This window comes from Streptomyces sp. cg36 (genome assembly GCF_041080675.1).
Classification (GTDB): Bacteria; Actinomycetota; Actinomycetes; order Streptomycetales; family Streptomycetaceae; genus Streptomyces.
In genome coordinates this window covers 6,037,037-6,092,883 of the sequence record NZ_CP163520.1, presented here as the reverse complement: position 1 = coordinate 6,092,883, position 55,847 = coordinate 6,037,037, and the positions used below count along the sequence as shown (strand labels likewise).

Sequence of the window (55,847 nt, the reverse complement as noted above, 5' to 3'; positions counted from 1 at the left end):
CGCCTTCGCGGTGCGCTGGGCCGACGAGGAGGCCGCCGTGCGGGCGCGGATCGTGGCGGCGCGCGCGCTGCTGCCGCAGGTGCGGCTCGGGGACGCGGCGCTGCGGCAGATCGCCGCCACCTGCGCCGCGTTCGAGGTGGACGGCATGCGCGCCGACCTGGTGATGGCCCGGACCGCGACCGCGCTGGCGGCGTGGGCGGGGCGTACGGACGTGCTCGCGGAGGACGTGCGGCAGGCAGCGCTGCTGGCGCTGCCGCACCGCCGCCGCCGCAATCCGTTCGACGCGCCGGGCCTGGACGAGGACAAGCTGGACGACACCCTGGAGGAGTTCGGGGACCAGGACGAGGACCCGGATCCGGACCCGGACGGGCCGGGCGGCGGGGGCGGGCAGCCTCCGCGAGACGGCGGTCCGGCGCCCGAGACGGGCGGCGGGGACGCCCCGGCCCGCCCCGAGGAGGGCGAGGGCGGCGAGCCGCAGAGCGCGGGCGGCGCCGAACAGCAGCCCGTCCGCGCCGGTGAGCCGTTCCGTACGAAGATGCTGAGCGTGCCGGGCCTCGGCGAGGGCGCGGCGGGCCGCCGCTCCCGCGCGCGCACGGCACACGGGCGCACGACGGGGGCCAAGCGCCCCCGGGGCACGCTCACCAAGCTGCATCTGGCGGCGACGGTGCGGGCGGCGGCCCCGCACCAGCGGGCGCGCGGCCGGTCGGGGCCGGGGCTGGTGGTGCGCCGGGACGACCTGCGGCAGGCGACCCGGGAGGGCCGCGAGGGCAATCTGGTGCTCTTCGTCGTCGACGCGTCGGGGTCGATGGCTGCCCGGCAGCGGATGGGCGCGGTCAAGGGCGCGGTGCTCTCGCTGCTGCTCGACGCCTACCAGCGGCGCGACAAGGTGGGTCTGATCACCTTCCGGGGCAAGGACGCGGAGGTGGCGCTGCCGCCGACGTCGTCGGTGGACGCGGCGGCGGCCCGGCTGGAGACGCTCCCCACCGGCGGGCGCACCCCGCTGGCGGCGGGGCTGCTGAAGGCCCACGACGTGCTGCGGGTGGAGCGGATGCGCGATCCGTCGCGGCGCCCGCTGCTCGTGGTGGTGACGGACGGGCGGGCGACCGGCGGGGTGGACCCGGTGGCGCTGGCGGGCCGCTCCGCGCGGCTGCTGGCCGCCGAGGGCGTGGCGAGCGTGGTCGTGGACTGCGAGGCGGGCGCCGTCCGCCTCGGCCTCGCGGCCGAGCTGGCGCGGGAGCTGCAGGGACCGGCGGTGACGCTCGACGAGTTGCGGGCGGATTCGATCGCCGGTCTGGTCAAGGACGTGACGGGGACTTCGAGGAGGGCCGCCTGATGCCGCAGGGACAGCCGAGCGTGGTGCCGGAGGACGGGCTGACGACGCGTCAGCGACGCAACCGTCCGCTGGTCATGGTGCACACGGGGATCGGCAAGGGGAAGTCGACGGCCGCGTTCGGGCTCGCGCTGCGGGCCTGGAACCAGGGCTGGCCGATCGGGGTGTTCCAGTTCGTCAAGTCGGCGAAGTGGAAGGTCGGCGAGGAGAACGCGCTGCGCGTGCTGGGCGCCTCCGGCGAGGGCGGCAGCGTCGCCTGGCACAAGATGGGCGAGGGCTGGTCCTGGGTCCAGCGCGACGAGCAGGTCGACAACGAGGAGAAGGCCCGCGAGGGCTGGGAGCAGGTCAAGCGGGACCTGGCCGCCGAGACCTACAAGCTGTACGTGCTGGACGAGTTCGCCTACCCGATGCACTGGGGCTGGGTGGACACCGACGAGGTCGTCTCGGTGCTGCGGGACCGGCCGGGCACCCAGCACGTGGTGATCACGGGGCGCAACGCACCGGAGAAGCTGCTGGAGTTCGCGGACCTGGTGACCGACATGTCGAAGGTCAAGCACCCGATGGACGCCGGTCAGAAGGGGCAGCGGGGCATCGAGTGGTAGCACGTCTCGTCATCGCCGCGCCGTCGTCGGGCAGCGGGAAGACCACGGTCGCGACGGGCCTGATGGCCGCGTTCGCCGCGACCGGGCTCGCGGTGTCCCCGCACAAGGTCGGCCCCGACTACATCGACCCCGGCTACCACGCCCTGGCCACGGGGCGCCCCGGGCGCAACCTCGACGCGTACATGTGCGGCCCGGAGCTGATGGCTCCGCTGCTCGCGCACGGCGCGCGGGGGTGCGACGTCGCGGTGGTCGAGGGGGTCATGGGGCTGTACGACGGCGCCTCGGGCCTCGGGGAGCTCGCCTCCACCGCGCAGGTCTCCAAACTGCTGCGGGCACCGGTGGTGCTGGTGGTGGACGCCTCCTCGCAGTCGCGGTCGGTGGCGGCGCTGGTGCACGGCTTCGCGTCCTGGGACCCGCGGGTGCGGCTCGGCGGGGTGATCCTCAACAAGGTCGGCTCGGACCGGCACGAGGAGCTGCTGCGGGCGGCCCTGGAGGAGTCGGGGGTGGAGGTGCTGGGCGCCCTGCGGCGCGCGGCCCCGCTGTCGACGCCGTCGCGGCACCTGGGCCTGGTGCCGGTGGCCGAGCGGCGCGCCGACGCGGTGGCGGCGGTCGCGGCGATGGCCGAGCAGGTGCGCCAAGGGTGCGATCTGGCCGCGCTGCTGGCGCTGGCCCGCTCGGCACCGGACCTCGCCTGCTCGCCGTGGGACGCGGCGGCGGCGCTGGCCGCCGACCCCGCCGGAGGGCTGCGCCCCGGGGCGCGCGACGGGGCGGAGACGGCCGGTGGCCGAGGCCCCGGGCGGACGGCCGGGGAACCGGCCGAAGGAGGTGCGGCCACGGCGGGCCGGCGGCCCGTGGTGGCCCTCGCGGGGGGACCCGCGTTCACCTTCTCGTACGCCGAGCACGCCGAGCTGCTGACCGCCGCGGGCGCGGACGTCGTCGTCTTCGATCCGCTCCGGGACGAGTCGCTGCCCGAGCGGACCGCCGGTCTGGTCATCGGCGGCGGCTTCCCCGAGGTCTACGCGGCCGAGCTCAGCGCCAACGAGCCGCTGCGCAAGGCGGTCGGCGACCTCGCGCGGTCCGGCGGCTCCGTGGCCGCCGAGTGCGCCGGGCTGCTCTATCTGGCGCGCTCGCTCGACGGGCAGCCGATGTGCGGGGTGCTGGACGCCGATGCCCGGATGTCGCAGCGGCTCACCCTCGGCTACCGCGAGGCGGTCGCGATCGGTGACAACTGCCTGGCCGCCGCCGGGACGCGGCTGCGCGGCCACGAGTTCCACCGGACCGTGCTCGACCCGGGCGCGGGCCCCTCGCCCGCCTGGGGGATGGTCCACCCGGAGCGCCGGGTCGAGGGATTCGTCCAGCAGGGCGTGCACGCCAGCTATCTGCACACGCACTGGGCCGCCCGGCCCGCTGTGGCCCGGCGGTTCGTCGAAGGGTGCGCGCCATGAGCAGGCTGGTCGGCGTGGGCGTGGGCCCCGGGGATCCGGAGCTGGTGACCGTGAAGGGCGTACGGGCCCTGCGGGAGGCCGATGTCGTCGTGGTGCCGGTGCTGGCCGACGCCGACGGACACGACGGGGGCGAGCCCGGCCGCGCCGAGGCGACCGTGCTCCACTACGTGGACCGCTCCAAGGTCGTCCGGGTCGTCTTCGCGCTGAACGAGCGGAGCGACCGGGGCCGGCGCGAGGCGGCGTGGGACGCGGCGGGCGAGGCGGTCGCCGCGCTGCTGCCCGCGCACCCCACGGTGGCGTTCGCGACCCTGGGCGACCCCCATGTGTATTCGACGTTCACCTATCTCGCCCAGACCGTCGCGGAGCTGGTGCCCGGGACCGAGATCGAGACGGTCCCCGGGATCACCGCGATGCAGGACCTGGCGGCCCGCTCGGGCGCGGTGCTCACCGAGGGGACCGAGCCGCTGACGCTGGTCCCGGTGACCGCGGGCACCACCGTGCTCAGGGACGCGCTGGAGGGCCCGGGGACGGTGGTGGCGTACAAGTTCGGGCGCCAGGCGGGCGAGGTCGCGCGGGCGCTGCGGGCGACCGGCCGGATCGAGGACGCGGTGTGGGGTTCGGCGCTCGGGCTCGACGGGGAGTCGATCCGCCCGGCCGCCGAGCTGGACGGCGCCGAGCTGCCGTATCTGTCGACGCTGATCGCGCCCGCGCGGCGCCGGGGCCGCGGCGGCAAGCTGTGAGGCCGCCACCGGCCGGGAGCGGCGCGCCCCGCTCACCCCGCGAGCCCCACCACCAGCCAGATGAAGCCCACCCCGGCGACCGTGAAGAGCAGCGTCGACAGGGCCGGATGGTCGTGGTGGGCCTCCGGCAGGATCTCGGCGGCGGCCAGGTACAGCAGCACTCCGCCGAAGAAGCCGAGATAGCTTCCGAGCAGCTCGGCCGGAAGGGTGAACAGCAGCGTCGAGGCGGCGCCGACCATCGGGGCGAGCGCGTCGGCCACGAGCATGGCGACGGCCTTGCGCTTCTCGTTCCCGTACAGGCTGGTGATCGTGTAGGTGTTGAAGCCGTCGGCGAAGTCATGGGTGATCACGGCGAGTGCCACGGCCGCGCCCATGCCGCCGCCCACCTGGAAGGCGGCGCCGATCGCGATGCCGTCCATCAGGCTGTGGCCGACCATCGCGCCCGCCGCCGTCAGCCCCACCTGCGGCGCCCTCCGGTCGCCCCCGTGCGCCGCCCGGCGCACGGCGAGGAGCCGTTCGACCAGGTGGGCGACGAGGAAGCCGCCGACGAACAGGAGCAGCGCGGCCGGTACGCCGAAGACGTCGTCGCCCGCCGCCTCCAGCGCCTCCGGCAGCAGGTCGAGACCGACCACCCCGAGCATCAGGCCGCCCGCCAGTCCCAGCACCAGATGGCGCCGGTCGGTGACGCGCTGGGCCGTCCAGCCGCCGACCAGGGTCATCAGGAACGCGCCGAGCGCCACGAACACCGCCATGCCCCTTGCTAACCGACCGACCCGCCCGCGCGCATTTCGCTTTACCGACTGTGTGACCTACGAACCGACCGTGTGAGGTACGAGAGGAGCTCCCATGGCCGATGCCCCCACCGGCAGGCTGACCGTCGTCGGCGCCGGACCCGGCGCCGCGGACCTGCTGACGTTCCGTGCCGCGCGGGCGATCGCCGAGGCCGATGTGGTCATCTGGGCGGCGAGCCTGGTGCAGGCCGAGGTCCTGGAGCACGCGCGGGAGGGCGCCGAGATCCTGGACTCGGCGGCGCTGTCCCTGGAAGAGGTCGTCGCGGTGTACGAGCGGGCCGCGCGGGAGGGGCTGCGGGTCGCCAGGATCCACTCGGGCGACCCGGCGCTGTGGGGCGGCACCCAGGAGCAGCTCGACCGGGTCGCGGGGCTCGGCCTGGAGGTGGAGATCGTCCCCGGGGTGTCGTCGTTCTCGGCGGTCGCCGCGCTCGCCCAGCGCGAGCTGACGATCCCCGAGGTCGCCCAGTCGGTGATCCTGACCCGGCTCGGCGGCGGCAAGACGCCGATGCCGCCCGGTGAGGAGGTGCGCGAGTTCGCCCGGCACGGCACCACGATGGCGGTCTTCCTGTCGGCGGCCCGCTCGGGCCAGCTGGTGGCGGAGCTGCTGGAAGGCGGCTATCCGACCTCGACGCCGGTCGTCGTCGCCCACCAGGCGACCTGGCCGGAGGAGTTGGTGCTGCGCTGCACGATCGCGACGCTGGAGGAGACGGTGAAGGAGCACCGGCTCTGGAAGCACACCCTCTTCCTGGTGGGACCGGCCCTGTCCGCCTCGGGCACCCGCTCGCACCTGTACCACCCGGGCCACTTCCACGGCTTCCGCCGGGCCGACCCGCAGGCCCGCCGGGCGCTGCGGGCGGAGCGGGCCGAGCGGGCCGAGCGGGCGGAGCGTTCCCCCTCATGAACGCCGCCGCCGGTACGGGCGGGTGCGCGCGCCCGGCCGCCCCGCGCCCCCTCCCGCCGCCCCGGGGCGACCGCCCGGGGGCTCCGGCCGCAACGGTTCCCGAAGGAGCTGCCCAGTGATCGGACTGATCTCCGCCACGGCGGCGGGCGCCCGCGCCCGTGACCGGCTGGCCGCGGCCTGGCCCGGCCGGGTCCGGGTGTACGAGGGGCCGGTGCGGGAGGCCGTGGCGCGCGCCTTCGCCGAGTGCGACGCCCTGGTGTGCTTCCTCGCCACGGGCGCCACGGTCCGGCTGCTGGCCCCGCTCCTGACGGACAAGGCGTCCGACCCGGGTGTGGTCTGCGTCGACGAGGGCGTCCGGTTCGCGGTGTCGCTGCTCGGCGGCCACGGCGGCGGTGCCAACCGGCTGGCGGCCGAGGCCGCCGAGGTGCTGGGCTGCGCGCCGGTGGTGACCACCGCCGGCGACGCGGTGGGCGCGGCGAGCCTGGACACCCTGGGCCTGCCGGTGGAGGGCGCGGTGGCCGCGGTGGCGCGGGCGGTCCTGGACGGCGAGGCGGTGGAGCTGCGGGCGGACGCGGTGTGGCCGCTGCCCGCGCTGCCCCCGAACGTGCGCCCCGGCGCCCGGGGCCCGGCCGTCCTGCACCTCACCGACCGCGTCCTGCCGCTCGGCCCCGGTGAAGCCGTCCTGCGGCCCAAGTCCCTGGTCGTGGGCGTGGGTTCGGCCAAGGGCGTATCCGTCGACGAGGTGCTCGGGCTGGTCCGGGACGCGCTCGCGGACGCGGGCCTGAGCCCGCTCGCGGTGGCCGCGCTGGCCACCGTGGACGCGAAGGCGCGGGAGCCGGGCATCGTGGCGGCGGCGGCCCGGCTCGGCGTGCCCCTGACCACGTACGGCGCCGCGGAGCTCGCCCGGATCCCCGTCCCGCATCCCTCCGGCGCGCCGCTGGCGGCGGTGGGGACGCCGAGCGTGGCGGAGGCCGCCGCGCTCGCGGGCGGCGGCGAACTGCTGGTGCCGAAGCGGAAGTCGGGCCCCGCGGGGCGGGCCGCGATGGCCACCTGCGCGGTGGCGCGGCGGGCCCCGCGCGGCCGGCTCGCGGTCGTCGGGCTCGGCCCCGGCGCCCGCGACCTGCTCACCCCGCGCGCCCGGGAGGAGCTGCGCCGGGCCTCGGTGCTCGTCGGGCTCGACCAGTACGTGGACCGGATCCGCGATCTGCTGCGGCCCGGCACCACGGTCCTGGAGTCCGGTCTCGGCGCCGAGGAGGAGCGGGCCCGTACCGCGGTCGCCCGGGCCCGCGAGGGGCACGCGGTGGCCCTGATCGGCTCCGGCGACGCCGGGGTGTACGCGATGGCCGCGCCCGCGCTCGCCGAGGCGGCCGGCGACATCGACGTGGTGGGCGTGCCGGGGGTGACGGCCGCGCTGGCCGCCGCCGCCGTCCTGGGGGCGCCGCTGGGCCACGACCACGTCTCGATCAGCCTCTCGGACCTGCACACGCCGTGGGAGGTGATCGAGCGCCGGGTGCGGGCGGCGGCGGAGGCGGACCTGGTGGTGACGTTCTACAACCCGCGCAGCCGGGGCCGCGACTGGCAGCTGCCCGAGGCGCTCCGCATCCTGGCCGGGCACCGCGCCCCGCACACCCCGGTGGGGGTGGTGCGGGCCGCCTCGCACCCCGACGAGCGCAGCCGGGTGACCACGCTCGGCGGACTGGATCCGGCGACGGTGGACATGATGACGGTGGTGACCGTCGGCAGCACGGCCACCCGCGAGATCGCCGGCCGCATGGTCACCCCGCGCGGCTACCGGTGGCAGACCGGACCCGCCGAGGGGGACGCGTGAGCCGCGCCCCCGGGGCGGACGTCGGCCGCCGCCGCACCGCCGCCCCCGTACCCCCCTCCCACCACCGCCCCGGCAAGGAGAATCCGTGACGACTCCCCAGAACCGGCCGGCCCTGCTCGTCGCGGGGCACGGCACCCGGGACGAGGCCGGGGCCGAGGCGTTCCGCGCGTTCGTCGCGGAGCTCGGCCGCCGCGATCCCGGGCTGCCCGTGGCGGGCGGCTTCATCGAGCTGTCGGCGCCGCCGCTGGGCGAGGCCGTGGCCTCACTGGTGGAGCGGGGCGTGCGGCGGTTCGCGGCCGTCCCGCTGATGCTGGTGTCCGCCGGGCACGCCAAGGGCGACATCCCGGCGGCGCTGGCCCGCGAGAAGGAGCGCCACCCCGGCGTCTCCTACGCGTACGGGCGTCCACTCGGCCCGCACCCGGCGCTGCTCGCGGTCCTGGAGCGGCGGGTCGAGGAGGCCGCCGGTGATCTGGAGCGGTCGCAGGTGACGGTCCTGCTGGTGGGCCGGGGCTCCACCGATCCGGACGCCAACGCCGAGGTGCACAAGGCGGCCCGGCTGTTCTGGGAGGGGCGCGGCTACGCGGGCGTGGAGACGGCGTTCGTGTCGCTGGCCGCGCCGGACGTGCCGGCCGGGCTCGACCGCTGCGAGCGGCTGGGCGCCCGCGCGATCGTGGTCCTGCCGTACTTCCTGTTCACCGGCGTCCTGCCGGACCGGGTGCGGCGGCAGACCGGGGCGTGGGCGGCGGCGCACCAGGCTCTTGACGTGCGCGCGGCCGAGGTCATCGGCGCGGCGGAGGAGCTGCACACACTGGTGCTGGAGCGGTATGAGGAGGCGGTGCGCGGGGATCTGCGGATGAACTGCGACTCCTGTGTCTACCGGATCGCCCTGCCCGGTTTCGAGGACAAGGTGGGACTGGCCCAGCAGCCCCACTTCCACCCGGACGAGGACGGACCCCATCATCACCCCCATGGCAGCCATGCGCACGCACACCACTGAGCACGATCTGCGCCACCACGGCGACGCCGAGGTCCGGGACGTCGGCGGCGAGCTGACGGACCTCGCGGTCAACGTCCGGTCGGGCACTCCCCCGGACTGGCTGCGGGAGCGCATCGCCGCGTCCCTGACCGGTCTCGCCGCCTATCCCGACGGGCGGGCGGCGCGGGCCGCGGTCGCGCGGCGGCACGGGCTGCCCGAGGAGCGGGTGCTGCTGACGGCGGGCGCCGCGGAGGCGTTCGTGCTGCTGGCCCGGGCGCTGCCGGTGCGCTGTCCGGTGGTGGTGCATCCGCAGTTCACCGAGCCGGAGGCGGCGCTGCGGGACGCCGGGCACACGGTGCGGCGGGTGCTGCTGCGCCCCGGGGACGGCTTCCGGCTCGACCCGGCCTCGGTGCCGCCCGAGGCCGACCTCGTGGTGGTGGGCAACCCGACCAACCCGACGTCGGTGCTGCACCCGGCGAAGCTCATCGACTCACTGGCCCGGCCGGGGCGGACGCTGGTGGTGGACGAGGCGTTCATGGACGCGGTGCCGGGCGAGCGGGAGGCGCTGGCGGGACGTACGGACGTGCCGGGGCTCGTCGTGCTGCGCAGCCTCACCAAGACGTGGGGGCTGGCGGGGCTGCGGATCGGCTATGTGCTGGCCGAGCCGGAGGTGGTGGCCGCGCTGGAGCGGGCGCAGCCGCTGTGGCCGGTCTCCACGCCCGCGCTGGTGGCGGCCGAGGAGTGCGTCTCGCCGCGCGCGCTGGCCGAGGCGGAGGCGGCGGCGCTGAGCCTGGCGGCGGACCGGGAGCATCTGACGGCCGGGCTGGGCGAGTTCGACGAGGTACGGGTGGTGGAGGCGGCGGAGGGGCCGTTCGTGCTGGCCCGGATGGCGGGGGCGGCGGAGGTGCGGGCGCGGCTGCGCGGGCTGGGGTTCGCGGTGCGACGGGGCGACACGTTCCCGGGCCTCGGCCCGGAGTGGCTGCGGATCGCGGTCCGGGACCGGGTCACGACGAACCGTTTCCTCCAAGCACTGGACCAGGCCCTGACACTGACGGCGACCCACACGCCCCACGCCTGAACCGGCACGGGCCCCGCGCCGCCCGCACAGAACGATCCGACTCCACCCCAGGGACGCGGGGCCCGCACAGAACGCCCCGCTCCCAGGGGCGCGGGGAACCGCGCGACCAGCCACCCACGGCCCGCACGGAACAATCCGCCCCCAGGGCCACGGACCCCACCCGCCCGCACAGAACACCCGCCTCCCCCGGGGCGCGGGGAACTGCGCGACCAGCCACGCACGGCCCGCGGTGAACCCCGCACCCCGATCCCCCGCACCCCACAGACCCCGCCCCGCCCCGGAACCCCTCAGCCGCGCCGCCGAGCGACCAGCACCGCTCCCCCGCCCGCCACCAGCAGCGCCAGCGCCCCGCCGACCACGTACGGCGTCGACGAGCCGCCGCCGGTCTCCGCCAGGGCCAGCTTCGGGTCGGCCTCGGTCGCCTGGGGGCGCACCGAGGTGCTCGACGCCCGGGTCGGGGCGGCCGGGGTCGGGGCCTCGCAGGTCGCCTCCGCCAGGGTCACCTCGCCGGTCACCTCGGCCACGTTCAGCTTCAGGGGGTTCACCGACACCCGCAGGCTCAGGGCCGTCGCGGCGGCGGTACGGCTCGTGGTGCGCGTGGAAGACAGGTCCAGGGTGACCTCGCCGACCCCGGGCACCGCCACCCGGGTCGTGCCGCCCGTCGTCAGGGTGACCTTCTTGCCCAGGGCGGTCACCGAGCCCAGCAGGTTGGCGGTGGCCGTCGGCCGCTTGCCCGCCTCGCAGACCGCCTTGCTGGTGACTTCCTGGACCTCGATCAGGGAGAGCAGCGGCAGTCCGGGGACGTGGAGGCGGGCGTGCAGGAGGTGGGTGCTGCCGGTGGCCCGGTGGGCGTCGACCGTCGCCACGGCGTCCGCGACGTCCGCGTTGAGGACGTCGACGGGCCGGCCCTTGGCCACGCCGTCCAGCTTCACCTGGAGCGCGGTCCGGCGGGAACTCTCGGGCGCCCGGACCTCGTTGAGGGTGGTCTTGAGCGGGACGTCGACCGTCTTGTTCAGCAGCGAGACATCGAGCCCGGTGCGCAGCACGACCGCGCTCGCCTGCCCGCCGTGCCCGCCGCCCGTGGCGTGTGCCGGGACGGGCGCCGCGAGGGCCAGCGACCCCAGCGTCAGCGCGACGGCGGCCGACTTACGTGCGGGCAGGCGGAAGTTGATGGTGTTCAAGGTGGTGGAACCCCCACAGGAGACATGAGCCGCCACCCCGCGCCCGCCCACGGGGACTCGTGGGGCTCGGGTGAGCCAGGGGCGCGCCGGTGACGTGAGACACCGGAATCTTTACGCACGGAGAGTGAACGCACCGATACCTGGCGTCAGTTCACCCGAAAGGGGCGAATGCGGGGTTCTGTTCGGCATCGCACGCGCGGGCGTTCGAGCTCATCGCTCCCGGCGGCCTCCCTGGGGCGTGCGCCGGTCGCCCCGCCCCGGCGCACGCCTCGCGAGGGCATGGGGGCACAACGAGCCCGCACCCCCGGCCGTCACTGCGCGCGTCAGCCCCCGGCCACTCACCGCCCCGGCCCGCGGCCACCCTCCACGTCGGCCCGCGCCCCCGCCTCAGCCCACGATCCGCCCGTTCAGCACGATCCGGCTCGGCGCCGCCAGCACCCGTACGTCCGCGCGCGGGTCCTCCTCGTACACCACGAGGTCCGCCGGCGCGCCCTCCTCCAGGACCGGGCGGCCCAGCCAGGTCCGGGCGCCCCAGGTCGTGGCGGAGAGGGCCTCGACGGGCGGGATGCCCGCCTTCACCAGCTCGGCCACCTCCTCGGCGACCAGGCCGTGCGCCATCGAGCCGCCCGCGTCGGTGCCGACGAAGACGGGGATCCCGGCGTCGTGGGCCGCGCGGACCGTGTCGTAGCGGCGGGCGTGGAGCCGGCGCATATGGGCCGACCAGTTCGGGAACTTGGCCTCGCCGCCGTCCGCGAGGTGCGGGAACGTGGCGATGTTGACCAGGGTGGGCACGATGGCGACACCGCGCTCGGCGAAGAGCGGGATCGTCTCCTCGGTGAGGCCCGTGGCGTGCTCGACGCAGTCGATGCCCGCCTCCACCAGGTCGCGGAGCGAGTCCTCGGCGAAGCAGTGGGCCGTCACCCGGGCGCCGAGCCGGTGCGCCTCGGCGATCGCCGCCTCGACCTCGCCGCGCGGCCAGCAGGCCGTCAGGTCGCCCACCTCGCGGTCGATCCAGTCGCCGACCAGCTTCACCCAGCCGTCGCCGCGGCGCGCCTCGCGGGCCACGTACGCGACGAGGTCGCCGGGCTCGATCTCATGGGCGTAGTTGCGGATGTAGCGGCGGGTGCGGGCGATGTGGCGGCCCGCCCGGATGATCTTCGGCAGGTCCTCGCGGCCGTCGATCCAGCGGGTGTCGGAGGGCGAGCCCGCGTCCCGCAGCAGCAGGGTGCCCGTCTCGCGGTCCCGCAGCGCCTGCTTCTCGCTGGTCTCGTCGTCGACCGGGCCGTGCTGGTCGAGCCCGACGTGGCAGTGCGCGTCGACCAGGCCGGGCAGCGCCCAGCCGGCAAGCGTGACGGCCTCCACCGCGCCCGGCGGGCGTTCGTAGGTGATCCGGCCGTCCACCGCCCACAGTTCGTCGCGCACGTCCTCGGGCCCGGCGAGCACCCGCCCCTTCACATGCAGCACCACGTGATCGCTCATGGTCAGCACTGTACGAGGCGCTGGGTACCCTCGACCGGGTACACCCACCGATGTACCGAGCACCCCGCTGATGTGAAGAAGGCACCGCTGTGACGCACCCGTTCCTCGATCTGGCCCCGCTGACCGCCGACCGCTTCGCGGCCATCGAGCGGCGGGTGGCCGCGCTGCTCGCCACCGAGCAGGACGTCGTGATCATGCAGGGCGAGGCGCTGCTGCCGCTGGAGGGCTGCATCCGGGGCGCGGCCCACCCGGGTTCCACCGCGCTGAACGTGGTGACCGGCCCGTACGGCCAGACGTTCGGCGACTGGCTGCGGGACTGCGGCGCGCACGTGGTCGACCTGGAGGTGCCCTTCCACGCGGCGGTCACCGCCGAGCAGATCGACCGGGCGCTCACCGAGCACCCGGAGATCGACTTCGTCTCACTGGTGCACGCGGAGGCGGCCACCGGCAACACCAACCCGGTGGCGGAGATCGGCGAGGTGGTCCGCCGGCACGGGGCGCTGTTCATGCTGGACGCGGTCGCCTCGGTGGGCGCCGAGCCGCTGCTGCCGGACGCGTGGGGCGTGGACCTGTGCGTGATCGGCGCGCAGAAGGCGATGGGCGGCCCGGCGGGCGTCTCGGCGGTGTCGGTGAGCGGGCGCGCCTGGGAGCGGATCGCCGCCAACCCCCGGGCCCCGCGCCGCTCCTACCTCTCGCTGCTGGACTGGAAGGAGCGCTGGATCGACGGCGGGCGCAAGGCCCTGCTGCACGCTCCGGCGCAGCTGGAGATGCTGGCGCTGGAGGCGTGTGTGGAGCGGATCGAGGCGGCGGGCCCGGAGACGGTGATGGCCCGGCACGCCTCGGCCGCCGCCGCGACCCGGGCGGGCGCCTCGGCGCTGGGCGGCGGCCTCACGCCGTACGTCCACGACGCCCGGGACGCGGCGCCGGTGGCCACGACGCTGCGCACCCCCGAGGGGGTCGACGCCGCCGGGCTGGTCGCCGCGGCGCTGGCGGCCGACCCGTCGCTGCCGCTGATCGCGGGCGGCGGGGCGCTGGCCAAGGAGATGATCCGGGTCAACCACTACGGCGCCGACGCCACCGAGGAGGCCGTGCGCGGTTCGCTGGCGGCGCTGGGGGCCGCGCTGGCCGCAGCCGGGCGCCAGGTCGACACGGAAGCCGCCCTCAAGGCCGTCGCGCACACCTGGTGACTTCCTTTTCCATCAATAGCGCAGCCAAATAGAAGATTAATTCCAGTAAACGGGAAGCTACTTTATCGAGAGTAGCTTCCCGTTTTCTTCTGCCCCGGCCCGTTGATCTCAAACGCAAGATCCCGACAAGGTTTTCCGGGCGGTTGTACGGGTGTGATCGAACCCACAATGGCGCCTTTTTGTCCGGCAATTACCGGACAAACCGCCTCGCGCGTACACCTGCGTGATAACACAGACGGACGCCGTGCACACCCCCTCCCGGGAATGCGATTTCGATTTTCCCTGGGTAAATTCCTTCCGCATGACCGCCGCACAGACCGTTGTCCATATCGACACCCCACGCGTCGAGGACGGCGCCGCGATCTGGCGTATCGCCCGCGACTCGCAAGTCCTGGACCTCAACTCCTCGTACAGCTATCTGCTCTGGTGCCGCGACTTCGCCGCCACCTCCGTGGTGGCGCGCGACGCCACCGGTGAGCCGATCGCCTTCGTCACCGGCTACGTCCGCCCCGACCGGCCCGGGACGCTGGTCGTCTGGCAGGTCGCCGTGGACCGCGAGCACCGGGGGCGCGGCCTGGCCGGCGCCCTGCTCGAAGCGCTGACCGGGAAGGTCGCCGACACCCACGGCGTCAGCACCGTCGAGACCACCGTGACCCCCGACAACACCGCCTCCGACCGGCTGTTCACCTCCTTCGCCGAGCGGCGCGGCACCGCGCCCCGCCGCGAAGTCCTCTTCGACAGCGGGCTGTTCCCCGACGCGGGGCACGCGGCGGAAGTCCTCTACCGGATCGACCTGGGAGTACGACTGTGACCATCACCCCGCCCGCGCTGAGCGTCTTCGAGTCCGTCGAGTCCGAGGTGCGCAGCTACTGCCGCGGCTGGCCCGCCGTCTTCGACCGCGCCCAGGGCGCCCGGCTCACCGACGAGGACGGCCACGACTACCTGGACTTCTTCGCCGGGGCCGGCTCACTCAACTACGGGCACAACAACCCGGTGCTCAAACGCGCGCTCCTGGACTATCTGGAACGCGACGGCATCACCCACGGCCTGGACATGGCCACCACGTCGAAACGGGCGTTCCTGGAGACGTTCCACGACGTGATCCTGCGCCCGCGCGACCTGCCGTACAAGGTGATGTTCCCCGGCCCGACCGGCACCAACGCGGTCGAGGCGGCGCTGAAGCTGGCCCGCAAGGTCAAGGGCCGCGAGTCGATCGTCTCCTTCACCAACGCCTTCCACGGCATGTCGCTCGGCTCGCTCGCCGTCACCGGCAACGCCTTCAAGCGCGCCGGGGCCGGGATCCCGCTGGTGCACGGCACGCCGATGCCGTTCGACAACTACCTGGACGGGCAGGTGCCCGACTTCCTGTGGTTCGAGCGGCTCCTGGAGGACCAGGGCTCCGGGCTCAACAAGCCCGCGGCCGTGATCGTGGAGACCGTGCAGGGCGAGGGCGGCATCAACGTGGCCCGGCCCCAGTGGCTGCGGGCGCTCGCCGATCTGTGCCGGCGCCAGGACATGCTGCTGATCGTCGACGACATCCAGATGGGGTGCGGGCGCACCGGCGCGTTCTTCTCGTTCGAGGAGGCGGGCATCAGCCCGGACATCGTCACGCTCTCCAAGTCGATCAGCGGCTACGGACTGCCCATGTCGCTCTGCCTGTTCAAGCCGGAGCTGGACGTGTGGGAGCCGGGCGAGCACAACGGCACCTTCCGCGGCAACAACCCCGCCTTCGTCACCGCGACCGCGGCCCTGGAGGCGTACTGGTCGGACGGCGGCGCCCTGGAGAAGCAGACCAGGACCCGGGGCGAGCAGGTCGAGCAGGCGCTGATCTCCCTCACCGAGGAGAACCTGGTCGACGTCAAGGAGTACCGGGGCCACGGTCTGGTCTGGGGCCTGGAGTTCCACGACAAGGACCGGGCGGGCAGGGTGGCGCGGCGCGCCTTCGACCTCGGCCTGCTGGTGGAGACGTCCGGCCCGCGGAGCGAGGTGGCCAAGCTGCTGCCGCCGCTGACCATCACCGAGGACGAGCTGGACGAGGGGCTGCGCACCCTCGCCCGCGCCGTCCGCGAGACGGCCGTCTGAGCCGTACCTACGAGGAAAGGGAGCAACCCACTGTGATCGTCCGCTCGTTGAAGGACATCGAGGGCACCGACCGCCACGTCCGGGCCGCCTCCGGCACCTGGGAGAGCAAGCGGATCGTGCTCGCCAAGGAGAAGGTCGGCTTCTCCCTGCACGAGACGGTCCTGTACGCGGGCACCGAGACGTCGATGTGGTACGCCAACCACATCGAGGCGGTGCTGTGCGTGGAGGGCGAGGCCGAGCTCACCGACCACGAGAGCGGCGAGACCCACTGGATCGAGCCCGGCACGATGTACCTGCTGAACGGCCATGAGCGCCACACCCTGCGTCCCAAGACCGACTTCCGCTGCGTCTGCGTCTTCAACCCGCCCGTCACCGGACGGGAGGACCACGACGAGAACGGCGTCTACCCGCTGCTGACCGAACCCGAGGAGGGCTGATCGACATGCAGGACCTGTACCCCACCCGCGGCGCCGCCGAAGTGGTGACGCCCCGTCAGGACCCGGTCGTCTGGGGCCCGTCGGAGGGCTTCGAGTCGTACGAGAAGGACGGCTTCCTCACCGTCGACCAGCTGCTCGCCGACGACGAGGTGGCCTTCTACCGGCGCGAGCTGGAGCGGATGATCGCCGATCCGGCGGTCCGCGCCGACGAGCGCTCGATCGTGGAGCCGCAGACGCGGTCGGTGCGCTCGGTCTTCGAGGTGCACCGGCTGAGCGAGGTCTTCGCGGGTCTGGTGCGCGACGAGCGCGTGGTCGGCACCGCCCGGCGGATCCTGGGCTCGGACGTGTACGTCCACCAGTCGCGGATCAATGTGAAGCCGGGGTTCGGCGCGTCGGGCTTCTACTGGCACTCGGACTTCGAGACCTGGCACGCCGAGGACGGTCTGCCCCGGATGCGGACCGTGTCGGTGTCGATCGCGCTCACCGAGAACCACGACACCAACGGCGGCCTGATGATCATGCCCGGTTCGCACCGGGACTTCCTCGGGTGCGCCGGGGCCACGCCCGAGGACAACTACAAGAAGTCGCTGCAGATGCAGGACGCGGGCACGCCGTCCGACGGGGCGCTGACCACGATGGCCGACCGGCACGGCATCCGGCTGTTCACCGGCCGCGCGGGCTCGGCGACCTGGTTCGACTGCAACTGCATGCACGGCTCCGGGGACAACATCACCCCGTATCCGCGCAGCAACGTCTTCATCGTCTTCAACAGCGTGGAGAACGCGGCGGCCGAGCCGTTCGCGGCCCCGGTGCGGCGCCCGGAGTTCATCGGCGCGAGAGACTTCACGCCGGTGCGGTGATCGTTGGTACGGTCGGTCCATGGCTGATGCGACTTCACGAACTCCCGTCACCGGCGCCGATGTCGAGCACTCCGTGCGGCTCTCGGTCACCGCGCTGCGGGCGGGGCTCGGCGCGGACTGGAGCGTGCGGGCGGGCTCCCTGGAGTGGGACTGCTGGGAGACCGTCGAGCACCTCTCGGACGACCTCTTCGCGTACGCCGTGCAGCTCGGCCCGCAGCAGCCGCCGCTCGACGGCGAGGTGCCGTACCTGTGGGAGGCGAAGCGGCCCGGCGGGCCCCGCAACGCGGTGCACGCCGACCGCGCGGCCGGGCCCGCCGGGCTCCTCCAGACCCTGGAGGCCAGCGGCGCCCTGCTGACCGCGATGGTCCGCACGTCCTCCCCGGAGGTGCGCGCCCACCACGGCTTCGGCGTCTCGGACCCGGAGGGCTTCGCGGCGATGGGGATCGTGGAGACCCTGCTGCACACCCATGACGTGGCCCAGGGCCTCGGCGTCGGCTGGACGCCGCCCGGCGGACTGTGCGACCGGGTGCTGGCGCGGCTGTTCCGCGACGTCCCGGCCGAGCCGGACCGGTGGCGCGTGCTGCTGTGGGCCACCGGCCGGGCCGACCTGCCGGAGCTGCCGCACCAGGACACCTGGCGCTGGTACGGCGAGCCCCTCACCGAAGCAGCCAGATCCTGAGCTCGCCGACCGGGGCGAACCCGGCGCGCACGGCGGCGTCGAGGTCGTCGCCGCTCTCGTAGCCGACGACGTCGAGGCCGGGCCGGTGGCGGGCGAGCGCGTCCAGGCATCCGGCCCAGGCCGCGTCGAGGCCGCCGTCGGCCGCGAACAGGTTGGAGACGCCCACCACCGGCCCGCTCGTACTGGCGACGGCGCCCGCCACGGTCCGGCCGTCCGCGTCCCGGGCCGCGAGGAAGGTGTGCGCGTCCTCTTCGAGCAGCGCGGGCGGGAAGAGACCGCCGCCCTCCCCGTCCGACCAGGCCAGCTCCCAGGCGGCCAACTCCTCGGCCGTGCGCACCGGTTCCCAGCCGCCGGTGCCCGGCCCGGGCGCGGGGCGGTGGATCCACCGGGCGTCGAAGAGGACCCCGAAGCCGTCGGCCGTCAGGTCGAGGGTGGCGAAGCTGTCCTTGACGGAGGCGCCCGGAGCGGCGTCGATCAGGGGCACGATGTCGCCCGCCCGCGCCCCGGGCGCGAGGGTCACCGCGTCCGGGTAGTACAGCGGGGTGCGCCGGGGGCTGGTCCAGGCGCGCGGGCCCCACTCCCCCGTGATGCCGTGCGCGCGGCACAGGGCGGCGCACCACTCGGCGTTGTTGCGGACGGCGTCCGCCATCCGCCCGTTCTGCTGGATGTCCATGGTCACGGCCCGATCCTCCCTCGGGGAACCGGGCCGTGAACAGGGGTTTTCCCGGGGTCAGCCGACGGTCGCGGCGGCGTCCAGGGCGGGGTAGTCGAGGTAGCCCCGGTCGTCCCCGCCGAAGAAACTCGCCGGGTCGGGGGCGTTGAACGGGCCGCCCGCGCGCAGCCGCCGCGGCAGGTCCGGGTTGGCGAGGAAGAGCGCCCCGTACGACAGGAGGTCGGTGGTGCCGTCCTCGATCAGGCGCAGCTCGTCGGGGCCGGTGGGGCCGCTGGTGGCGGCGTTGAGGACGATCGTGCCCTCGAACAGCTTGCGCAGGGTCAGGGTGAGCTCCCGGATCTCGGGGCCGCCCTCCAGGATGTGCAGATAGGCGAGGCCGAGCGGGGCGAGTTCGCGCACCAGCGCGGTGTACGTGGCCTCGGGCGCGGGCTCAAAGACGTCGTTGTACGGGTTTCCGGGCGAGATGCGCAGCGCGGTGCGGCCCGCGCCGATCTCGGCGGCGACGGCCTTGACCACCTCGGCGGCGAACCGGGCGCGGGCCTCGTCGGAGCCGCCCCAGCGGTCGGTGCGCAGATTGGTGTTGGGGGCGAGGAACTGCTGGATGAGGTAGCCGTTGGCGCCGTGCAGCTCCACGCCGTCGAAGCCCGCCGCGACGGCGTTGCGCGCGGCCGACACGAAGGCGCCGATGGTCTCCAGGACCTCGTCGCCGGTCAGCTCGCGCGGGGTGACGAACGCCTGCGGGCCGTTGTGGGTGTAGACCTGCCCGGCGGCGGCGACCGGCGAGGGGGCGACGTTGTGCAGGTCGCCGGGGAGCAGATCGGGGTGGCCGATCCGGCCGGCGTGCATCAGCTGGGCGAAGATCCGGCCGCCCCGGGCGTGCACGGCGTCGGTGACCGTGCGCCAGGCGGCCACCTGCTCCTCGCTGTGCAGGCCCGGGGTGTCGGGGTAGCCCTGGCCGACCTCCGCCGGCTGGATGCCCTCGGTGATGATCAGCCCGGCGGTGGCGCGCTGGGCGTAGTACTCGGCCGTGGACGCGGTGGGCGAGTTCCCGGGGCCGTAGGCGCGGCTGCGGGTCATCGGGGCCATGGCGATGCGGTTGGAAAGGCGCAGGCCGGACAGGTCGATCGGGTCGAAGGCGGTGGTCATGACAGCTCCAGGGGAGGGTTATGTGGTCGGCCAAGTAATCCGACGCCGCCAACTGTAACCCATTGATTGGCCGACCAAGGTAAACTTCTGGCATGACCCCGGAGACCCGCGCCCAAGACCCCCTCTGTACCGAGGCGGCACCCACCGCCTGCACCGAAGGGCTGTCCCGCACGCCCGGCGCGGCCCGCGGCGGCCCGGTCAGCCACGCCGTGTCCCGGGTGGCCCGGCTGCACCGCCTCGCCGCGGGCCGGGCCCTGCGCGCGACCGGGCTCTACCCGGGCCAGGAGATCCTGATGATGCACCTGTGGGACGCGGGCGCGGTGCGCCAGTCCGAGCTCATCCGGGTGATGGAGCTCGACCCGTCCACGGTGACGAAGATGCTCCAGCGCCTTGAGCAGTCGGGGCACGTCCGCCGCCGCCCCGACCCCGCCGACCGGCGCGCCTCCCTGGTCGAGGCGACGCCCGCCGGCCAGGCCCTGCGCCATGAGGTCGAGGCCGCGTGGTGCGGCCTGGAGGACACGACCCTGGCCGGCCTCGACCCGGCCGAACGGGCCCTGCTGAGCGGCCTGTTGGAGAAGCTGGAGGCGAACCTGTGCCCGCTGGTGAGCGAGGAGGAGTGCCTCGCGGAGCCGGGCGCGCCGGCCCGCCGCCCCACAGCGGGCCGCAAGAGCCCGTCAGACGGCCGCTAGGACGTCAAGGGCGCGGTCCACGTCCGCCGAGGAGTTGTAGAGGTGGACCGCGAAGCGCAGATTGCCGCCCCGGGCCGAGCAGGACACCCCGGCCCGCATCAGCTCCTCCCGCACGCCGTCCAGGCCCGGCACCGCGACGACCGCCGAGTCCTCGGCGACGGACCGGTGGCCGAGGGCGGTGAGCCCGGCGCGCAGCCGGTCCGCGAGCGCCAGGGCGTGGGCGTGCACCGCGCCGATGCCCACCGACTCCAGCAGCGCGAGCGAGTGCTGTGCCGCGTGGTACGAGAGGAACGAGCCGGGCTCGTCGTAGCGGCGCGCGGTGCGGGCGAGCGCGCGCACCGGGCCGTAGTTGTCGCCGAGGTCCTCGGCGGCGAACCACCCCGAGTGCAGGGCCCCGAGCCGCTCCTGGGCCTCCTCGGTGACGGTGAGGAACGAGGTGCCGCGCGGGCAGGCGAGGAACTTGAACCCGGCGGTGACCGTGTAGTCGTGGGCGCCCGCGTCCAGCGGCAGCCAGCCCGCCGACTGGCTGGCGTCGAGCAGCGTACGGGCGCCGTGCGCCGCCGCCGCGGCCCGTACCGCGGCCAGGTCGGCGACCCGGCCGTCGGCCGACTGCACGGAGGAGAAGGCGATCAGCGCGGTGTCCGGCCGCACCTCCTCGGCCAGCGCCTCCAGCGGCACGTACCGCATCTTGAGGTCGCCGCGCACCGCGAACGGCTGCACCACCGAGCTGAACTCCCCCTCGGGAGCGAGGACTTCGGCCCCGGCGGGCAGCCCGTGGGCGATCAGGGCGACGTGCACGGAGACCGACGAGCCGAGCGCGACCCGGTCGGCGCCGACCCCGGCGAGCCGGGCGAACGAGCTCCGCACGGCGGCGAGCGCCTCGAAGCTGCCCGCGCCGTCGCGGGTGCCCGCCGCGTTCGCCCCGGCGAGCTCGGCGACGGCGGCGACGGCCCGCCGGGGCAGCAGGCCGCAGCTGGAGGTGTTCAGATACGTCGTCTCGGGCGCGAACTCGTCGCCCGACAAAGGCTCCAGGATCTCCATGATCCCACCCTGGGGTCCCCCGGCCCCGGGGTCAATCGGCGACGGCGGGTCAGGCGCGCGGGACCTCGCACCCGTCCGGGCCGCACGCGTCCGCGTCGGTGCCGAGCGTGGCCAGTACGGGGGTGTGCTCCTGCCACGCCTGGGTCAGCGCCTGGGTGAAGACCTCGGCGGGCTGGCCGCCGGAGATGCCGTACTTGCGGTCGACGACGAAGAACGGCACCGCGCTGGCGCCCAGCGCCGCCGCCTCGGCCTCGTCCGCCCGCACCTCGTCGGCGTAGGCGCTCTCGTCGGCGAGCACGGCGCGCGCCTCGTCCGCGTCCAGGCCCGCCTCCACGGCGAGGGCGAGGAGCACCTCGGCGTCGAAGACCGAGCGCTCCTCGGCGAAGTTGGCCCGGTAGGCGAGGTCGAGCAGCTCGCCCTGGCGGCCACGGGCCTTGGCCAGGTGCAGCAGCCGGTGGATGTCGAAGGTGTTGCCGTGGTCGCGGCCGTCGACGAGGTAGCCCAGGCCCTCGGCGTGGGCGTTGGAGGCGACGTGCTCCTCCATGCCCCGGGCCTCGTCCAGGGTGCGGCCGTACTTCTCGGCCAGCATCGGGATCACCGGGCCGACCTGGTCCTTGGGCCGGTTCGGGTCGAGCTCGAAGGAGCGGTGCACGACCTCGACGTCATCGCGGTGGGCGAACTCGGCCAGACCCTTCTCGAAACGGGCCTTTCCGACATAGCACCAGGGGCAGGCGATGTCGCTCCAGATCTCGACGCGCATGTCACTTCTCTCCGACTCGATGATGATTTTGTGTGACTTTCAAGTATGGCAACACGGGTCCGCCCCGGCGCATTCCCCGGCCTCCCGCCCGGCTCACCCCACCCGCTCCAGCCTGCTGAAACTGGCCCGGTAGGCGCTGGGGGTGAGGCCGGTGCGCCGCACCAGATGGGCCCGGAGCGAGTCCGCGCTGCCCAAGCCGCACGCCCCGGCGATCCGGTCCACGGCGAGCGTGGTGGTCTCCAGGAGCTCCTTGGCCCGCTCGATGCGCTGGTGCAGCAGCCACTGCAGCGGGCTGACCCCGCTCTCGGCGTGGAAGCGCCGGGTCAGGGTGCGCACGCTCACCCCCGCGTGCCGGGCCAGGTCGGTGAGGGTCAGCGGCTTGTCGAGGTTGCGCATCGCCCAGCCCCGGGTGTCGGCGCACACCACGCCCCGCTCGGCGGGCAGCGGGGTCTGGGTGAACTGGGTCTGCCCGCCCGGCCGCACCGGCGCCACCAGCGCGGCCCGCGCCACCTGGTTGGCGACGGCTGCCCCGTAGTCGGTACGGATCATGTGGAGGCACATGTCGATGCCCGCCGCGTAGCCGGAGGAGGTCATCACGTTGCCGTCCTCGACGTAGAGGACGTCGCCCTTGAGGTCGAGCGAGGGATAGCGGCTGCGCAGCTCCCCGGCCAGCTCCCAGTACGTGGTGGCGCTGCGCCCGTCGAGCAGCCCGGCCTCGGCGAGCACGAAGGCGCCGCTGCAGATGGAGGTGATCCGCCGCCCTTCGGCGGCGGCCCGCCGCACCGCGGCCACCGTGTCCGGGTCGACCTCGTACCGCTTCCCGGTCCCGGCGACCAGCACGGTGTCCGCCTCCGCCACGGCGTCCAGGCCCCGCCCCACCGACAGGTCGAGCCCGCCGGTGGTGGCGATCGGGCCCGGCCGGGGCGTGCAGACGGTGAGCTCGTAGCCCGGCGCCCCGTCGATCTCCACCTTGGCGAAGAGCAGCTCGGGGATGGCCAGGTTGAACATCGACACCGGCGACGGCGCGATCACCACCACGTGGTGGGGCCGCCAGGGCGCGGACGGCTCGACGGGTACGGCTCGCGGGGCGGACTTCATGGCCAGAACCTCCGGATGCATGGCATTCAGGCCACTACTGTAACCGGGGGCGGCCCGTCACGCTGAGGACATGTCACCGAACGCCGTACGCCAAGAGGCCACCGCCACCGCCCAGTTGGGGCCCGCACGCCCCGCCTCCGCCCCCGGCCTCACCCTGGCCGCCGCCCTGCTGGGCTTCGCCCTGATCACCCTGGACGCGTCCGTGGTGAACGTGGCGCTGCCCGCGATCGGCTCCGACCTCGGCGGCGGGATGACCGGGCTCCAGTGGGTGGTGGACGCCTACACCCTGGCGTTCGCCGCGCTGATGCTCTCGACCGGTGCCTTCGCCGACCGGATCGGCGCGGCCCGCGCCTACGCGCTGGGCACGGTCGTCTTCACCCTCGCCTCCGCCGCCTGCGGCCTGGCCCCGGACCTCGGCGTGCTCGTCGGCGCCCGGGTCGTCCAGGGCACGGCCGCCGCCGTGGTGCTGCCCGCCTCGCTCGCCCTGGTCCGCCAGGCGTACGCCGACCCGGCGCGGCGGGCCCGCGCGGTGGCGCTGTGGGCGGCCGGCGGCTCGGTCGCCGTGGCGCTCGGCCCGGTCGCGGGCGGCGCCCTCACCACCGCCTGGGACTGGCGCGGGATCTTCTTCATCAACCTCCCCCTCGGCCTCGCCGCCCTCGCCCTGACCGCCCGCGCGCCGCGCGCCGAGCGCCGCCGCACGCCCCTGGACCTGCCGGGCCAGCTGACGGCGGCCCTCGCCCTGGCCGCGCTCGCCTTCGCGGTGATCGAGTCCGGGCCGGTCCGCGTCGGGGCGGGCGCGGTGGCGCTGCTCGCGGGGGCCGCGTTCTGGCTGATCGAGTCGCGCGCGGCGCACCCGGTCGTCCCGCTCGGGCTGTTCCGTACGCCGACGGTGGCCGTCGCGGTCGCGGTGGGCTCGGCGGCGAGCGTGGCGTTCTACGGCGTGATCTTCGTCTTCAGCCTCTACTTCCAGCGGGTGCGGGGCGAGTCGGCGCTGGTGGCGGGGGTGATGTTCCTGCCGATGACCGCCCTGATCCCGGTCACCAACGTCCTCTCCGGCAAGCTCGCCAACCGCTACGGCGCGCGCCGCCCGATGCTGCTCGGCCAGCTGCTGGCGGTGGCGGGCCTGCTGCTCCTGCTCGTCGCCGACACCCGCACCCCCGTCCTGGTGGCCGCGTTCTTGATGGTGCCCCTCGCGCTCGGCTGCGCCCTGTCCATCCCGGCCCTGACCGCCGCGATGATGGAGGCGGTCCCGGCGGAGCGGGCGGGCCTGGCGGCCGGGGTGCTGAACGCGGGCCGCCAGGTGGCGGGCGCGCTGAGCGTGGCGCTGGCGGGGTCGCTGGTCGGCGAGGGCACCGGATTCGTCCCCGGGATGCGCACGACGCTGCTGGTGTCGGCGGCCCTGTTCGCCGCGACCGCGCTGGCCACCTGGCGGCTGACCGCCCCGGGCGTCCCCCGGCGCAACGGGTAGGTTCGGGAGCCGGGAACCCGCCCTTGACCCTCACACCGTGTCAGCCGGTGGAGTCGGAGCCATCATGTTCACCATCGGAGACTTCGCCCGGCACGGCCGTGTGTCGGTCCGGATGCTGCGCCACTACGACGCCACCGGACTGCTGCGCCCCGCCCATGTCGACCCCGCCACCGGCTACCGCTTCTACACGGCGGCCCAGCTGGCCCGGCTCAACCGCGTCATCGCCCTCAAGGACCTCGGCTTCACCCTCCTCCAGGTGCGCGAGATCCTGGACGAGAAGGTGGACACGGCGGAACTGCGCGGCATGCTGCGGCTGCGCCAGGCCGAGCTGGCGGCGGCGATCGAGACCGGGCGGGCGCGGCTGCGCCAGGTCGAGGCGAGGCTCCGGTCGATCGAGAGCGAGGGGCACATGCCCACCGACGACGTGGTCCTGAAGAGCGTCCCGGCGATCCGGGTCGCCGAACTGACCGGCACGGCCGAGAGCTTCGAGCCGGAGCACATCACGGCGGTGATCCGCCCCCTCTACCAGGAGCTGTTCCAGCGCCTGGCCGCGGCGGGCATCGCCCCGAGCGGCCCCGGCATCGCCTGGTACGAGGACGGGCCGCGGGGCGGCGGAGCGATCACGGTCCACGCGGGCGTCCAGGTCTCCGCGCCCCCCGGCCACCACGACGCGCTGCGCGTCCACGACCTGCCCGCCGTGGACCGGGCGGCGACGGCGGTCCACCGGGGGCCGATGTCCCAGGTCCTGACCACGGTCCAGACCCTGGCCCACTGGATCGAGGAGAACGGCTACCGCTCCACGGCGTACCCCAGGGAGGTCACCCTGGAGTGCCCGGAAGACGAAGCGGACTGGGTGACGGAGCTGCAGGAGCCGGTGGGGAAGGCATAGCGGAAGGGGCGGCGGGCCCGTCGGGGGCCGGGAGCCGGGCGGCCGGGCCCGGGCAGGTTCAGGAAACGGGCGGGGCGGCGGGCTCGTACCTGCCGTCCACCCGCCTCGGGACCCCCGCCCCCGGCCCCTCCCGCAGCTCCACCGGCAGCAGCGCCTGCGGCGTGTCCTGGTAGGTCACCGGACGCAGCCAGCGCTCCACGGCCGTCGACCCCACCGACGTGGAGGCCGAGGTGGTGGCGGGGTAGGGGCCTCCGTGGTGCTGGGCGGGCGCGACCGCCACCCCGGTCGGCCAGCCGTCCACCAGCACCCGTCCGGCGAGCGGGACCAGTTCGGCGAGGAGTCCGGCTCCCCCTCCGGCGCCCCCGGCCTCCGCGCGCGACAGGTGCAGCGTCGCCGTGAGGTTCCCCGGCAGCCGCGAGAGCACCTCGGTGACCTCGGCCGGGTGCGCGTAGCGCGCGACCACCGTCACCGGCCCGAAGCACTCCTCCAGGAGCAGGTCGTGCGGCCCCGCCGAGGCGAGCGCGGCGGCCCGTACGGTGAGGAACCCCGCGCTCACGGTGTGCGCGCCGCCCGCGCCGGGCGTCACGGGTGCCTCGACCCCGTCGAGCGCGGCCCGCTCGGCGACGCCGGTGACGAACGCGTCCCGCATCCGGTGGTCGAGCATCACCCCCGCCTCGGAGTCGCTGACCGCCGCCGTCAGCGCCTTGACCAGCGCGTCGCCCCCGGCCCCGGCGGGGGCGAGGACGAAGCCCGGCTTGGTGCAGAACTGGCCGACGCCCAGCGTCATCGACGCCGCGAGCCCGGCCCCGATCAGCTCGCCGCGCTCCTCGGCCGCCGCCTCGGTGACCACCACCGGGTTGAGGGAGCCCAGTTCGCCGTGGAAGGGGATCGGCACCGGCCGGGCCGCCGCCGCGTCGAAGAGGGCGCGCCCGCCGCGTACCGACCCGGTGAAGCCGGCGGCGGCGACCAGCGGATGGCGCACCAGCGCGAGCCCCGCCCCGAAGCCGTGGACCAGCGTCACCACGTCCTTGGGCAGTCCGGCCCGTTCGGCGGCCCGCCGCAGCAGCGCCGCGCACAGTTCGGCGGTGGCGGGGTGGTCGGGGTGCGCCTTGACCACGACGGGGCAGCCGGCCGCGAGCGCGCTGGCGGTGTCGCCGCCGGGGACGGAGAAGGCGAGCGGGAAGTTGGACGCCGCGTACACCGCGACGACGCCCAGTGCCACCTTCGTCCGCCGCAGGTCGGGCCAGGGCGGGGTGCGGTCCGCGTCGGCGTGGTCGATGCGCACGTCCAGGAAGGCGCCCTCGTCCACGACGTCCGCGAAGGCCCGCAACTGGGCGGTGGTGCGGGCGAGTTCACCGGTGAGCCGGACCGGGCCGAGGGCCGTCTCGGCGTCGGCGGCCTCCACCACGTGCCCGGCGGAGCCGTCGAGGAGGTCGGCGGCGGCGCGCAGCAGCGCGGCCCGGGCGCCCCGGTCGGCGAGCGCGCCGCGCGCCGCGCGGGCGGCCCGGACGGCCGCGTCCACCTCGTACTCGGTGGCCTCACAAGCGACTTCCTCGCGCGGCTTCCCGGTTCGGGGGTCGACGCTCCAGACTGGTGCTGCGCTCACGCGATGTCCTTCCGGGTACCGGTCCCGCCCGTGGTCCGGGAACGGGACCTCGCTGGCCGTCCTTGCCCGCACTGCTCCCCCACCAGGGTTTGTTCGGTATTCTGAACATTGTTCCTGCTGGTGAATATGCTGGACTCTATTGACGGGCGTTCTGCGTTGGCAAGACGCGCAGACGAGAAGGGGCGAGGTCGAATGTCGACTCCGGATACGGGCGGGGCCCAGGTCAAGTCCGCCGTGCGCACGGTGGAGCTGCTCGAATATTTCGCGGGACGCCCCGGAATGCACTCCCTGGCAGCCGTCCAGGAGGCCGTCGGCTATCCGAAGTCCAGCCTCTACATGCTGCTGCGCACCCTGGTCGAGCTCGGCTGGGTGGAGACCGACGCCACCGGCACGCGGTACGGCATCGGGGTGCGCGCCCTGCTCGTGGGCACCTCGTACATCGACGGCGACGAGGTCGTGGCCGCCGCCCGCCCCACCCTCGACCGGCTCTCCGACGACACCACGGAGACCATCCACCTCGCCCGCCTCGACGGCACCAACGTGGTCTATCTGGCCACCCGCCAGTCGCAGCACTATCTGCGCCCCTTCACCCGCGTCGGCCGCCGGCTGCCCGCGCACTCGACCTCGCTGGGCAAGGCGCTGCTCGCCACCCACAGCGACGAGCAGGTGCGCAAGCTGCTCCCGGAGACCCTCCAGCAGCTCACCGAGCACACCATCACCGACCGCGAGAAGCTGATCGAGGAGCTGCACCAGATCCGCGAGCAGGGGTACGCGGTGGACCGCGAGGAGAACACGCTGGGGCTGCGCTGCTTCGGCGTCGCCATCCCGTACCGCACCCCCGCGCGCGACGCCATCAGCTGCTCGGTCCCGGTGGCGCGGCTGACCCCGGCGCACGAGCAGATGGTCAAGGACGCCCTGTTCGACGCCCGCGACCGGCTGACACTGGCCACCCGTAGGCTCTGAGGCATGTCTTCGAACCCCGCGGCCCGGCCCCGTCCGTCCGTCGTCCTGCGCGAGGTGCGCGGCGGCGACCTGCCGTTGTTCTACGCGCAGATGAGCGACCCCGAGTCGGTGCGCATGGCGGCCTTCGGCCCCGAGGACCCGGCCGACCGGGCCCGCTTCGACGCGCACTGGGCCCGGATCCTCTCCTCCGACGCCGTCATCCGCACGGTGCTGGCCGACGGCGAGGTCGTCGGCCACGCGTCGGTGTACGGCCCGCCGGACGAGCGCGAGGTGACCTACTGGGTGGACCGCGCCCACTGGGGGCGCGGCGTCGCCACCGCCGCGCTCTCGGCGCTGGTCGCGCTCGTCCCGGTGCGCCCGCTGCACGCGCGCGCGGCGGCCGACAACACCGGCTCGATCCGGGTGCTCCAGAAGTGCGGCTTCGACATCGTCGGCCACGACCGGGGGTTCGCCCAGGCCCGGGGCCGGGAGATCGACGAGGTCGTCCTGCTGCTGGCGCCCTGACGCCGCCCGCCGAGGGGCCCGCCGGCAGATGAGAGCTTCCTGAGAAAACCGGCCATAGGGAACGAATGCCCTCATCCGGCTCGTCTTCTGTCCGGGATGAACAAAACGATCAGGCGCGCCTCGGTCTTCTGTCTGCTCATGGTGCTCGCCCTCCTCGGACGAGCCACCTATGTGCAGTTCTACAAAGGCCAGGCCCTCGCGGACGACAAGCTGAACCGGCGGAACACCATCGCGCTGTACGCGAACCCGCTCGGGGACATCATCGTGGCCGGGTCCCCGGTCACCGGATCGGAGAGGACGAAGAGCGGCGACCTCGCGTACAAACGCACCTACACCGACGGCGCCCTGTACTCGGCGGTGACCGGCTTCAGTTCACAGGTGTACGGGGCGACCCAGCTGGAGGGCATCTACAGCAAGGTGCTGGACGGCACCGACAGCCGGATGAAGGACCCGCTCTCGGCGCTCACCGGCGAGCGGGCGGCCGGCGGGAACGTGCTGACGACCATCGACCCGGCCGTGCAGAAGGCGGCCTACCAGGCGCTGGGCAAGAAGAAGGGCGCGGCCGTCGCCATCGACCCGAAGACCGGCCGGATCCTCGGCATGGTCTCCACCCCGTCGTACGACCCGTCGAAGATCGCCGGTTCCACCGACGGCGCCGCCTGGAAGGCGCTCAACGACGACCCGGACAAGCCGATGGTCAACCGGGCGATGCGGCAGCCGCTGCCGCCGGGCTCGACGTTCAAGCTGGTGGTGGCGGCAGCGGCGCTGGAGAACGGGCTGTACCCGTCGGTGGACGTGAAGACCGACAGCCCCAACCCGTACACCCTGCCGAACACCCGGACGGTGCTGACCAACGAGAACCCGTCCGCGCCCTGCGAGAACGCCACGATCCGCACGGCGCTGCAGTACTCCTGCAACAACGTCTTCGCGAAGATGGCGGACGGCCTCGGCCAGGACAAGGTCAGGGCCATGGCGGAGAAGCTCGGCTTCAACGACGCCAAGCAGGACGTGCCGGTGCGGGCGACGCCCAGCGTGTACCCCAAGGGCATGGACCGGGCGCAGACCGCGCTGACGGGCATCGGCCAGTTCGACGTGACCGCGACCCCGCTCCAGATGGCCATGGTGTCGGCCGCCATTGCCAACGACGGAGTCATGGCGGCGCCCCATATGGTCTCCAAGGTGACGGACGCCGACGGCGACACCCTCCAGTCGTACGAGGACGGCGACGACCGGCGGATCATGTCGGCGCGGACCGCGAGCCAGCTGCGCGGCGCGATGGTCACGGTCGTCGAGCAGGGCACCGGATCCAACGCCAAGGTCGACGGCGCCGAGGTCGGCGGCAAGACGGGCACCGCCCAGCACGGCGTGGGCAACTCCAAGACGCCGTACGCCTGGTTCACCTCGTACGCGAAGAGCTCCACCACCGGCAAGGAGGTGGCGGTCGCCGTCCTCATCGAGGACTCGGGCGCCGCCCGCTCGGAGGTCAGCGGCAACGGGCTCGCGGCGCCGGTCGCGCAGAAGATGATGCGGGCGGCCCTGGGCTCCGCGTAGGGCACGGCCGCCCGTGCGCCCAGGGCGTCCGCCCGATCCGTACGGGCGGCCTCAGCGGCGACATTGGCGCCGTGAACGAGATCGGGGAGAAGCGGAAGGGCCGGGCGCGGCCACTGGGGCGGGTGCTCGGCGACCGGGCGGCGCGGCTGTATCTGACCGGGGTGGTGGTCTCCGGCTTCGGCTCGTCGGCGATGTGGCTCACCGCCGGGATCTGGGCCAAGTCGCTGACCGGGTCCAGCACGACGGCGGCGCTCACGGTCTTCGCCCTGTGGGCGCCGACGCTGGTGGGCCCGGTGCTGGGCGCGGTGGCCGACCGGGTGCGGCGGCGCCCGCTGCTGGTGGGGAGCAACCTGGCGATGGCGGCCCTGCTCCTGCCGCTGCTCGCGGTGGACGGGGCGGGCCGCGTCTGGATCCTGTTCGCGGTGCTCCTGGTGTACGGGGCCAACGGCGTGGTCCAGGACGCCGCCGAGACCGCGCTGGTGGCGAAGGCCGTCGACCGGGAACTCCTCGCCGACTTCAACGGTCTGCGCATGACGGTCAACGAGGGCATGAAACTGGTGGCCCCGCTGGCCGGGGCCGGGATGTACGCGCGCTGGGGCGGGGCGGCGGTCGCGGCCCTGGACGCGGTGACGTTCCTGCTGGCGGCCGGGGTCTTCGCGCTGGTCCCGGTGCGGGAGGAGCGGCCCGGCGGCGCCCGGCGGGCGGGGACGGCCGAGGGCGCGCGGACGCTGTGGGCGTCGCCGGTGCTGCGGCCCCTGGTGCTCGCGGGCGGGGCCACCATGCTGTGCGCGGGCCTGAACGGGGCCGCGCTCTACGCGGTCGTCGACGAACGCCTGGGCCGCCCGCCCGCGTTCGCGGGGGTGCTGTACGCGGTGCAGGGCGTCGGGTCGGTGGCGGCGGGCCTGCTGGCCGGGCCGCTGCTGCGCAGACTGCCCGCGCGGACGTTCGCGGCGGCGGGCACCGCGCTCTTCGCCCTCTCGGTGGGCCTGCGGGCGCTGCCGTACGACGTGACGGCGCTGGCGGCCGGGGCGGGCATCGGGCTCGGGCTGCCTTGCGTACTGGTGGCGGCGCTGACGTCGGTGCAGCGGGAGGTGCCGGACGCCGTGCTCGGCCGCACGGCGGCGACGGCCGGCACCCTGCTGTTCGTGCCGAACGCGCTGGCGACGGGCCTGGGGGCGGCGCTGGTGGGATGGGTGGACGTACGGGTGCTGCTGCCGCTGGTGGGCGCGGGCGCGCTCGCCGTGGCGACGGCGCTGGCCCGCCCCGCGCCGGTGCGACGGGGGGCGTGAGTCGGCGCGGGTCGGCGGGGCCGGGGCGCGCCCCGGTGCTGCCCCGGTTCCGGCCCCGTCAGGTCAGCGCCCCCGACTTCCGGACCGCCGCCAGGTCCTCGTCCGAGGCCAGACCCGCGTGGTACAGGCGCAGTTCGGTCGCGCCCGCCGCCGCCGCCCGGTCGGCGTCCTCGGCGAGGGTGTGCGGGGTGCCGCCCAGGCCCGACACCACGGTGAGGTTGGCGGCCAGCACCCCGCCCGTCCGGGCCGCGTGGGGAGCGAAGGCGCCCAGCGCGTCCGTACGGCCGGAGGGGCAGGGCGCCACCACGCCGTCCGCGAGGGCGAACACTGCGGCCGGGTCCACGCCCGCGTTCGCCCCGCACCGGTGGACCCCCGGATCCGCGTGCAGCAGGACCCGGAACTCCGGCCCGGCGGCGGCCCGTACGGCCCCGACGACCTCTTCCTGGAACGTGCGGGCGACCGCCGCCCGGTGGCCCACGGTCGCCTCCAGGAGCGTCTCCCCGGCCGGGCCCGTCGTCGGCGCCCCGCGCCACACCGGCTCCAGCGCGGCCCGCACCCCCGCCGCCAACTGCTCGTCGTCCAGGCCCTCCTGGGCGTACCCGGACCGGCAGACGGCGCAGAAGCAGAGCGACATCAGATACTGGGCGGTGTCGTCGAGGCCGACGCCCGAGGTCTTGTCGTGGGCGTGCAGATGGGCCAGCCCGTACCAGCCGCAGGACTCCAGCTCGGTCCCGCGCGCCCCGGGCCGTACCGCCGCCTCGGCGGCCAGCGAGACCAGATGGGACCGGACCTCGGGGCGCGCCACGCACGGCGCCCACGGGTAGCGGTCGCCGTAGGCGTTGACCACCGAGGTGCCGGGGTGTTCCGCGCCGAGGCGGGAGTTGTGGGCGAGGACGACCCAGGAGTGGACGTCGAGTCCGGCCCGCGCCAGCGCCTCGGCGGCCTCGCCGTAGGCGTCGCCCAGGGCCCAGGATCCGGCGGGGTGGGGCCGCAGCTCCCGCCCCGACCAGCGCCGTTCGTCCGGCGGATAGAGGACCGCCGCGTACTCGGCGGTGACCACGCGGTGGCGCGGGTGGCGCGGGGTGAGGGCGCGGGTGGAGTGGTAGGCGGCGGCCAGCGTCACCTGGCGGACGCCGAGGTCCACCAGCCGCCCGGCGGCGGCCGGGTCGCCGACGACGTCCCAGGGGTAGAGGAACGCGGAGGCCCTCACGCGCCCGCCCCGGCAGCGGGGGCCGCGCCTTCGACCGCGCCCGGCCCGGAAGCGGGAGCCGCCCCGCCGGCACGGCCGTCGGCGAGCAGCGCCCGGCCCCGCTCGATCAGCGCGGCGAGCTGTTCGACGTGGGCCGGGTCGGGCTCGTTCAGCGGGGGCCGTACGTCGCCGACCTCCAGACCGGCCAGCCGCACTCCCGCCTTGACCAGCGAGACGGCGTATCCCCGGCCCTGGTTGCGCAGTTCGACGAGGGGGACGAAGAACCCGTCGAGCAGCAGGTTCACCGTGGCGTCGTCGCCGTGCGCCAGCGCCCGGTGGAAGGCGAGGGCGAGGTCGGGCGCGAAGCAGAAGACCGCCGAGGAGTAGAGGGTGACGCCGATGCCCCGGTAGGCGAGGGCGGTGAGTTCGGCGGTGGGCAGCCCGTTGAAGTACAGGAACTCCCGGCCGGGGAGCTCGCGGCGGACCGTGCTGACGGTGCGCTGCATCAGGTCGAGGTCGCCGATGCCGTCCTTGAGGCCGATCACGCCCTCGGTGCGGGCGAGTTCGACGACGGTCGCGGGGGTGAGGACCGCGTTGTCGCGCTGGTAGACGATGGTGTCGAGCGAGGTGGCGGCGGCGAGCTCGGTGTAGTGGCGCAGCAGTCCCTCCTGGTCGGCGGCGACCAGGTAGGGCGGCAGGGCGAGCAGCCCGTCGGCGCCCGCCTCCTCGGCCAGGCGCGCGTACTGGACCGCGAGGGCCGTCCCGTACCCCGCGCCCGCCACCACCGGCACCCGGCCGGCCGCCTCCGCCACCGCCGCGGCCACGCACTCCCGGAACTCCGCCGGGGTGAGCGCGTGGAACTCGCCGGTCCCGCAGCACGCGAAGACGGCCCCCGCACCGGCCTCGATCCCGCCCGCGACATGGGCGCGGAAGGCGTCGAGGTCGAGGGTGCCGTCCGGCCGGAAGGGGGTCACGGGGAAGAAGAGCAGACCGTCCAGTCGGGCGGCGAGCGGGGCGGGGTTCACGGGCGTCACGGGCGCTCCCTGAGCAAGGCGTCGTGTACAATTCTGATTGGCGTCCATATTTCTGAACATCGCCACGCTAAGGCAGCCGCGCGACGGCGGTCAAGGCGCCCGCCGCCGATCCGCCGGGCCGACACACGGCGCCCGCCCGCTCTTGACGGAGCGGAATCCAGCTCCCTAGCGTGTCCACGGATATGAATGGCGTCCACGCAAATGTCCGGCCCCGCGCCGGTCACCGCGCCCGCCCCTCCCGTACGCCCCGCCGCCCGCGCCCCGAGGAGACAGCCCATGCCCGCTCCCCGCACCGTCCTGCTCACCGGCGCGGCCGGTGGCCTCGGCACCCTGATGCGGGAGCTGCTCCCGGCGTACGGCTACGCGCTGCGCCTCCTCGACGTGCGGCCGGTCCCGGGCGCGCCGGAGGCGATCACCGCGGACCTCGCCGACCGGGACGCGCTGCGCGAGGCGGTCCGGGGCGTCGACGCGGTGCTCCACCTCGCGGGCATCTCGCTGGAGGCGTCCTTCGACAAGATCCTCCGGGCCAACATCGAGGGCACCCAGCACCTCTACGAGGCAGCCCGCCAAGAGGGCGTCGCGCGCGTGGTCTTCGCCTCCTCCAACCACGTGGTCGGCTTCACCCCGCGCCCGCGCGGGAAGGTGCCGCTGGCGCCGGACGAGCTGATCCCGGTCGACACCCTCCGCCGCCCGGACACCTTCTACGGCCTGTCCAAGGCGTTCGGCGAGGACCTGGCCCAGTTCTACTGGGACAAGCACGGCCTGGAGACCGTCTCGGTGCGGATCGGCTCCTGCTTCCCCGAGCCCACCTCGGTGCGGATGCTCTCCCTCTGGCTGAGCCCCGCCGACGGGGCCCGGCTCTTCCACGCGGCCCTGAGCGCCGAGGGCGTCGGCCACACCGTCGTCCACGGCTCCTCCGCCAACACCCGGCTGTGGTGGGACCTCGCCTCGGCGCGGGCGCTGGGGTACGAACCGCTGGACGACTCCGAGCGGTACGCCGCGAAACTCCTCGCCGAACAGGGCGAACCCGCCCCCGGGGACCCCGACGACACCTGGCTCGGCGGGCACTTCACCACCCGTCCGCCGCAGTGGCCGCACTGAATCCGGGATTCGCGGGACATTCAAGGAACCGTAAAGCGGCGCCGCTCGTTCCCGGGACATGACCGCAATGACACCTGGCTCGAACCTTCCGCTCCCGACCGCCCGAGTGGCGGTGGACGTCGCCGCCCCGGTGCGGCTCGACGTGTCGGGCCTGCTGCTCACCGCCGACGGCAAGGTGCGCTCCGACGACGACTTCATCTTCTACAACCAGCCGTCGGGCCCCGGTGTCACCTACCGGTCCGGCGGCGGCTCCGGGCCCGACTCGATCGTGGTGGACACGGCGGCCGTGCCGCCCGGCATCGAGAAGATCGTCGTCACCGCGAGCCCCGACGCGGCGGGCCAGACCTTCCAGGGCATCGAGCCCACGGCCACCCTGCGCAACGCCGACGACGGCAGCGTGATCGCCACCTTCACCCCGCCGGGCCTGGGCGGCGAGACCGCGCTGGTGGTCATGGAGGTCTATCTGCGCGGCGGCGCCTGGAAGGCCCGCGCGGTCGGCCAGGGGTACGCCAACGGGCTGGCGGGCATCGCCACCGACTTCGGCGTCACGGTGGAGGAGGAGCCGCAGGCCGCCGCCCCGGCACCCGCCGCGCCGCTCCAGCCCGCCCCCGTGGCCGCGCCGCCGATGCCCGCCGCTCCCCCGGCCGCCCCGCCCGCGCCCGCCGCCGCCCCCGGCAGCGGGAAGATCAACCTGGACAAGGGCCGGGTGAGCCTCCAGAAGAACCAGACGGTGTCGCTGGTCAAGGGCGGGCGCCCGCTGCTCTCCCAGGTCAAGATGGGGCTCGGCTGGGAGCCCGCGTTCCGCGGCAAGAGCATCGACCTGGACGCGTCGGTGATCGCCTACGGCCCGCAGCGCAACCACCTGGACAGCTGCTACTTCGGCAAGCTCTCCATCCTGGGCGGCGCCGTCAAGCACTCCGGCGACAACCTCACGGGCGAGGGCGCGGGCGACGACGAGGTGATCGTCGTCGACCTGGGCCGCCTCCCGGCCGAGGCGACGGGCCTGGTCTTCACGGTGAACTCGTTCTCCGGCCAGAAGTTCACCGAGGTCGCCAAGGCGTACTGCCGGCTGATCGACGCCGCGACCGGCGAGGAGCTGGTCCGCTTCGACCTCACCGGCGCCGAGCCGCAGACCGGCGTGATGATGGCGAAGCTGATCCGCCAGTTCTCCGGCGAGTGGGAGATGACGGCGCTGGGGAACTTCGTGAAGTCCCGGACCGTGCGCGGCATGGTGAAGCCGTCGGCCGAGGCGCTCTGACCTCCGCGGGACCGCCCCGGCCGGCCCAGGCCCGCCGCCCGCCCCGCGCGGTGCGGCGGGCCTCGCGCGTACCGGGACCGGCCCTCGGCGCGCCCCGGCACCCGGGCTCCCGCGTACGGGGACGGCGTCGGCTCACTCGTGAAACTGGAGGAACTCCACAACAGGCGAGGGACAAAACACTCCCCTCCGACCCTGCCGCGCGACCGTTCCCGCCTGGCAGGGTCGAGGTCATGAGTGATCAAGAAGAGGTACTGGTGACCGGGCTCGGCGCGATCACCCCCGTGGGCATCGACACCGCGTCCACCTGGTCCGGACTGCTGAGCGGCCGGTCCGGGGCCACCCTGCTCACCGAGGAGTGGGCGGCCGGGCTGCCGGTCTCGGTCGCCGCCGGGCTGCCCGTCGACCCGGCGTCCCTGCTGGACCGGGTGGAGGCCCGCCGGCTTGATCGATGTGAACAACTGGCGCTGATCGGCTCCCGCGAGGCATGGCGGGACGCGGGCGCCCCGGAGGTGGCGCCGGAGCGGCTGGCCGTGGTGATCGGCACCGGCACCGGCGGCGTCCTGACCACGCTGGGCCAGGACGACACCTATGAGAAGAGCGGCGCCCGCAGGCTCTCCCCGTACGCGGTCCCCATGCTGATGCCCAACGGCCCGGCCGCCTGGGTCTCCATGGACCTCGGCGCGCGGGGCGGGGCGCGCACCCCGGTGAGCGCCTGCGCGTCCGGGGCCGAGGCCGTCGCGATGGGGCTCGACCTGATCCGCGCGGGCCGGGCGGACGTGGTGGTCGCGGGCGGCACGGAGGCGTGTCTGCACCCGTTCACGCTGGCCGCGTTCGCGCAGATGAAGGCGCTGTCGCCGCGGGAGAGCGACCCCGAGGCGGCGTCCCGGCCGTTCGACGCGGACCGCAGCGGATTCGTGATGGGCGAGGGCGCGGGCGTACTGGTCCTGGAGCGCGCCTCGTTCGCGCGGGCGCGGAAGGCGCGGGTGTACGGGGCGGTGGCGGGCGCGGCCGTCACGTCCAGCGCCGACCACATCACCGCCTCCGACGTGGCCGGGCAGGTGCGGGCGATCGAGTCGGCCCTGGCGGACGCGCGGCTGGGGGCCGCCGACATCGGCGTGGTCCACGCCCACGCCACCTCGACGCCGTCCGGTGACCTCGCCGAGGCGCAGGCGGTGGCGCGGGCGATCGGCACGCATCCGGTGGTCACCGCCACCAAGTCGATGACCGGCCACATGCTCGGCGCCTCCGGCGCGGTCGGCGCGATGGCGGCGCTGCTCGCCCTGTACGAGGGCACCGTCCCGGCCACCCGCAATCTGGAGCGGCTCGACCCGGAGGTCGCCCTCGACGTGGTGGCGGGCGAGAACCGCACCGGCGCGTGGGACGCGGCCCTGGCCAACTCCTTCGGGTTCGGCGGCCACAACGTGAGCCTGGTGCTGACCCGGGCCTGATCGCCCGGCCTCGCGCGAGGGCCCGCCCGGCCCCGGTCCGGGCGCCGGGCGGCGGGGGTCCCCGCGCCGGTGGGGAGGCGTACTGGACGCGCCGATCTCCCGCACCCCACAGTGTGGTCCGGCCCACCGTTCGGACGCGCAACCGACCGGCGCGCCGCCTGCGTCGCACATGGTGACGGCAGAGGGACTTGGGGCTGGAGGCGGGGTGCGGGAGATCGGCGGGTACCGGCTCGTCGCGCTGCTCGGCGAGGGCGGGATGGGCCAGGTGCACCTCGCCCGGTCCGCGTCCGGGCGGCTGGTGGCGCTGAAGACGGTCCACCCCCGGCTGGCGGCGGATCCGCGGTTCCGCGAGCGGTTCCGCCGGGAGGTGGCGGCGGCGCGGGCCGTGGACGGGCCGTACACCGCCGGGGTGCTGGCGGCCGACCCGGAGGCGGAGCCGCCGTGGCTGGCCCAGGCGTACTGCGCGGGCCCGTCCCTCGCCGAGGCCGTCTCCGCGCTCGGGCCGCTCAGCGCGCCCCAACTGGCCGCCCTGGGCGCCCTGTTGGCGGAGGCGCTGACCACCGTGCACCGCGCGCGGCTGGTCCACCGCGACCTCAAGCCCGCCCATGTGATCGTCACCCGGGACGGGCCCAAGGTCATCGACTTCGGGATCGCCAAGGGCGTCGGTGAGGGCGACGCCCTCACCGGCAGCGGCGAGATCGTCGGCTCCCCCGGGTTCATCGCGCCCGAGCAGCTGGCCCGGGACGCCGAACCGGGCCCGCCCGCCGATGTGTTCGCGCTCGGCGCCCTGCTGGCGCTCTGCGTCACCGGCCGCAATCCGTTCGGCGCGGGCAGCGCCCCCGAGGTCCTCCACCGCACCCTGCACGAGGAGCCGGACCTGGACGGGCTGCCGGGGCCCGAGTGGCGGGAGTTCCTCGGCCGGTGCCTGGCCCGCGACCCGGCCGACCGGCCCACCGCGGCCGAGGTCCTCACCTGGTGCGCCGCGCGTGGCGAGCCCACGCCGTGGTGGGAGGAGGAGCAGGTCACCGCCCTGATCCGGCGGCACGAGGAGGCCACCGACGAGCTGATCGAGGCGGGGCCCGCCCCCGAGGAGCCCCCGGGCGGGGAGAACGGCCCGGCCCCGGGCGCCTCCCGGCGGCGCTTCCTGTTCTGGTCGGCCTCGGGCGCCGTCGCCGCGGCCGGGGTCTCGGCGGCCGTGGCGCTCGACGGGGACGGCGGCCGGGCCGCCGCGGCCCCGGCCCGGACAGCGGCCCGGCCGCGCGGCCGGACGCTGTGGACGCGGGAGCTCGGCGCCACCCAGTACGGCGGCTCCCTGCTGCGCCACGGCGACGCCCTCTACGTCCACGACACCGCCTCCCTGACCCGGCTGGACCCGGCGACCGGCGCGGTCCGCTGGCAGCGGGACGCCCGGGACACGGGCCAGGTCGTGCCGGACGGCGCGGACACCGTCCACGTCGTGCGCACCGCGCTCGGCATGGCCCCGACCCTGGCCGCCCTCGACGCGGCCACCGGCGATGTCCGCTGGGAGACCCGCGGCGCCGTCCCGGACGGACTGCGCCCGCGCACCTCGCCGCTGCCGGGAACCGCCGAACTCGACGGCACCCGCGCGGTGCTGGCGACCGGGGACGGTGTGGTCTGCCTGGTCACGTACGCGTCGTACGACCAGTGGTCGCTGCGCACCGAGGGGCGCAAGCCCTGGCGGGCCTACGGCTACGACGCGGCCACCGGGCGCGGGCTCTGGTACCACGAGGGGACCTCGGGCGCGGTGACCGCGCTGCGGTACGCGGGCGGCCGGTTCGCGATCGCCGCCTCCGCCCACGGCGGCCCGGACGGCTCCGGGCGGCCCGACCCGCGCTCGCGCGAGCCCCTGTTCGTCCTGCGGGCCGCCGACGGCGGCCAGGAGGCGGCCATACCCGGCGGCGCGGCCCGCCCCGACGCCCACCCCGGCGCCTCGGGCACCGGCTACTTCGCGCTCGGCCAGGCGGTCGGCGCCGTGGAGCTGGCGACCGGGACCACCCTCTGGTCCCGGGGCGTCACCGACTCCGTCTCGGTGACCCCGAGGGCCACCGGCGGCCTGGTGCACGCCGGTTCGTACGCCGAGATCAGCGCCCTGGACGCGGCCACCGGCCGGACCCGCTGGCTGCGCACGGACGTGGCCCGGCTGGGCGGGGACGCCGAGGAGCCGCCGCTGCTCGCGGACGGACGGCTCTACGCCACCGGCCCGGAGCCGGGCACCGACCAGCCCGCCCTGGGCGGGCCGAAGTGGGGCGTGCACGCCCTGGACCCGGCGACGGGCGAGACGGCGTGGGCCGCGCCCTTCACGGGCACCGGCGAGCTGCGCGCCGCCGCCGGGGGCTCCCTGGTGCACGTCTTCGTCGGTACGGTCCTCACCACGTTCCACGGCCCGGACGGCCCGGTGTGAGCGACCCGCTGCTTCCCGGCGACCCCCGCGCGCTGGGCGGGATCCGGCTGCTGGGCAGGCTGGGCGCGGGCGGCATGGGGCAGGTGTACCTGGGGCGCACGCCCGGCGGGCGCCTGGTGGCGGTGAAGACCGTCCACGCCCACCTCGCGGACGACCCGCACTACCGGGAGCGGTTCCGGCGCGAGGCGGCGGCGGCCCGGGCGGTGACCGGCGCGCACACGGCGGCCGTCCTGGACGCCGACCCGGACTCCGCGGTGCCGTGGCTGGCGACGGCGTTCCTGCCGGGCGTGACGCTGAGCCGGGCGGTGGCCCGGAGCGGCGCCCTGCGCCCGGCGGCGGTACGGGCGCTCGGCTCGGCCCTCGCCGAGGCCCTCACCCGGATCCACGCGGCGGGCCTGGTCCACCGCGACCTCAAACCCTCCAACGTGCTGGTGACGGCGGACGGGCCGCGGGTCATCGACTTCGGCATCGCCCGCGCGGTGGGGCGCGGCGGCCTCACCGAGGCGGGCTCGACGCTGGGCACCCCGGGCTATCTTGCACCCGAACTCATCGCCGGGGACGGGCCGCCGGCCACGGCCGCCGCCGATGTGTTCGCCCTGGGCGCGGTGCTGGCGTACGCGGCGACCGGCCGCGATCCTTTCGGCACCGGCGCGGTGGCGGTCCTGCTGTTCCGGGCCGTCCACGAGGAGCCGGACCTGGCCGGTGTCTCGCGCACGGCGGGACTGCGCGACGTGGTGGCGCGCTGCCTGGACAAGGACCCCGCGTCCCGGCCGACCGTGCGGACCGTGCTGCGGGCGCTGCGCGACCCCCGGCCGCCGCTGTGGTGGCGCGAGGAGCCGGTGCGCTCGCTGGTCCTCACCGACGAGCCGGTCCCGGAGCCCGCCGACGCTCCCCCGCCCGCCGGGACCGGGCCGCCGCCCGCGGCCTCGGAGACCGGACACCGCCGCGAGACGGCCCGGCGCGGGCTGCTGCTGGCCGGCGGGGCGGGACTGGCCGGGCTGTTCGCGTACGCGGTGCTGCGGCCCTCGCACCCGGGCCCGGAGTCCGGGACGGGCCGGCGGCCGGTGGTGCGCGCCGGGCGGGACGGGACCCGCTGGACCCTGGAGCCCGGCCCCGGGGCGGTGCGGGCGATGCTGGCGACGGGGTCCTCGCTGCTGGTCCACGGCACCGACTCGGCATCCCCGGCCACCGGTGTGGTGGAGGCGCGGGCTGCCGGGGACGGCGCGGTCGGCTGGCGGCGGGCGTCCGACGGGGTCGGCGGCCGGTGGGGGGTGTCCGGCCCGCTGCTGCTGGCGCCGGACCTGGGGCTGCCCGCCGTCCGCCTGTCCGACGGCGCCCTGCGGCTGGCGCCTCCGCGCCCCGCCTCCGTGCCCGGCTGGTTCACCTCGGCGGGCGGGCTGCTGATCGGCTCGTACGCCGCCACGTCCACCACCAGCGCCGTGCGGGCCCTGGACCCGGCGACCGGCCGGGTGCGCTGGAGCCGTCCGCCTGGCCCGGCCACCGCGCCGCCCGCCGTGCTCGGCGGGGCCCTGCTGCTGGCCCCCGCGCCCGGCCAGTACGGTCCGGTGGTCTGCGCGGGCGTGGCGGACGGGGTGACGCGCTGGACGTACGCGCCGACCGGGGCCGACGGGGCGGTGCTCGCGCTGTGTGCGTCGGCGGACCGGTTCGCGCTGCTCACCACGGCGGGCCGGGTGGTGCTGCTCGGGGCCGGGGACGGGCAAGTGGTCAAGGGCGGGGGCCAGTTGGAGGGGGTGGGGCTGCCGGCGGGCGCGACCGCGCTCGCCCCGGTGGCGGGCACCCTGCTGCTGGCCGCCGGGGACCGGCTGTACGGGTTCGCGCCCGACGACGTGCGCCGCCGCTGGTCGCGGCCGACCGTCGGTCTGGACGTGAGCTGGCCCGGACGGCTCGGCGGGGCCCGCGCGCCGGTGACCGGCGGCGGCCTGCTGCTGCACTGGCGCGACGCGGACACCCTGGAGGCGCTGGCGGCGGCGAGCGGCCGGGTCCGCTGGAGCGCGCGGGTGGGCGGCGGGGTCGCCCAGCTCCCGCCGGTGGTGGCGGGCCCCACGGTGTACGCGGCGGCGGGCGCCGTCTGCACCGCCCTGCGCCTGGCCGACGGCCGCGCCCGGACGGCCCGCACGCTCCCGGACCGGGTGAGCGGGCTCGCGGCGGACGCGACGGGCTGGTACGCCCGTATCGGCACGGAGGCGATACGGGCGTACGACGGGCCGGTCTGACGGGCGCGGCCCCCGGCCCGGAGCGGGCCTAGCGGGGCTGGCGGCGCCAGGGGCCGGTGATGGCCAGCATGATGCCCGGTTCCTGGATGTTCGCGAACAGGGTGTGGCCGTCGGGCGAGAAGGTCACCCCGGTGAACTCGCTGTACTCCGGCTCCTGTTCGGTGCCCTGGTTGAGCTCGTTGCGGGCGATCGGGTAGGTGCGGCCGGAGTCGGTGGCGCCGAACAGGTGCTGCACGCCCTCGCCGTCCTCGGCGATGACCAGACCGCCGTACGGGGAGACCGTGATGTTGTCCGGGCCGTCGAACGCGCCGTCCGCGCCGGGGTCCGGGTTGACGCCGAGCAGCACCTTCAGGGTGAGGGTCCGGCGGCGCGGGTCGTAGAACCACACCTGGCCGTCGTGGGGCACCGGGGACTCGTCCCGGGCGTACGAGGAGACGAGGTACGCGCCGCCGTCGCCCCACCACATGCCCTCCAGCTTGCGGGCGCGGGTGACCTGCTCGCCGGTGAACTGCTTGCGCACGGAGGTGGTGCGGGCGTCGCGGTCGGGCACGTCGACCCAGTCCACCCCGTACACCGTGCCGGTCCTCGTGGCGCGCGAGAGGTCGTCCACGAACCGGCCGCCCGTGTCGAAGCAGCGGGTGGCCTGGAGCACCCCGGCGTCGTCGGCGAGGGTGCGCAGGCGGCCCCGGCCGTGCTTGAAGCCGTGCGGCGGGGTCCAGCGGTAGAGGAGGCCGTTGGGGCCGGAGGCGTCCTCGGTGAGGTAGAGGTGGCCGCGCCGGGGGTCGACGACCACGGCCTCGTGGGCGTACCGGCCGAGCGCCTTGACCGGGCGCGGGGCGCGGTTGGCGCGCCGGTCGTGGGGGTCGACCTCGAAGACGTAGCCGTGGTCCTTGGTCATCCCGTTGAACCCGGCACGGTCCTCGGTCTCCTCGCAGGTCAGCCAGGTGCCCCAAGGGGTGGCGCCGCCCGCGCAGTTGGTGGAGGTGCCCGCGATGCCGACCCACTCGGCGACCGGGCCGCCGTGCGGGCGCACCTCGACGACCGTGCAGCCGCCGGACGCGGCCGGGTCGTACACCAGCCCCTCGGTGAGCGGCACCGGGTGCGGCCAGTTCTGGCGCGGGCCCTTCAGCTCGTGGTTGTTGACCAGCAGGACCGCCCCGCGCGCGCCCTCGAAGGCGGCGGTGCCGTCGTGGTTGGAGGGGGTCGTCTCGCCGGACTCCAGCCTGGTGACGCCGCTGTGGGTGACGATCCGGTACGAGAAGCCCTTCGGCAGGGCGAGTACGCCCTTCGGGTCGGGCAGCAGGGGGCCGTAGCCCGGCTCGTGGGGGTGCCCGTGCCCGGCCGGGCCGTACTCCTCGGCGGCGAGGGCGCCGGGCGCCGTGGCCAGCGCGCCGACCGTGCCGGTGAGGGCGACTCCGGCGCCGGTGAGGGCGGAATTCCTGGCGAACTCCCTGCGGCTGAGCGACATCGCGGGTCTCCTGACGGGGGTGCGGAGAGGGCGGGGGGCGCGGCCAGGGTCCCGGGGGCGGGCGAACCCCGCGCCAACACGGGGTGTCGCCCACCCCAACTCCCTTGCCCCTGGGGGGCCGCCCTCCACCTGCGGCCCGGTGGGGGCCACTCGCGCAGTTCCCCGCGCCCCCAAAAGACCGGCCGCCGCCCGCCTGCGGACCGTGGCGAGTTGCTCGCGCAGTTCCCCGCGCCCCAAAAGACCGGCCGCCGTCCACCTGCGGACCGTGGCGAGTTGCTCGCGCAGTTCCCCGCGCCCCTAAAAACCGGCCGCCGTCCACCTGCGGACCGTGGCGAGTTGCTCGCGCAGTTCCCCGCGCCCCTTCGGGGCGCCCCGAAGGGGCGCATTTGAGGGGCGCGGGGAACTGCGCGACCAGTTGGAGACAGCCCGCAGACAAACTCCGGGCCGAAAGGGGCGCGGGGAACTGCGCGAGCGGCCCCCACCGGCCCGCAGACGAACTCCGGGCCCAAAAAGGGGCGCTACGCCCGCGACCGCGCCTTGAAGGCGGCCTTCCGGGCCTCCTTCGCCACCTTCTTCTCCGGGTGCAACCGCCCCATCGCCTCCAGGACGTCCGCCGTGGCGGGATGGTCGACCCGCCAGGCCGCGTCGAAGAACCCGCTGTGCTGGCCGACCAGCCCCTCCACCAGCCCCTGGAGCTCCTCCAGGTCCCCGTCGACCGCCAGCTGCGCGGCGATCGTGTCGACGGCCAGCCAGAACACCATCGACTCCGGCGGCGCCGGAACGTCCGCCGCGCCCCGCTCGGCGAGCCAGACCCGGGCGAGGCCGCCGAGCTCGACGTCGTCCAGGACGGCGCGCAGCGCGGGCTCCGCCTCCGCGCCGGTGAGCGCGAGCGCCTGCTGGCAGTGGAGCCGGCGCAGCGGCCCGCGCTCGTCCGAGCCGCGGGCGGCGGCCAGCAACTCGGCGACCGCGCCGGGCAGTTCGTGCCGCGCCAGCCACTGCTCGGTCTCGGCGCGGGCCGCCGCCTCCGGGTAGTAGGCGATCCCGTCGAGCAGCACGTCCGCGCCCTTGTCCGCGAGGTCGCCGACGGCCGGGGCGTCCACGCCCGCCTCCAGCATCCGGGCCCGTACGCCGTAGAGGCCGAGCGGGGTGAGGCGGACCATGCCGTACCGGGCGACGTCCTCGTCGTCGACGGGCGGGGCGGGCTCCTCGCCCTCCTCGGCCATCAGGGCCTCGTCCACCGGCCGGTACGCGACCAGGCCGATCGGCTCCAGGAGGCGGAACTGGTCGTCGAGGCGCATCATCGCGTCCGACACCTGCTCCAGGATGTCGTCGGTGGGCTCGCCCATGTCGTCCGGGACGATCATCGAGGCGGCCAGCGCGGGCAGCGGCACCGGGCCCTCGCCCGCGCCGCCCTCGGTGACGGTGAGCAGGTAGAGGTTGCCGAGCACGCCCTCCAGGAAGTCGGCCTCGGCCTGGGGGTCCCAGTCCAGCCGGTCGAAGTCGATCTCGCCGTCGTCGCCGATGAGGTCGGCGAAGTCGTCGAGCACCGGGGCGGTCGCGTCCGCGAACACCGCGTCGAACGCGTCGAGCCAGGTGGTGAGGACGTCCTGCGGGGAGCCGGAGGTGAGCAGGGCCAGGCTCTCGCCGGGTGCGGCGGTGCCCTCGCCGTCCTCGTCCTCGGGGTCCTCGACCTCCACCAGGCCCGCGTCGACGGCCACCCGCCACGCCTCGCTGGCCTCGGCCGCGCCGTCCTCGTCGGCGGTCAGGCCCAGCTCGGCCGCGGCGGCGGGCAGTTGCTCCTCCACGAGCTCGCCCCCGGCGCCGACGCGGGTGCCGGGCCCGGCCCAGCGGGCCAGCCGGACCGCGCGGGCCAGCAGCGGGGCGGCCAGCGCCTCCCGCGCGAGCTCGGCCTCGGAGTGCAGCCGCACCGGCGGCAGGGTGGGGCGGTCTCCGGACATCTGTGACGTACTCCTCGGGGGAAGCGGTGTGGTGCGAGAGGGACCCAGCGTAGACGCATTTCGCCGGGTATCGCCGCGCCCGGCCCCGGTACGCGGCACGGCCTCCGGCGCGTTCCGGCCGGGGGCGGCGGCGGTTGCGTCCGGGAATCCGGGACGGCCCGGGGCACCCCGGACCCGGCCGTTCATCCGGCCGTCGAATTCCGGCCACCCGGCGACCCTTGACAACTGCCCCGCTCAGCCAAGAGATTGACGCGCGTAGAACTTGCTGCACACCTGAGCAGCACCGCACCCGCACGTGCACCTGACCCTCACCCCCCGGAGTTTGTTGATGCCCGTTCCGAGATCCGCCGCCGTCTCCGCCGTCGTCGCCGCCGCGCTGGGCGCCGGTCTGCTGGCCGCCGGTTCGTCCGCCGCCGCCGACCCGGCCGCCACCGCCACCGCCACCGCGGTCCGCATCCACGACATCCAGGGCACGACCCGCACCTCGCCGCTGGCCGGCCAGCAGGTGGCGGACGTGCCCGGCGTCGTCACCGGCGTGCGGACGTACGGCTCGTCGAAGGGCTTCTGGTTCCAGGACACGACGCCGGACGCCGACCCGGCGACCAGCGAGGGCATCTTCGTCTTCACCAGTTCGGCGCCGAAGGTGGCCGTCGGTGACGCGGTGACGGTCTCGGGCACGGTCACCGAGTACGTCCCGGGCGGCCTCTCCTCCGGCAACCAGTCGCTGACCCAGATATCGAAGCCGGCCGTGACGGTCGTCTCCTCGGGCAACGCGCTGCCCGCCCCGGTCGTGATCACGGCCCGCTCGGTGCCCGACCGCTACACCCCGGCGGGCGACCCGGCCGCCGGCAACAGCGTCAACAACCTGACCCTGAAGCCGAAGAAGTACGCCCTGGACTACTACGAGTCCCTGGAGGGCATGAACGTCCGCATCGGCACCTCGCGGATCGTCGGCGCCACCGACCCGTACAGCGAGCTGTGGGTCACCGTGAAGCCGCACGAGAACCGCACCAAGCGGGGCGGCACGCTCTACTCGTCCTACGACGACCAGAACACCGGCCGCCTCCAGGTCCAGAGCCTGGTGCCGACCGCCCAGCAGCCGTTCCCCACCGCGAACGTCGGCGACACGCTCACCGGCACCACCGAGGGGCCGCTGGACTTCAACCAGTTCGGCGGGTACACGATCACCGCCCGTACGCTCGGCACGGTCAAGGACAACGGCCTCAAGCGGGAGAGCACCCGCAAGCAGCGCACCGGTGAGCTCGCGGTCGCAACCTACAACGTGGAGAACCTGGACCCGACCGACCCGCAGTCCAAGTTCGACGCGCTGGCCGACGGCATCGTCACCCACCTCGCCTCGCCCGACATCGTGGCCCTGGAGGAGATCCAGGACAACAACGGCGCCAAGAACGACGGCACGGTCGACGCCTCCGTCACGGTCAAGAAGTTCACGGACGCGATCCTCGCCAAGGGCGGCCCCGCCTACCAGTGGCGCTCGATCGACCCGGAGAACCTGAAGGACGGCGGCGAGCCTGGCGGCAACATCCGCCAGGGCTTCCTCTTCAACCCGGCGCGGGTCTCCTTCACCGACCGCCCCGGCGGCGACTACAAGACCGCCGTCGGCGTCACCGGCACCAAGGGCCGCCCGGCCCTCACCCTCTCCCCCGGCCGGATCGACCCGGCGAACCCGGCGTGGGCGGACAGCCGCAAGCCGCTCGCGGGCGAGTTCGTCTTCAAGGGCAAGACGGTCTTCGTGATCGCCAACCACTTCTCCTCCAAGGGCGGCGACGAGGGCCTGGTCTCGCAGCACCAGCCGGTCCCGCGCTCCTCGGAGGCCAAGCGGCTGCTCCAGGCGCAGGCCGTCAACGGGTTCGTGAAGCAGCTCCTCGCGGTCGACAAGCACGCCCGGGTCCTGGCCCTCGGCGACATCAACGACTTCGACTTCTCGGGCACCACCAAGGCGCTGGAGGACGGCGGCGCGCTGCGCTCGGCGTTCCGCGCGCTGCCGAAGAAGGAGCGTTACTCCTACGTGTACCAGGGCAACACCCAGGTGCTCGACCAGATCCTGCACAGCCCGGCGATCCGGGACTTCGACTACGACAGCGTGCACATCAACGCGGAGTTCGCGGACCAGACCAGCGACCACGACCCGCAGGTCATCCGCTTCCGCCCGTAGCGACGGCCGGGGCGGGGTGACGGCGGCGGAAGGCGGCGCCCGTCACCCCGCCCCTCGCGCTGTCGGGGCGGACCCGCTCACGCCTCCTTGTCGCCGAGGCGCGCCAACTCGCTCTGGAACCAGTCGAGCCGGGCCTGGAGCAGCGCCGCCTCGGCGGCCAGCTCCGGCACGGTCCGGCCGGGCGCGGCGGCGCCCGTCTCCTCGGCGGGCCCCGCGCACAGCTTCAGCCCGGCGCCCGCGCGCCCGGCGAAGTCGGCGAACGACACGGTGGCCCGCTGCCCCGCGCACACCGCGCACACCGGCTCCACGACCCGCCAGCCGGGCCGCCCCCAGCCCGCGTCGGCGAGCCCGGTGGCCGGGCGTCCGCAGCGGCAGGGGCCGACGGTGGCGGTGCGCACCCGCTGGCGGGCGTACCGCATGCCGCGTTCGAACCTGATGTAGCGGCCCAGCACCGCGACTTCGAGCAGCAGCGCGCCCCGGTGCTCGCCCACGCAGGTCAGCGCCGCCGCCTCGGCGCGCCGGTGCAGGCAGTGGAAGCCGCAGTCGCACCGGCGCGAGGGCGGGCGGTGGCGCCGGCCGTAGGCGCAGCCCGCGTCGTCGAGCACCCCGTAGGGCAGGGCGGCGCCGAGCGAGACGCCGAGGAACCCGGCCCGGGAGCCGTCCTGGGAGAGCGCCGCGCGGGCGATCTTGTAGCCGATGGGCGGCTCCGTCGGGCGTTCCTCGGGGAGCCGCAGCCTCATCGGGCCGCCGTCACCTCGGCCGGGACCTCGGCCGGAACCTCTTCGGGCACGGGCGCCTCGGCCCGTACGGCCTCGGCCTCCTCGGGCCGTTCTTCCGCGACACCAGTGGCGAGAGCCTTGCCGAGCTTCATGTCGACCTCCTGGAGGGGGCACACCGGCTTCTCATGGTGACGCAAGGGCCGCCGGTCGCCAAGAGCGCGCGGTCCGCCCACAGTTCAGCGATGCTGATGAATATCCGGGAGAAACTCTCAGTAGACCTTCACGCCCGTCGGCCCGAGACTTCGGGAATGAGTACTTCCCGCCCTTTCGGGCGCGCACTGTGCGCCATGGTCACGCCCTTCGCCGCCGACGGCGGCCTCGACCTCGACGCCGCCCGGCGGCTCGCCGCGCACCTGGTGGCCGAGGGCTGCGACGGCCTGGTCCTCAACGGCACCACCGGTGAGGCCCCGACCACCTCCGACGCGGAGAAGACCGCGCTGGTGCGGGCGGCGCGCGAGGCGGTCGGCGCGGACGTGCCCGTCGTGGCAGGGGTGGGCAGCGCCGACACCCGGCACACCGTGGAGCTGGCCCGCGCGGCCGAACGGGCGGGCGCGGACGGCCTGTTGGTGGTCACGCCGTACTACAGCCGCCCGCCGCAGGACGCGGTGGAGGCCCACTTCCGTACGGTCGCGGACGCCACGGCGCTGCCGGTGATGCTGTACGACATCCCGGGCCGGACCGGGGTGCGGATCGGCACGGAGTCGCTGCTGCGGCTGGCGGAGCACGAGCGGATCGTGGCGGTCAAGGACTGCGCGTACGACCTGCTGGGCTCCACCAAGGTGATCGGCCGCACCTCGCTGGCGTACTACTCGGGCTGCGAGGAGCTGAACCTGCCGCTGTACGCGGTGGGGGGCGCGGGATACGTCAGCACGGTGGCGAACGTGGCGCCGGGGCAGCTGCGGGCCCCGCTCGACGCCCACGACAAGGGCGACCCGGCGGAGGCGGCCCGTCTCAACCACCGCACGCTCGCGCTGGCGGAGCTGATGATGGCGGCGGGCCTGCCGGGCGCGGTGACCGCGAAGGCGCTGCTGGGCGGCCCGGTGCGGGAGCCCCTGCGGCCCGCCACCGCGGAACAGGCCGGGGCGCTGCGCAGGGCGCACGCCGCTCTGATGGCCGCGCCGTAGGAGCGCGGCGCGCGTCCGGCCGCGCGGTGTGCGTGGCCGGACGCGCCCTCGCGGCGCCTCAGTTGTGCGCGTGCAGGACCTCGTTGAGCCCGCCCCACACCGCGTTGTTGGGCCGGGCCTCGACGGCGCCGGTGACCGAGTTCCGGCGGAACAGGATGTTCGAGGCGCCGGAGAGCTCACGGGCCTTGACGATCTGGCCGTCGGGCATCGTCACACGGGTGCCCGCGGTGACGTAGAGCCCGGCCTCGACCACGCACTCGTCGCCCAGCGCGATGCCCACGCCCGCCTCCGCGCCGACCAGGCAGCGCTCGCCGATGACGATGCGGACGTTGCCGCCGCCCGACAGGGTGCCCATGGTGGAGGCGCCGCCGCCGATGTCGGAGCCGTCGCCGACGACGACACCGGCGGAGATGCGGCCCTCGACCATGGACGTGCCGAGCGTGCCCGCGTTGAAGTTCACGAAGCCCTCGTGCATGACGGTGGTGCCCTCGGCCAGGTGGGCGCCGAGGCGCACCCGGTCGGCGTCGGCGATGCGGACGCCCTTGGGGGCCACGTAGTCGGTCATGCGCGGGAACTTGTCGACGGACGTCACCTGGAGGTGGAGTCCGGCGGCGCGGGCGTTCAGCCGCACCGTCTCCAGCTCGTCGACGGCGACCGGGCCCAGCGAGGTCCAGGCGACGTTGGCGAGCAGGCCGAAGAGGCCGTCGAGGTTCTGGCCGTGCGGCTTGACCAGGCGGTGCGAGAGCAGGTGCAGCCGCAGGTAGGCGTCGTGCGCGTCCAGCGGCTTGTCGTCGAGCGAGGCGATGACCGTACGGACGGCGACGACCTCGACGCCCCGGCGCTCGTCGACGCCGAGCGCGGCGGCGGCGCCCTTGCCGAGGAGGGCGGTGGCCTGGTCGGCGGTGAGGCGCTCGGTGCCGGCCGGGCCGGCTTCGGCGGCCAGCTCGGGGGCGGGGAACCAGGTGTCGAGAACGGTGCCGTCGCCGGCGAGGGTGGCGAGGCCGGCGGCGACGGCGCCGGTGGAGCGAGAAGCAGTAGCAGTCGTGTCGGTCATGGCACAGAACCTAACCGGCGGCGGCCCGCCGGGGCGAACCGGTCTCAAGTGACGAGCGCGCGTCGGCCCCGGTCAGCGGCGCCCGCGAACCCCCCGCCCGCAGCACCGCGAGCCCGGCGAGGCCCGCCAGGACGGCGCACAGCGGCCACAGCAGGGCGGGCGCGGCGGTGTAGAGGGCGCCGCCGAGCGGCGGGGCCAGCACCTGCCCGCTGATGGAGGCACCGGCGTACAGGCTCTGGAAGCGGCCCTGGGCGTGGGCGGGCGCCTGGTCGGCGACGTAGGCGGTGGCGGTGGTCTTGTAGAGGATCTCGCCGAGGGTGAGCGACACCATCAGCGCGAGGGCCCAGCCGAGCGAGGCGCCCGGGATGAGCAGCGCGTAGCCGAGGCCGACCAGGAGCAGCCCGCAGCCGATCACCGGGAGCGGGGCCCGGCCGCGCAGGGCGTGCACGGCGGGCAGTTCGAGGCAGAGGATCACACCGCCGTTGACGGCGATCAGCCAGCCGTAGACATGGGCGTCCATGCCGTGGTCGGCGAGGAAGACGGGCAGGGTGGAGTACTGCTGGCGGTAGACGAGGTCGACGCAGACGATCGCGGCGAGCAGGACGAGCACGGCGGGCCGCATCCGCAGCTCCTGCCACAGGCCGCGCTCGGCCCGTTCGTGGCCCGGCCGGGCGGGGGCGGCGGCGCGGGCGGGCAGCACCCGGGCCGCGTAGGCGGCGAAGAGCAGGGTGCCGATGCCGTCGGCGGCGAAGAGCCAGTCGTAGGACCAGTGGGCGGCGACGAGCGCGCCCAGCGGCGGTCCGACGGTGAAGCCCGCGTTGGAGGCGAACCGCATCACGGCGAAGCCCTGGCGGCGGCTGCCCTCGGGGACGCCGACGGCGACCAGCGCCGAGTTGGCGGCCCGGACGACTCCGGAGGCGTACTGGGCCAGCGGGAGCGCGGCGATCAGGACCGGGGTGGGCAGCAGCGCGAGGACGGCCAGCAGGCTGCCGCTGACCAGGGCTCCGGCGAGCAGGGCGCGGCGGTGGCCGTAGCGGTCGCCGAACCAGCCGCCGGTGAAGTTCCCGGCGACCAGGCCGATTCCGCCGATCCCGCCGATCAGCCCGGCCTGGGCGACGCCCAGTCCGCGCGGGCCGGTCAGATAGACGAAGAGGTAGACGAACGTGAAGCTCACGACCGCGTTGAAGAAGATGCCGAAGCAGAGCATCCGGACGGTTCTGGGCACCGCGCGCAAGGTCTTCACGACGACGTCCCCCCTGGTGTCGTACGAGCCGGAACCCGGAGTGAGTTCCTTATGGGAACGGACTATGTCAGCATGGGGGCCGCAGGTCAACGGCGTACGGCCGGACCGTACGGAAGGATGGCGGCATGCCCCAACGCACTCGCCTCCATGACGAGCACTGCGCCATCGCCCAGGCCCTCGACGTCGTCGGCGACTGGTGGACCCTGCTGATCGTGCGCGACGCCGCACGCGGGGTGCACCGGTTCGACGCGCTCCAGCGGGAGCTCGGCATGTCCCGCAAGGTGCTCGCCGAACGGCTGAAGCTGCTCGTGGAGACCGAGGTCCTCACGCGGGAGCCGTACCAGGACCGCCCCGTGCGGTACGAGTACCGGCTCACCCCCCGCGGCCGTGCCCTGCTGCCCGTACTGATCGCACTCCAGGACTGGGGAGACACCTGGGTGCTGGGAGAAGGAGAGACGATGGCCACGGCGACCGAGACGTCCGGGGAGACCGAGCGGGTACGGGAGCTGGTGGGCACGAAGGTGCCGGCGCTCCTGCTGACCGACTTCGACGGGGAGCCGCGCGACCCGGTGTCGCCGGACACCCCGCACACGGTCCTGTACCTCTTCCCGGGCGCCTACGCCCGCAAGGAGTCGTACCCGCCCGGCTGGGCCGGGATCCCGGGGGCGCCCGGGTGCACGCTGGAGTCGTGCACCTACCGCGACCAGCTGGCGGAGTTCACGGCGGCGGGCGCGACCGTGCACGGGGTGTCCACCCAGCGCCCGGACGAGCAGCGGGCGTTCGCGGACAAGGAGCGGCTGCGCTTCCCGCTCCTGTCGGACGCGGAGCTGACGCTGACGGCGGCGCTGCGGCTGCCGACGTTCCGCACGGCCGGGGTGAGCCGGCTCAAGCGGCTGACGCTGGTGGTCGACCGGGACCGCACGGTGGTGGAGGCGCTGTACCCGATCACCGATGTCGAGGAGAGCGTGCGGGCGGCACTGGCGGTGGTGCGGGGGGCCGCCGGGGCGTGAGCCGGGCGGGGGCGGCGCGCGGCGGACTCAGTGCGCCGCGCCGCCGAGGTTGAGCAGCGCCACCCCGCCGATGACCAGCGCGATCCCGGCGAGCTTGGCGGCCGTCATCGTCTCGCCCAGGAAGACCATGCCGATCACGGCGATGACGGCCGTGCCCGCGCCGGACCAGATCGCGTACGCGGTGCCCACCGACATCGACTTCAGGGTGAGCGAGAGCAGATAGAAGGCGAGGAGGTATCCGCAGACGGTGACCAGCGAGGGCCAGAGCCTGGTGAAGCCTTCGCTGTACTTCATCGCGGAGGTCGCGGCGATCTCCGATGCGATGGCGCAGGAAAGCAGGACATAGGGCATGCGCCGAGCGTACACAGCGATGCGTACACCCGTACACAACGACTGGGTGAACGGTGGGGTGGACGGCCGGGTGTGCCATCAGGGCAGCAGCCGGGAGAGCAGCACGCGCGCGTACTCCTCGTCGTAGTCGCCGCCGGTGAGCAGCGCCTGGAGGCAGATCCCGTCCATCAGGGCCACCAGGCCGCGCGCCGTCACCGGGTCCGTGTGGGGGGCCAGCAGCTCGGCCACGCCCTCGGTCCACTCGGCCGCCACCGGCCGCAGCGCGGGGCGCCGCAGCGCCGCCAGATACAGCTCGTACTCCAGCTCCGCCCGCGCCCGGTCCCCCGCGATCCACTCGCCCATCAGCCGGGCCAGTTCGGCGGCCACGTCCACGCCCGGCGCCGCCAGCGCCCCGCGGTCGCGGAGCACGGCGGCGAACCCCTCGTTGGCCTGGCGCAACGCGGCGACCAGCAGCTCGTCGAGGGTGGCGAAGTGGTACGTGGTGGAGCCCAGCGGCACATCGGCCTCGGCGGCGGCGCTGCGGTGGCTGAGCCCGGCGATGCCGCGCTCGCCGACCACCCGGATCGCCGCGTCGATGATGCGGCGCCGCCGTTCGGGGTCGTACCGGCGGGCCATCAGTCGCACGTTCCCTGGTCGCAGGCCATGCCCCGACCGTACCCGGACGGCGGGTCCGGGCGGCCGGGGCGGGGCGGCGGCGGTCAGCCGGTCAGCCGGTCAGCCGGTGACGGTGAACCAGGTGGCGCGGGACTTCTTCCACTCGGGGTGCGTGAGGTCCTTGGCCTCGGTGCCGTCCCCGTACAGATCGGCCGACCCGTCGTCGGTGATCAGCTGGGCGCGGGCGCCCGGCACCGTCAGGTCCGGCACGTCCACCACGGCCTCCCAGCCGCCCGGGTCGCTGGTGGGCAGGGAGCGCAGCTTGACCGGGGCGTGCGCGGCGACGCCGTCCCAGGAGTAGAGCGCGTACGGGTCGGAGTTGTCGTCGGCCGCCCACGAGCCGGCGACGATCAGGTACTGGTCGGCCGCGTTCTTGCGGATGTCCCGGATGCTCAGCCCGCCCAGGTCCAGCTCGACGGGCGTCCCGAAGACGGCCTTGGCGCCGCTGCCCAGCACCTTGTCGAAGTTGGTGACGGGCACGATCAGCGCCCTGCCGCCGTTCACCGGGGGCACCAGCGGAGCGCGGAAGCCGATGTACGCGGTGGTGGCCGAGCCGGGCGCGAACTCCAGCCCCTCCACGTTGAACCCGTCGATCTGCTTGGGCACCTGGCCCGTGGCGGTCCCGGCGGCGAAGCCGTACCGGTCGCCGTTGGCGCGGTCCCAGGCGACCAGGTCGTCGCGGAGCTTCTTGTAGGAGCGGCCGAGGGTGAGCTGGGTGTTCGCCCCGGATCCGGTCACGGTGGTGGTGAAGACGGTGTTGCGGTCGGCCTTGTACTCGCCGTCCTTGTTGTTGCCGAGCGAGCCGGTCCAGTACACGGTGTCGCCGACCCGGGCCGCGCCCTCGATGTCGATCTCCTTGGAGACCCCGAGCTGGGAGCTGAAGTCCCAGGTCCTCACGGGCGCACCGGACTTCGCACGGTCGTAGAGCCGCAGCGTGTTGGACTCGTCGTCGGCGACCACGGCGTACCCGCCGCCCACGTCGACGGCGGCGGAGGCGTCGCTGGAGCCGGTCAGATAGCGGGTGTCCGGGCCGTCCTGGACGGCGGCGGAGGCGGCGTAGTGCAGCGTCTTGGTGACGCTCTTGCCGCCGAGGCCCGTCAGCTTGAGGGTGAGGTCGGTGTAGCCGCGCCCGCGCGCGGCCACCGCGACCTGCCGGGTGGCCCCGCTCCCGGTGACGCTCACGTCGCCGGGCGCGGCGACCGACGCCTTGGTGCTGGCGGAGGCGGCGAGGGTGAGCGCGGACGCGTCGGCCCCGCTCTGCCCCACGGTCACGGTCACCACGGGGTCCCCACTCGCCCCCACGGCACCCGAGAGGTACCCGGCCGAGAGCGAGAGGGTCGGGGTGCCGTAACCGGCCGCGTGCGCGGGGGCGTTCAGACCCATGGCGGACAGCGTAAGAGCCCCGCTCACGGCCGCGAGGGCAACGCGCTTGGCACGGGAAACGTCATACAGCACTGGGGGCCTCTCGTCGGCGTGATGTCGACGAGAAGAGTCGTGTGCGTGCGCCAATTCCGGCCGTACGGGATACGTACGGAAGGCGAACAACGCCGGACGGCCCTCATGCGTCGCAGCGCATGAGGGCCGTCCGGCGTACGGGTGGGGCGGGTGGGATCAGACGTTGAACCCCAGCGCGCGCAGCTGCTCGCGGCCGTCGTCCGTGATCTTGTCCGGGCCCCACGGCGGCATCCAGACCCAATTGATCTTGAGTTCGTTGACGATGCCCTCGGTCGCGGACTTCGCCTGGTCCTCGATCACATCGGTCAGCGGGCAGGCCGCCGACGTCAGGGTCATGTCCAGGGTGGCGACGTTGGAGTCGTCGATGTGGATGCCGTAGATCAGGCCCAGGTTGACGACGTCGATGCCCAGCTCGGGGTCGACGACGTCGTACAGCGCCTCTCGTACTTCTTCCTCCGAGGCCGGCTTCAACGTGGCCTCCGCGTTCTCGCTCATGCGCTCTTCCTCTCGGCTCCGGCACCCAGTGCCTGGGCCGTCGCGTCCTTCCAGGCCATCCAGCTCAGCAGGGCGCACTTGACGCGCGCCGGGTACTTGGAGACGCCGGCGAACGCCACCG

At 74.8% G+C, this 55,847-nt stretch carries 51 protein-coding genes (2 of these 51 running past the window's edge); 29 read left to right on the top strand and 22 right to left on the bottom strand.

The window, feature by feature from the left end:
* The 4 genes in view from AB5J87_RS26925 to cobI are tightly spaced (each overlapping or abutting the next) and all read left to right on the top strand, a layout consistent with a single transcriptional unit that may run on beyond the window.
* A protein-coding gene (locus tag AB5J87_RS26925; protein ID WP_369380052.1) for a putative cobaltochelatase crosses the window boundary here: on the top strand, positions 1–1,333 show its 3' portion. The gene continues 674 nt to the left of window position 1, outside the view; 1,333 of the gene's 2,007 nt are visible here — the last part of the coding sequence; its start codon lies beyond the left edge, outside the window; it ends in the stop codon at positions 1,331–1,333.
* Entirely contained in the window at positions 1,333–1,932 is a 600-nt protein-coding gene (gene cobO / locus AB5J87_RS26920) for a cob(I)yrinic acid a,c-diamide adenosyltransferase (protein ID WP_369380051.1), read from the top strand. Before AB5J87_RS26925 ends, cobO begins: the two co-directional genes overlap by 1 nt.
* A complete protein-coding gene (locus AB5J87_RS26915; RefSeq protein ID WP_369380050.1) occupies positions 1,926–3,377 on the top strand; it encodes a cobyrinate a,c-diamide synthase in 1,452 nt (483 codons plus the stop codon). Before cobO ends, AB5J87_RS26915 begins: the two co-directional genes overlap by 7 nt.
* Positions 3,374–4,117: a precorrin-2 C(20)-methyltransferase gene (cobI, locus tag AB5J87_RS26910; protein ID WP_369380048.1), complete on the top strand. Its 744-nt coding sequence runs from the start codon at positions 3,374–3,376 to the stop codon at positions 4,115–4,117. Before AB5J87_RS26915 ends, cobI begins: the two co-directional genes overlap by 4 nt.
* A 32-nt stretch (positions 4,118–4,149) precedes the next feature.
* Here the strand turns inward: cobI and AB5J87_RS26905 are convergent, their stop codons facing one another.
* Complete coding sequence (locus AB5J87_RS26905; RefSeq protein ID WP_369380046.1) at positions 4,150–4,869, bottom strand: ZIP family metal transporter; 720 nt, start codon at positions 4,867–4,869, stop codon at positions 4,150–4,152.
* A gap of 94 nt (positions 4,870–4,963) precedes the next feature.
* Here AB5J87_RS26905 and cobM point away from each other — a divergent pair, with 94 nt between their 5' ends.
* The 4 genes from cobM (at position 4,964) to cobC (ending at position 9,691) form a co-directional block, all read left to right on the top strand.
* Complete coding sequence (cobM, locus tag AB5J87_RS26900; protein WP_369380044.1) at positions 4,964–5,809, top strand: precorrin-4 C(11)-methyltransferase; 846 nt, start codon at positions 4,964–4,966, stop codon at positions 5,807–5,809.
* A 115-nt stretch (positions 5,810–5,924) separates the two neighbouring features.
* The gene (cobJ, locus tag AB5J87_RS26895) at positions 5,925–7,637 is read left to right on the top strand and encodes a precorrin-3B C(17)-methyltransferase (protein WP_369380042.1); all 1,713 of its coding nucleotides are present in this window, start codon (positions 5,925–5,927) and stop codon (positions 7,635–7,637) included.
* Positions 7,638–7,722: 85 nt separating this feature from the next.
* Entirely contained in the window at positions 7,723–8,634 is a 912-nt protein-coding gene (locus AB5J87_RS26890) for a sirohydrochlorin chelatase (RefSeq protein ID WP_369380041.1), read from the top strand.
* Positions 8,606–9,691: an Rv2231c family pyridoxal phosphate-dependent protein CobC gene (cobC, locus tag AB5J87_RS26885; RefSeq protein WP_369380039.1), complete on the top strand. Its 1,086-nt coding sequence runs from the start codon at positions 8,606–8,608 to the stop codon at positions 9,689–9,691. Before AB5J87_RS26890 ends, cobC begins: the two co-directional genes overlap by 29 nt.
* A gap of 287 nt (positions 9,692–9,978) precedes the next feature.
* Here cobC and AB5J87_RS26880 read toward each other — a convergent pair whose 3' ends face one another.
* Together AB5J87_RS26880 and AB5J87_RS26875 are read right to left on the bottom strand one after the other, a co-directional pair.
* Entirely contained in the window at positions 9,979–10,872 is an 894-nt protein-coding gene (locus AB5J87_RS26880) for an SCO1860 family LAETG-anchored protein (RefSeq protein ID WP_369380038.1), read from the bottom strand.
* 387 nt (positions 10,873–11,259) lie between these two features.
* Complete coding sequence (locus AB5J87_RS26875; RefSeq protein WP_369380035.1) at positions 11,260–12,351, bottom strand: amidohydrolase family protein; 1,092 nt, start codon at positions 12,349–12,351, stop codon at positions 11,260–11,262.
* An 89-nt stretch (positions 12,352–12,440) separates the two neighbouring features.
* Here AB5J87_RS26875 and AB5J87_RS26870 point away from each other — a divergent pair, with 89 nt between their 5' ends.
* The 6 genes from AB5J87_RS26870 to AB5J87_RS26845 all read left to right on the top strand — a co-directional run bounded on the left by AB5J87_RS26870 (position 12,441) and on the right by AB5J87_RS26845 (position 17,596).
* Complete coding sequence (locus tag AB5J87_RS26870) at positions 12,441–13,538, top strand: aminotransferase class V-fold PLP-dependent enzyme (RefSeq protein WP_369380032.1); 1,098 nt, start codon at positions 12,441–12,443, stop codon at positions 13,536–13,538.
* 301 nt (positions 13,539–13,839) lie between these two features.
* Entirely contained in the window at positions 13,840–14,349 is a 510-nt protein-coding gene (gene ectA / locus AB5J87_RS26865; RefSeq protein ID WP_369380030.1) for a diaminobutyrate acetyltransferase, read from the top strand.
* The gene (gene ectB, locus AB5J87_RS26860) at positions 14,346–15,620 is read left to right on the top strand and encodes a diaminobutyrate--2-oxoglutarate transaminase (RefSeq protein ID WP_369380027.1); all 1,275 of its coding nucleotides are present in this window, start codon (positions 14,346–14,348) and stop codon (positions 15,618–15,620) included. Before ectA ends, ectB begins: the two co-directional genes overlap by 4 nt.
* 32 nt (positions 15,621–15,652) lie before the next feature.
* Positions 15,653–16,057 (top strand): ectoine synthase, encoded by a 405-nt coding sequence (locus AB5J87_RS26855; RefSeq protein WP_369380025.1) that lies wholly within the window; start codon positions 15,653–15,655, stop codon positions 16,055–16,057.
* Positions 16,058–16,062: 5 nt separating this feature from the next.
* On the top strand, positions 16,063–16,917 hold the full coding sequence (gene thpD / locus AB5J87_RS26850) for an ectoine hydroxylase (RefSeq protein ID WP_369380024.1): 855 nt from the start codon (positions 16,063–16,065) through the stop codon (positions 16,915–16,917).
* Between the two features lie 19 nt (positions 16,918–16,936).
* The gene (locus tag AB5J87_RS26845) at positions 16,937–17,596 is read left to right on the top strand and encodes a hypothetical protein (protein ID WP_369380022.1); all 660 of its coding nucleotides are present in this window, start codon (positions 16,937–16,939) and stop codon (positions 17,594–17,596) included.
* Here AB5J87_RS26845 and AB5J87_RS26840 read toward each other — a convergent pair.
* A complete protein-coding gene (locus tag AB5J87_RS26840) occupies positions 17,574–18,269 on the bottom strand; it encodes a hypothetical protein (RefSeq protein WP_369383683.1) in 696 nt (231 codons plus the stop codon). The genes AB5J87_RS26845 and AB5J87_RS26840 overlap by 23 nt on opposite strands.
* Positions 18,270–18,326: 57 nt before the next feature.
* Positions 18,327–19,415: an alkene reductase gene (locus tag AB5J87_RS26835; protein WP_369380020.1), complete on the bottom strand. Its 1,089-nt coding sequence runs from the start codon at positions 19,413–19,415 to the stop codon at positions 18,327–18,329.
* 92 nt (positions 19,416–19,507) lie between these two features.
* On the opposite strand from AB5J87_RS26835, the gene AB5J87_RS26830 reads away from it, so the two are divergent.
* Positions 19,508–20,104, top strand: coding sequence for a MarR family winged helix-turn-helix transcriptional regulator (locus tag AB5J87_RS26830; RefSeq protein ID WP_369380019.1), 597 nt, complete (start codon positions 19,508–19,510; stop codon positions 20,102–20,104).
* Here AB5J87_RS26830 and AB5J87_RS26825 read toward each other — a convergent pair.
* The 3 genes from AB5J87_RS26825 to AB5J87_RS26815 form a co-directional block, all read right to left on the bottom strand.
* Positions 20,090–21,145 (bottom strand): aminotransferase class V-fold PLP-dependent enzyme, encoded by a 1,056-nt coding sequence (locus tag AB5J87_RS26825; protein ID WP_369380016.1) that lies wholly within the window; start codon positions 21,143–21,145, stop codon positions 20,090–20,092. The two genes, AB5J87_RS26830 and AB5J87_RS26825, sit on opposite strands and share 15 nt — an antisense overlap.
* Before the next feature lie 49 nt (positions 21,146–21,194).
* Positions 21,195–21,905, bottom strand: a complete 711-nt coding sequence (locus tag AB5J87_RS26820; protein WP_369380015.1) for a DsbA family oxidoreductase — start codon at positions 21,903–21,905, stop codon at positions 21,195–21,197.
* Positions 21,906–21,998: 93 nt separating this feature from the next.
* The gene (locus tag AB5J87_RS26815; protein WP_369383682.1) at positions 21,999–22,913 is read right to left on the bottom strand and encodes a GlxA family transcriptional regulator; all 915 of its coding nucleotides are present in this window, start codon (positions 22,911–22,913) and stop codon (positions 21,999–22,001) included.
* 160 nt (positions 22,914–23,073) lie between these two features.
* Here AB5J87_RS26815 and AB5J87_RS26810 point away from each other — a divergent pair, with 160 nt between their 5' ends.
* Both AB5J87_RS26810 and AB5J87_RS26805 read left to right on the top strand, forming a co-directional pair.
* Entirely contained in the window at positions 23,074–24,471 is a 1,398-nt protein-coding gene (locus AB5J87_RS26810; RefSeq protein WP_369380012.1) for an MFS transporter, read from the top strand.
* Between the two features lie 64 nt (positions 24,472–24,535).
* Positions 24,536–25,360 carry a MerR family transcriptional regulator gene (locus AB5J87_RS26805; protein WP_369380011.1) on the top strand — a complete coding sequence of 275 codons (825 nt, stop codon included), beginning with the start codon at positions 24,536–24,538 and terminating at the stop codon, positions 25,358–25,360.
* 58 nt (positions 25,361–25,418) lie between these two features.
* Here AB5J87_RS26805 and AB5J87_RS26800 read toward each other — a convergent pair whose 3' ends face one another.
* On the bottom strand, positions 25,419–26,966 hold the full coding sequence (locus AB5J87_RS26800) for an aldehyde dehydrogenase (NADP(+)) (protein WP_369380010.1): 1,548 nt from the start codon (positions 26,964–26,966) through the stop codon (positions 25,419–25,421).
* Positions 26,967–27,158: 192 nt separating this feature from the next.
* Between AB5J87_RS26800 and AB5J87_RS26795 the strand changes: the two genes are divergently transcribed.
* The 4 genes from AB5J87_RS26795 to AB5J87_RS26780 all read left to right on the top strand — a co-directional run bounded on the left by AB5J87_RS26795 (position 27,159) and on the right by AB5J87_RS26780 (position 31,273).
* Complete coding sequence (locus tag AB5J87_RS26795) at positions 27,159–27,929, top strand: IclR family transcriptional regulator (RefSeq protein WP_369380009.1); 771 nt, start codon at positions 27,159–27,161, stop codon at positions 27,927–27,929.
* A 3-nt stretch (positions 27,930–27,932) separates the two neighbouring features.
* On the top strand, positions 27,933–28,433 hold the full coding sequence (locus tag AB5J87_RS26790; protein ID WP_369380008.1) for a GNAT family N-acetyltransferase: 501 nt from the start codon (positions 27,933–27,935) through the stop codon (positions 28,431–28,433).
* Positions 28,434–28,529: 96 nt separating this feature from the next.
* On the top strand, positions 28,530–29,984 hold the full coding sequence (locus AB5J87_RS26785) for a peptidoglycan D,D-transpeptidase FtsI family protein (protein WP_369380006.1): 1,455 nt from the start codon (positions 28,530–28,532) through the stop codon (positions 29,982–29,984).
* A 71-nt stretch (positions 29,985–30,055) separates the two neighbouring features.
* The gene (locus tag AB5J87_RS26780; RefSeq protein WP_369380005.1) at positions 30,056–31,273 is read left to right on the top strand and encodes an MFS transporter; all 1,218 of its coding nucleotides are present in this window, start codon (positions 30,056–30,058) and stop codon (positions 31,271–31,273) included.
* 58 nt (positions 31,274–31,331) lie between these two features.
* Here AB5J87_RS26780 and AB5J87_RS26775 read toward each other — a convergent pair whose 3' ends face one another.
* Both AB5J87_RS26775 and AB5J87_RS26770 read right to left on the bottom strand, forming a co-directional pair.
* Positions 31,332–32,483 carry a hypothetical protein gene (locus tag AB5J87_RS26775; protein ID WP_369380003.1) on the bottom strand — a complete coding sequence of 384 codons (1,152 nt, stop codon included), beginning with the start codon at positions 32,481–32,483 and terminating at the stop codon, positions 31,332–31,334.
* The gene (locus tag AB5J87_RS26770) at positions 32,480–33,487 is read right to left on the bottom strand and encodes a 5-dehydro-4-deoxyglucarate dehydratase (protein WP_369383681.1); all 1,008 of its coding nucleotides are present in this window, start codon (positions 33,485–33,487) and stop codon (positions 32,480–32,482) included. Before AB5J87_RS26770 ends, AB5J87_RS26775 begins: the two co-directional genes overlap by 4 nt.
* Before the next feature lie 285 nt (positions 33,488–33,772).
* Here AB5J87_RS26770 and AB5J87_RS26765 point away from each other — a divergent pair, with 285 nt between their 5' ends.
* The 5 genes from AB5J87_RS26765 (at position 33,773) to AB5J87_RS26745 (ending at position 41,959) form a co-directional block, all read left to right on the top strand.
* The gene (locus tag AB5J87_RS26765; RefSeq protein ID WP_369380001.1) at positions 33,773–34,597 is read left to right on the top strand and encodes an NAD-dependent epimerase/dehydratase family protein; all 825 of its coding nucleotides are present in this window, start codon (positions 33,773–33,775) and stop codon (positions 34,595–34,597) included.
* Positions 34,598–34,664: 67 nt separating this feature from the next.
* A complete protein-coding gene (locus tag AB5J87_RS26760) occupies positions 34,665–35,855 on the top strand; it encodes a TerD family protein (protein WP_369379999.1) in 1,191 nt (396 codons plus the stop codon).
* Positions 35,856–36,085: 230 nt separating this feature from the next.
* Positions 36,086–37,303, top strand: a complete 1,218-nt coding sequence (locus tag AB5J87_RS26755) for a beta-ketoacyl synthase (protein ID WP_369379998.1) — start codon at positions 36,086–36,088, stop codon at positions 37,301–37,303.
* Positions 37,304–37,508: 205 nt separating this feature from the next.
* Positions 37,509–39,725, top strand: a complete 2,217-nt coding sequence (locus tag AB5J87_RS26750) for a PQQ-binding-like beta-propeller repeat protein (RefSeq protein ID WP_369379996.1) — start codon at positions 37,509–37,511, stop codon at positions 39,723–39,725.
* A complete protein-coding gene (locus tag AB5J87_RS26745; protein WP_369379993.1) occupies positions 39,722–41,959 on the top strand; it encodes a protein kinase in 2,238 nt (745 codons plus the stop codon). The genes AB5J87_RS26750 and AB5J87_RS26745 overlap by 4 nt, the downstream gene beginning before the upstream one ends.
* Positions 41,960–41,987: 28 nt before the next feature.
* On the opposite strand, the gene AB5J87_RS26740 is transcribed toward AB5J87_RS26745, so the two are convergent.
* Both AB5J87_RS26740 and AB5J87_RS26735 read right to left on the bottom strand, forming a co-directional pair.
* Complete coding sequence (locus AB5J87_RS26740) at positions 41,988–43,427, bottom strand: alkaline phosphatase PhoX (RefSeq protein ID WP_369379992.1); 1,440 nt, start codon at positions 43,425–43,427, stop codon at positions 41,988–41,990.
* Positions 43,428–43,945: 518 nt separating this feature from the next.
* Positions 43,946–45,385 (bottom strand): hypothetical protein, encoded by a 1,440-nt coding sequence (locus AB5J87_RS26735; RefSeq protein ID WP_369379990.1) that lies wholly within the window; start codon positions 45,383–45,385, stop codon positions 43,946–43,948.
* Positions 45,386–45,713: 328 nt separating this feature from the next.
* Here AB5J87_RS26735 and AB5J87_RS26730 point away from each other — a divergent pair, with 328 nt between their 5' ends.
* The gene (locus AB5J87_RS26730; protein WP_369379988.1) at positions 45,714–47,561 is read left to right on the top strand and encodes an endonuclease/exonuclease/phosphatase family protein; all 1,848 of its coding nucleotides are present in this window, start codon (positions 45,714–45,716) and stop codon (positions 47,559–47,561) included.
* Between the two features lie 77 nt (positions 47,562–47,638).
* On the opposite strand, the gene AB5J87_RS26725 is transcribed toward AB5J87_RS26730, so the two are convergent.
* The gene (locus tag AB5J87_RS26725; protein WP_369379986.1) at positions 47,639–48,301 is read right to left on the bottom strand and encodes a hypothetical protein; all 663 of its coding nucleotides are present in this window, start codon (positions 48,299–48,301) and stop codon (positions 47,639–47,641) included.
* The gene (locus AB5J87_RS26720; protein ID WP_369379984.1) at positions 48,298–48,432 is read right to left on the bottom strand and encodes a hypothetical protein; all 135 of its coding nucleotides are present in this window, start codon (positions 48,430–48,432) and stop codon (positions 48,298–48,300) included. The genes AB5J87_RS26725 and AB5J87_RS26720 overlap by 4 nt, the downstream gene beginning before the upstream one ends.
* A 156-nt stretch (positions 48,433–48,588) precedes the next feature.
* Here AB5J87_RS26720 and dapA point away from each other — a divergent pair, with 156 nt between their 5' ends.
* The gene (dapA, locus tag AB5J87_RS26715) at positions 48,589–49,464 is read left to right on the top strand and encodes a 4-hydroxy-tetrahydrodipicolinate synthase (protein ID WP_369379983.1); all 876 of its coding nucleotides are present in this window, start codon (positions 48,589–48,591) and stop codon (positions 49,462–49,464) included.
* Between the two features lie 58 nt (positions 49,465–49,522).
* Here the strand turns inward: dapA and dapD are convergent, their stop codons facing one another.
* Positions 49,523–50,518 carry a 2,3,4,5-tetrahydropyridine-2,6-dicarboxylate N-succinyltransferase gene (dapD, locus tag AB5J87_RS26710; RefSeq protein WP_369379982.1) on the bottom strand — a complete coding sequence of 332 codons (996 nt, stop codon included), beginning with the start codon at positions 50,516–50,518 and terminating at the stop codon, positions 49,523–49,525.
* A 10-nt stretch (positions 50,519–50,528) separates the two neighbouring features.
* Entirely contained in the window at positions 50,529–51,761 is a 1,233-nt protein-coding gene (locus AB5J87_RS26705) for an MFS transporter (protein ID WP_369379980.1), read from the bottom strand.
* 125 nt (positions 51,762–51,886) lie between these two features.
* On the opposite strand from AB5J87_RS26705, the gene AB5J87_RS26700 reads away from it, so the two are divergent.
* Positions 51,887–52,771: a winged helix-turn-helix transcriptional regulator gene (locus AB5J87_RS26700; RefSeq protein ID WP_369379978.1), complete on the top strand. Its 885-nt coding sequence runs from the start codon at positions 51,887–51,889 to the stop codon at positions 52,769–52,771.
* Positions 52,772–52,798: 27 nt separating this feature from the next.
* Here the strand turns inward: AB5J87_RS26700 and AB5J87_RS26695 are convergent, their stop codons facing one another.
* The 5 genes from AB5J87_RS26695 to sufU form a co-directional block, all read right to left on the bottom strand.
* Positions 52,799–53,122, bottom strand: coding sequence for a multidrug efflux SMR transporter (locus AB5J87_RS26695; protein WP_369379977.1), 324 nt, complete (start codon positions 53,120–53,122; stop codon positions 52,799–52,801).
* Between the two features lie 78 nt (positions 53,123–53,200).
* Positions 53,201–53,737 (bottom strand): TetR/AcrR family transcriptional regulator, encoded by a 537-nt coding sequence (locus tag AB5J87_RS26690; protein WP_369379976.1) that lies wholly within the window; start codon positions 53,735–53,737, stop codon positions 53,201–53,203.
* 99 nt (positions 53,738–53,836) lie between these two features.
* Positions 53,837–55,159 carry a DUF3616 domain-containing protein gene (locus AB5J87_RS26685; protein WP_369379974.1) on the bottom strand — a complete coding sequence of 441 codons (1,323 nt, stop codon included), beginning with the start codon at positions 55,157–55,159 and terminating at the stop codon, positions 53,837–53,839.
* Positions 55,160–55,387: 228 nt separating this feature from the next.
* Positions 55,388–55,726, bottom strand: a complete 339-nt coding sequence (locus AB5J87_RS26680; protein WP_369379973.1) for a metal-sulfur cluster assembly factor — start codon at positions 55,724–55,726, stop codon at positions 55,388–55,390.
* Positions 55,723–55,847, bottom strand: the 3' end of a protein-coding gene (gene sufU, locus AB5J87_RS26675; protein WP_369379971.1) for a Fe-S cluster assembly sulfur transfer protein SufU. It continues 340 nt past the right edge of the window; the window shows 125 of its 465 coding nt (coding positions 341–465); the start codon falls outside the window, past its right edge; the stop codon is at positions 55,723–55,725. The genes AB5J87_RS26680 and sufU overlap by 4 nt, the downstream gene beginning before the upstream one ends.

Coding starts and splice junctions, on each gene's coding strand:
- cobM (WP_369380044.1), top strand. CDS start 4,964: ATGGCCGATGCCCCCACCGGCAGGCTGACCGTCGTCGGCGCCGGACCC.
- AB5J87_RS26755 (WP_369379998.1), top strand. CDS start 36,086: ATGAGTGATCAAGAAGAGGTACTGGTGACCGGGCTCGGCGCGATCACC.
- AB5J87_RS26785 (WP_369380006.1), top strand. CDS start 28,530: ATGAACAAAACGATCAGGCGCGCCTCGGTCTTCTGTCTGCTCATGGTG.
- cobI (WP_369380048.1), top strand. CDS start 3,374: ATGAGCAGGCTGGTCGGCGTGGGCGTGGGCCCCGGGGATCCGGAGCTG.
- AB5J87_RS26725 (WP_369379986.1), bottom strand. CDS start 48,301: ATGAGGCTGCGGCTCCCCGAGGAACGCCCGACGGAGCCGCCCATCGGC.
- AB5J87_RS26760 (WP_369379999.1), top strand. CDS start 34,665: ATGACACCTGGCTCGAACCTTCCGCTCCCGACCGCCCGAGTGGCGGTG.
- AB5J87_RS26815 (WP_369383682.1), bottom strand. CDS start 22,913: ATGTTCAACCTGGCCATCCCCGAGCTGCTCTTCGCCAAGGTGGAGATC.
- cobO (WP_369380051.1), top strand. CDS start 1,333: ATGCCGCAGGGACAGCCGAGCGTGGTGCCGGAGGACGGGCTGACGACG.
- ectA (WP_369380030.1), top strand. CDS start 13,840: ATGACCGCCGCACAGACCGTTGTCCATATCGACACCCCACGCGTCGAG.
- AB5J87_RS26765 (WP_369380001.1), top strand. CDS start 33,773: ATGCCCGCTCCCCGCACCGTCCTGCTCACCGGCGCGGCCGGTGGCCTC.
- AB5J87_RS26830 (WP_369380019.1), top strand. CDS start 19,508: ATGACCCCGGAGACCCGCGCCCAAGACCCCCTCTGTACCGAGGCGGCA.
- thpD (WP_369380024.1), top strand. CDS start 16,063: ATGCAGGACCTGTACCCCACCCGCGGCGCCGCCGAAGTGGTGACGCCC.
- dapD (WP_369379982.1), bottom strand. CDS start 50,518: ATGACCGACACGACTGCTACTGCTTCTCGCTCCACCGGCGCCGTCGCC.
- AB5J87_RS26680 (WP_369379973.1), bottom strand. CDS start 55,726: ATGAGCGAGAACGCGGAGGCCACGTTGAAGCCGGCCTCGGAGGAAGAA.
- AB5J87_RS26845 (WP_369380022.1), top strand. CDS start 16,937: ATGGCTGATGCGACTTCACGAACTCCCGTCACCGGCGCCGATGTCGAG.
- AB5J87_RS26730 (WP_369379988.1), top strand. CDS start 45,714: ATGCCCGTTCCGAGATCCGCCGCCGTCTCCGCCGTCGTCGCCGCCGCG.
- AB5J87_RS26875 (WP_369380035.1), bottom strand. CDS start 12,351: ATGAGCGATCACGTGGTGCTGCATGTGAAGGGGCGGGTGCTCGCCGGG.
- AB5J87_RS26835 (WP_369380020.1), bottom strand. CDS start 19,415: ATGACCACCGCCTTCGACCCGATCGACCTGTCCGGCCTGCGCCTTTCC.
- AB5J87_RS26840 (WP_369383683.1), bottom strand. CDS start 18,269: ATGGACATCCAGCAGAACGGGCGGATGGCGGACGCCGTCCGCAACAAC.
- cobC (WP_369380039.1), top strand. CDS start 8,606: ATGGCAGCCATGCGCACGCACACCACTGAGCACGATCTGCGCCACCAC.
- AB5J87_RS26690 (WP_369379976.1), bottom strand. CDS start 53,737: ATGGCCCGCCGGTACGACCCCGAACGGCGGCGCCGCATCATCGACGCG.
- AB5J87_RS26795 (WP_369380009.1), top strand. CDS start 27,159: ATGTCGACTCCGGATACGGGCGGGGCCCAGGTCAAGTCCGCCGTGCGC.
- AB5J87_RS26905 (WP_369380046.1), bottom strand. CDS start 4,869: ATGGCGGTGTTCGTGGCGCTCGGCGCGTTCCTGATGACCCTGGTCGGC.
- AB5J87_RS26700 (WP_369379978.1), top strand. CDS start 51,887: ATGCCCCAACGCACTCGCCTCCATGACGAGCACTGCGCCATCGCCCAG.
- AB5J87_RS26820 (WP_369380015.1), bottom strand. CDS start 21,905: ATGCGCGTCGAGATCTGGAGCGACATCGCCTGCCCCTGGTGCTATGTC.
- dapA (WP_369379983.1), top strand. CDS start 48,589: ATGAGTACTTCCCGCCCTTTCGGGCGCGCACTGTGCGCCATGGTCACG.
- AB5J87_RS26825 (WP_369380016.1), bottom strand. CDS start 21,145: ATGGAGATCCTGGAGCCTTTGTCGGGCGACGAGTTCGCGCCCGAGACG.
- AB5J87_RS26685 (WP_369379974.1), bottom strand. CDS start 55,159: ATGGGTCTGAACGCCCCCGCGCACGCGGCCGGTTACGGCACCCCGACC.
- AB5J87_RS26805 (WP_369380011.1), top strand. CDS start 24,536: ATGTTCACCATCGGAGACTTCGCCCGGCACGGCCGTGTGTCGGTCCGG.
- AB5J87_RS26810 (WP_369380012.1), top strand. CDS start 23,074: ATGTCACCGAACGCCGTACGCCAAGAGGCCACCGCCACCGCCCAGTTG.
- AB5J87_RS26790 (WP_369380008.1), top strand. CDS start 27,933: ATGTCTTCGAACCCCGCGGCCCGGCCCCGTCCGTCCGTCGTCCTGCGC.
- AB5J87_RS26695 (WP_369379977.1), bottom strand. CDS start 53,122: ATGCCCTATGTCCTGCTTTCCTGCGCCATCGCATCGGAGATCGCCGCG.
- AB5J87_RS26740 (WP_369379992.1), bottom strand. CDS start 43,427: ATGTCGCTCAGCCGCAGGGAGTTCGCCAGGAATTCCGCCCTCACCGGC.
- AB5J87_RS26735 (WP_369379990.1), bottom strand. CDS start 45,385: ATGTCCGGAGACCGCCCCACCCTGCCGCCGGTGCGGCTGCACTCCGAG.
- AB5J87_RS26720 (WP_369379984.1), bottom strand. CDS start 48,432: ATGAAGCTCGGCAAGGCTCTCGCCACTGGTGTCGCGGAAGAACGGCCC.